General features: G+C 67.4%; 70 protein-coding genes (1 of these 70 cut by a window edge). 56 read left to right on the top strand and 14 right to left on the bottom strand.

What is annotated here, in order from left to right; genetic code table 11:
• From ABDZ95_RS09105 to ABDZ95_RS09095, 3 genes are all read left to right on the top strand, one after another.
• Positions 1-449, top strand: the 3' end of a protein-coding gene (locus ABDZ95_RS09105; protein WP_343792900.1) for a GNAT family N-acetyltransferase. It extends 700 nt beyond the left edge of the window; only the last 449 of its 1149 coding nucleotides appear in the window; its start codon lies off the left edge, out of view; its stop codon occupies positions 447-449.
• A 7-nt stretch (positions 450-456) separates the two neighbouring features.
• Positions 457-1368, top strand: a complete 912-nt coding sequence (locus ABDZ95_RS09100) for a cupin-like domain-containing protein (protein ID WP_343792897.1) — start codon at positions 457-459, stop codon at positions 1366-1368.
• Between the two features lie 159 nt (positions 1369-1527).
• On the top strand, positions 1528-2421 hold the full coding sequence (locus ABDZ95_RS09095; RefSeq protein WP_343792895.1) for a GIN domain-containing protein: 894 nt from the start codon (positions 1528-1530) through the stop codon (positions 2419-2421).
• 149 nt (positions 2422-2570) lie between these two features.
• Here ABDZ95_RS09095 and ABDZ95_RS09090 read toward each other — a convergent pair whose 3' ends face one another.
• On the bottom strand, positions 2571-3320 hold the full coding sequence (locus ABDZ95_RS09090; RefSeq protein WP_343792893.1) for a porin: 750 nt from the start codon (positions 3318-3320) through the stop codon (positions 2571-2573).
• A gap of 254 nt (positions 3321-3574) precedes the next feature.
• Here ABDZ95_RS09090 and ABDZ95_RS09085 point away from each other — a divergent pair, with 254 nt between their 5' ends.
• From ABDZ95_RS09085 to ABDZ95_RS08935, 31 genes are all read left to right on the top strand, one after another.
• Positions 3575-3982: a hypothetical protein gene (locus ABDZ95_RS09085; RefSeq protein ID WP_343792891.1), complete on the top strand. Its 408-nt coding sequence runs from the start codon at positions 3575-3577 to the stop codon at positions 3980-3982.
• A gap of 455 nt (positions 3983-4437) precedes the next feature.
• Positions 4438-4743 carry a 30S ribosomal protein S10 gene (rpsJ, locus tag ABDZ95_RS09080; protein WP_003164367.1) on the top strand — a complete coding sequence of 102 codons (306 nt, stop codon included), beginning with the start codon at positions 4438-4440 and terminating at the stop codon, positions 4741-4743.
• Positions 4744-4764: 21 nt separating this feature from the next.
• Positions 4765-5523 carry a 50S ribosomal protein L3 gene (gene rplC / locus ABDZ95_RS09075; RefSeq protein ID WP_343792889.1) on the top strand — a complete coding sequence of 253 codons (759 nt, stop codon included), beginning with the start codon at positions 4765-4767 and terminating at the stop codon, positions 5521-5523.
• Entirely contained in the window at positions 5523-6161 is a 639-nt protein-coding gene (gene rplD, locus ABDZ95_RS09070) for a 50S ribosomal protein L4 (RefSeq protein ID WP_343792886.1), read from the top strand. The genes rplC and rplD overlap by 1 nt, the downstream gene beginning before the upstream one ends.
• Positions 6161-6466: a 50S ribosomal protein L23 gene (locus ABDZ95_RS09065; RefSeq protein ID WP_343792884.1), complete on the top strand. Its 306-nt coding sequence runs from the start codon at positions 6161-6163 to the stop codon at positions 6464-6466. Before rplD ends, ABDZ95_RS09065 begins: the two co-directional genes overlap by 1 nt.
• Before the next feature lie 4 nt (positions 6467-6470).
• Entirely contained in the window at positions 6471-7304 is an 834-nt protein-coding gene (gene rplB / locus ABDZ95_RS09060; RefSeq protein ID WP_343792882.1) for a 50S ribosomal protein L2, read from the top strand.
• 2 nt (positions 7305-7306) lie between these two features.
• Complete coding sequence (gene rpsS, locus ABDZ95_RS09055) at positions 7307-7585, top strand: 30S ribosomal protein S19 (RefSeq protein ID WP_141626256.1); 279 nt, start codon at positions 7307-7309, stop codon at positions 7583-7585.
• A 3-nt stretch (positions 7586-7588) separates the two neighbouring features.
• Complete coding sequence (rplV, locus tag ABDZ95_RS09050; RefSeq protein WP_343792879.1) at positions 7589-7969, top strand: 50S ribosomal protein L22; 381 nt, start codon at positions 7589-7591, stop codon at positions 7967-7969.
• Positions 7969-8730 (top strand): 30S ribosomal protein S3, encoded by a 762-nt coding sequence (gene rpsC, locus ABDZ95_RS09045; RefSeq protein ID WP_343792877.1) that lies wholly within the window; start codon positions 7969-7971, stop codon positions 8728-8730. The genes rplV and rpsC overlap by 1 nt, the downstream gene beginning before the upstream one ends.
• A gap of 3 nt (positions 8731-8733) precedes the next feature.
• The gene (rplP, locus tag ABDZ95_RS09040; protein WP_183203626.1) at positions 8734-9174 is read left to right on the top strand and encodes a 50S ribosomal protein L16; all 441 of its coding nucleotides are present in this window, start codon (positions 8734-8736) and stop codon (positions 9172-9174) included.
• Entirely contained in the window at positions 9174-9371 is a 198-nt protein-coding gene (gene rpmC, locus ABDZ95_RS09035) for a 50S ribosomal protein L29 (RefSeq protein WP_343792875.1), read from the top strand. Before rplP ends, rpmC begins: the two co-directional genes overlap by 1 nt.
• Before the next feature lie 10 nt (positions 9372-9381).
• Positions 9382-9624: a 30S ribosomal protein S17 gene (gene rpsQ, locus ABDZ95_RS09030; RefSeq protein WP_343792873.1), complete on the top strand. Its 243-nt coding sequence runs from the start codon at positions 9382-9384 to the stop codon at positions 9622-9624.
• Positions 9625-9642: 18 nt separating this feature from the next.
• On the top strand, positions 9643-10011 hold the full coding sequence (rplN, locus tag ABDZ95_RS09025; protein WP_055832151.1) for a 50S ribosomal protein L14: 369 nt from the start codon (positions 9643-9645) through the stop codon (positions 10009-10011).
• Between the two features lies 1 nt (position 10012).
• A complete protein-coding gene (gene rplX, locus ABDZ95_RS09020) occupies positions 10013-10321 on the top strand; it encodes a 50S ribosomal protein L24 (RefSeq protein ID WP_343792871.1) in 309 nt (102 codons plus the stop codon).
• Positions 10321-10878: a 50S ribosomal protein L5 gene (gene rplE, locus ABDZ95_RS09015; RefSeq protein ID WP_343792869.1), complete on the top strand. Its 558-nt coding sequence runs from the start codon at positions 10321-10323 to the stop codon at positions 10876-10878. The genes rplX and rplE overlap by 1 nt, the downstream gene beginning before the upstream one ends.
• A gap of 19 nt (positions 10879-10897) precedes the next feature.
• Positions 10898-11203 (top strand): 30S ribosomal protein S14, encoded by a 306-nt coding sequence (gene rpsN / locus ABDZ95_RS09010; protein WP_343792867.1) that lies wholly within the window; start codon positions 10898-10900, stop codon positions 11201-11203.
• A 15-nt stretch (positions 11204-11218) separates the two neighbouring features.
• Complete coding sequence (gene rpsH, locus ABDZ95_RS09005; RefSeq protein WP_125256867.1) at positions 11219-11617, top strand: 30S ribosomal protein S8; 399 nt, start codon at positions 11219-11221, stop codon at positions 11615-11617.
• Position 11618: 1 nt separating this feature from the next.
• Positions 11619-12152, top strand: a complete 534-nt coding sequence (rplF, locus tag ABDZ95_RS09000) for a 50S ribosomal protein L6 (protein WP_343792862.1) — start codon at positions 11619-11621, stop codon at positions 12150-12152.
• Positions 12153-12155: 3 nt separating this feature from the next.
• Positions 12156-12512, top strand: coding sequence for a 50S ribosomal protein L18 (gene rplR / locus ABDZ95_RS08995; protein WP_343792860.1), 357 nt, complete (start codon positions 12156-12158; stop codon positions 12510-12512).
• Positions 12513-12524: 12 nt separating this feature from the next.
• Positions 12525-13133 carry a 30S ribosomal protein S5 gene (gene rpsE, locus ABDZ95_RS08990; protein ID WP_343792858.1) on the top strand — a complete coding sequence of 203 codons (609 nt, stop codon included), beginning with the start codon at positions 12525-12527 and terminating at the stop codon, positions 13131-13133.
• A gap of 3 nt (positions 13134-13136) precedes the next feature.
• The gene (gene rpmD / locus ABDZ95_RS08985; protein WP_343792856.1) at positions 13137-13331 is read left to right on the top strand and encodes a 50S ribosomal protein L30; all 195 of its coding nucleotides are present in this window, start codon (positions 13137-13139) and stop codon (positions 13329-13331) included.
• Between the two features lie 172 nt (positions 13332-13503).
• Positions 13504-14094 carry a 50S ribosomal protein L15 gene (rplO, locus tag ABDZ95_RS08980; RefSeq protein ID WP_343792854.1) on the top strand — a complete coding sequence of 197 codons (591 nt, stop codon included), beginning with the start codon at positions 13504-13506 and terminating at the stop codon, positions 14092-14094.
• A 106-nt stretch (positions 14095-14200) separates the two neighbouring features.
• Positions 14201-15577 (top strand): preprotein translocase subunit SecY, encoded by a 1377-nt coding sequence (gene secY / locus ABDZ95_RS08975; protein ID WP_343792852.1) that lies wholly within the window; start codon positions 14201-14203, stop codon positions 15575-15577.
• 33 nt (positions 15578-15610) lie between these two features.
• Entirely contained in the window at positions 15611-16171 is a 561-nt protein-coding gene (locus tag ABDZ95_RS08970; protein WP_343792850.1) for an adenylate kinase, read from the top strand.
• A gap of 104 nt (positions 16172-16275) precedes the next feature.
• Entirely contained in the window at positions 16276-16968 is a 693-nt protein-coding gene (locus ABDZ95_RS08965) for an energy transducer TonB (protein WP_343792847.1), read from the top strand.
• A 56-nt stretch (positions 16969-17024) separates the two neighbouring features.
• Entirely contained in the window at positions 17025-17834 is an 810-nt protein-coding gene (locus tag ABDZ95_RS08960; protein ID WP_343792845.1) for an energy transducer TonB, read from the top strand.
• Between the two features lie 129 nt (positions 17835-17963).
• Positions 17964-18332, top strand: coding sequence for a 30S ribosomal protein S13 (gene rpsM / locus ABDZ95_RS08955; RefSeq protein WP_343792843.1), 369 nt, complete (start codon positions 17964-17966; stop codon positions 18330-18332).
• 16 nt (positions 18333-18348) lie between these two features.
• A complete protein-coding gene (rpsK, locus tag ABDZ95_RS08950; protein WP_209120471.1) occupies positions 18349-18738 on the top strand; it encodes a 30S ribosomal protein S11 in 390 nt (129 codons plus the stop codon).
• Between the two features lie 87 nt (positions 18739-18825).
• The gene (locus ABDZ95_RS08945) at positions 18826-19845 is read left to right on the top strand and encodes a DNA-directed RNA polymerase subunit alpha (protein WP_343792838.1); all 1020 of its coding nucleotides are present in this window, start codon (positions 18826-18828) and stop codon (positions 19843-19845) included.
• Positions 19846-19950: 105 nt separating this feature from the next.
• Positions 19951-20370 carry a 50S ribosomal protein L17 gene (rplQ, locus tag ABDZ95_RS08940; RefSeq protein ID WP_343792836.1) on the top strand — a complete coding sequence of 140 codons (420 nt, stop codon included), beginning with the start codon at positions 19951-19953 and terminating at the stop codon, positions 20368-20370.
• Positions 20371-20461: 91 nt separating this feature from the next.
• A complete protein-coding gene (locus ABDZ95_RS08935; protein WP_343792834.1) occupies positions 20462-20923 on the top strand; it encodes a GNAT family N-acetyltransferase in 462 nt (153 codons plus the stop codon).
• A 3-nt stretch (positions 20924-20926) separates the two neighbouring features.
• Here the strand turns inward: ABDZ95_RS08935 and ABDZ95_RS08930 are convergent, their stop codons facing one another.
• Positions 20927-21793 carry an ABC-2 transporter permease gene (locus tag ABDZ95_RS08930; RefSeq protein ID WP_343792832.1) on the bottom strand — a complete coding sequence of 289 codons (867 nt, stop codon included), beginning with the start codon at positions 21791-21793 and terminating at the stop codon, positions 20927-20929.
• The gene (locus tag ABDZ95_RS08925) at positions 21783-22694 is read right to left on the bottom strand and encodes an ABC transporter ATP-binding protein (protein WP_343792830.1); all 912 of its coding nucleotides are present in this window, start codon (positions 22692-22694) and stop codon (positions 21783-21785) included. Before ABDZ95_RS08925 ends, ABDZ95_RS08930 begins: the two co-directional genes overlap by 11 nt.
• A gap of 131 nt (positions 22695-22825) precedes the next feature.
• On the opposite strand from ABDZ95_RS08925, the gene ABDZ95_RS08920 reads away from it, so the two are divergent.
• From ABDZ95_RS08920 to ABDZ95_RS08910, 3 genes are read left to right on the top strand one after another with little or no spacing between them, the layout of a single operon-like run.
• Positions 22826-24061 carry an alkaline phosphatase family protein gene (locus ABDZ95_RS08920; RefSeq protein ID WP_343792828.1) on the top strand — a complete coding sequence of 412 codons (1236 nt, stop codon included), beginning with the start codon at positions 22826-22828 and terminating at the stop codon, positions 24059-24061.
• A 60-nt stretch (positions 24062-24121) separates the two neighbouring features.
• A complete protein-coding gene (locus ABDZ95_RS08915; protein WP_343792826.1) occupies positions 24122-25456 on the top strand; it encodes a TCR/Tet family MFS transporter in 1335 nt (444 codons plus the stop codon).
• 49 nt (positions 25457-25505) lie between these two features.
• Positions 25506-26894 (top strand): trypsin-like peptidase domain-containing protein, encoded by a 1389-nt coding sequence (locus ABDZ95_RS08910; protein ID WP_343792922.1) that lies wholly within the window; start codon positions 25506-25508, stop codon positions 26892-26894.
• Position 26895: 1 nt separating this feature from the next.
• On the opposite strand, the gene ABDZ95_RS08905 is transcribed toward ABDZ95_RS08910, so the two are convergent.
• A complete protein-coding gene (locus ABDZ95_RS08905; protein WP_343792824.1) occupies positions 26896-27309 on the bottom strand; it encodes a VOC family protein in 414 nt (137 codons plus the stop codon).
• A gap of 69 nt (positions 27310-27378) precedes the next feature.
• Between ABDZ95_RS08905 and ABDZ95_RS08900 the strand changes: the two genes are divergently transcribed.
• The 6 genes from ABDZ95_RS08900 (at position 27379) to ABDZ95_RS08875 (ending at position 31433) form a co-directional block, all read left to right on the top strand.
• Positions 27379-28686: a replication-associated recombination protein A gene (locus ABDZ95_RS08900; protein WP_343792822.1), complete on the top strand. Its 1308-nt coding sequence runs from the start codon at positions 27379-27381 to the stop codon at positions 28684-28686.
• Positions 28683-29054, top strand: a complete 372-nt coding sequence (locus ABDZ95_RS08895; protein WP_343792820.1) for a VOC family protein — start codon at positions 28683-28685, stop codon at positions 29052-29054. The genes ABDZ95_RS08900 and ABDZ95_RS08895 overlap by 4 nt, the downstream gene beginning before the upstream one ends.
• Positions 29055-29120: 66 nt before the next feature.
• Positions 29121-29564 (top strand): hypothetical protein, encoded by a 444-nt coding sequence (locus ABDZ95_RS08890; RefSeq protein WP_343792818.1) that lies wholly within the window; start codon positions 29121-29123, stop codon positions 29562-29564.
• Positions 29565-29609: 45 nt separating this feature from the next.
• Positions 29610-30035, top strand: a complete 426-nt coding sequence (locus ABDZ95_RS08885; protein ID WP_343792816.1) for a hypothetical protein — start codon at positions 29610-29612, stop codon at positions 30033-30035.
• Positions 30032-30760 carry an RluA family pseudouridine synthase gene (locus tag ABDZ95_RS08880; RefSeq protein ID WP_343792814.1) on the top strand — a complete coding sequence of 243 codons (729 nt, stop codon included), beginning with the start codon at positions 30032-30034 and terminating at the stop codon, positions 30758-30760. The genes ABDZ95_RS08885 and ABDZ95_RS08880 overlap by 4 nt, the downstream gene beginning before the upstream one ends.
• A 175-nt stretch (positions 30761-30935) precedes the next feature.
• Positions 30936-31433: a CC0125/CC1285 family lipoprotein gene (locus ABDZ95_RS08875; protein ID WP_343792812.1), complete on the top strand. Its 498-nt coding sequence runs from the start codon at positions 30936-30938 to the stop codon at positions 31431-31433.
• Between the two features lie 6 nt (positions 31434-31439).
• Here ABDZ95_RS08875 and ABDZ95_RS08870 read toward each other — a convergent pair whose 3' ends face one another.
• From ABDZ95_RS08870 to ABDZ95_RS08860, 3 genes are all read right to left on the bottom strand, one after another.
• Positions 31440-32099, bottom strand: a complete 660-nt coding sequence (locus tag ABDZ95_RS08870; RefSeq protein ID WP_343792810.1) for a hypothetical protein — start codon at positions 32097-32099, stop codon at positions 31440-31442.
• Positions 32100-32103: 4 nt separating this feature from the next.
• Positions 32104-33321 carry a hypothetical protein gene (locus ABDZ95_RS08865; RefSeq protein ID WP_343792809.1) on the bottom strand — a complete coding sequence of 406 codons (1218 nt, stop codon included), beginning with the start codon at positions 33319-33321 and terminating at the stop codon, positions 32104-32106.
• A 142-nt stretch (positions 33322-33463) separates the two neighbouring features.
• On the bottom strand, positions 33464-33865 hold the full coding sequence (locus tag ABDZ95_RS08860; protein WP_343792807.1) for a hypothetical protein: 402 nt from the start codon (positions 33863-33865) through the stop codon (positions 33464-33466).
• A gap of 47 nt (positions 33866-33912) precedes the next feature.
• Here ABDZ95_RS08860 and crcB point away from each other — a divergent pair, with 47 nt between their 5' ends.
• The 5 genes from crcB to ABDZ95_RS08835 all read left to right on the top strand — a co-directional run bounded on the left by crcB (position 33913) and on the right by ABDZ95_RS08835 (position 38485).
• Positions 33913-34296 carry a fluoride efflux transporter CrcB gene (crcB, locus tag ABDZ95_RS08855; RefSeq protein ID WP_343792805.1) on the top strand — a complete coding sequence of 128 codons (384 nt, stop codon included), beginning with the start codon at positions 33913-33915 and terminating at the stop codon, positions 34294-34296.
• A complete protein-coding gene (locus tag ABDZ95_RS08850; protein ID WP_343792803.1) occupies positions 34293-35318 on the top strand; it encodes an RluA family pseudouridine synthase in 1026 nt (341 codons plus the stop codon). The genes crcB and ABDZ95_RS08850 overlap by 4 nt, the downstream gene beginning before the upstream one ends.
• Positions 35315-35989 (top strand): HAD-IA family hydrolase, encoded by a 675-nt coding sequence (locus tag ABDZ95_RS08845; RefSeq protein ID WP_343792802.1) that lies wholly within the window; start codon positions 35315-35317, stop codon positions 35987-35989. The genes ABDZ95_RS08850 and ABDZ95_RS08845 overlap by 4 nt, the downstream gene beginning before the upstream one ends.
• A 14-nt stretch (positions 35990-36003) precedes the next feature.
• Positions 36004-36768, top strand: a complete 765-nt coding sequence (locus ABDZ95_RS08840; RefSeq protein WP_343792800.1) for an ATP12 family chaperone protein — start codon at positions 36004-36006, stop codon at positions 36766-36768.
• Between the two features lie 184 nt (positions 36769-36952).
• Positions 36953-38485 carry an acyl-CoA carboxylase subunit beta gene (locus ABDZ95_RS08835; RefSeq protein WP_343792798.1) on the top strand — a complete coding sequence of 511 codons (1533 nt, stop codon included), beginning with the start codon at positions 36953-36955 and terminating at the stop codon, positions 38483-38485.
• Here the strand turns inward: ABDZ95_RS08835 and ABDZ95_RS08830 are convergent.
• On the bottom strand, positions 38482-39420 hold the full coding sequence (locus ABDZ95_RS08830) for a DUF5677 domain-containing protein (protein ID WP_343792796.1): 939 nt from the start codon (positions 39418-39420) through the stop codon (positions 38482-38484). The two genes, ABDZ95_RS08835 and ABDZ95_RS08830, sit on opposite strands and share 4 nt — an antisense overlap.
• On the opposite strand from ABDZ95_RS08830, the gene ABDZ95_RS08825 reads away from it, so the two are divergent.
• Positions 39413-39736: a low molecular weight protein tyrosine phosphatase family protein gene (locus tag ABDZ95_RS08825; protein WP_343792794.1), complete on the top strand. Its 324-nt coding sequence runs from the start codon at positions 39413-39415 to the stop codon at positions 39734-39736. The two genes, ABDZ95_RS08830 and ABDZ95_RS08825, sit on opposite strands and share 8 nt — an antisense overlap.
• Positions 39737-39855: 119 nt before the next feature.
• On the opposite strand, the gene ABDZ95_RS08820 is transcribed toward ABDZ95_RS08825, so the two are convergent.
• Together ABDZ95_RS08820 and ABDZ95_RS08815 are read right to left on the bottom strand one after the other, a co-directional pair.
• The gene (locus ABDZ95_RS08820; RefSeq protein WP_343792792.1) at positions 39856-40521 is read right to left on the bottom strand and encodes a hypothetical protein; all 666 of its coding nucleotides are present in this window, start codon (positions 40519-40521) and stop codon (positions 39856-39858) included.
• Between the two features lie 156 nt (positions 40522-40677).
• A complete protein-coding gene (locus ABDZ95_RS08815; protein WP_343792790.1) occupies positions 40678-41067 on the bottom strand; it encodes a MerR family transcriptional regulator in 390 nt (129 codons plus the stop codon).
• A gap of 68 nt (positions 41068-41135) precedes the next feature.
• On the opposite strand from ABDZ95_RS08815, the gene ABDZ95_RS08810 reads away from it, so the two are divergent.
• Positions 41136-41879 (top strand): glutaredoxin family protein, encoded by a 744-nt coding sequence (locus tag ABDZ95_RS08810; RefSeq protein WP_343792788.1) that lies wholly within the window; start codon positions 41136-41138, stop codon positions 41877-41879.
• Between the two features lie 3 nt (positions 41880-41882).
• Here the strand turns inward: ABDZ95_RS08810 and ABDZ95_RS08805 are convergent, their stop codons facing one another.
• Complete coding sequence (locus ABDZ95_RS08805) at positions 41883-42323, bottom strand: MarR family winged helix-turn-helix transcriptional regulator (protein ID WP_343792786.1); 441 nt, start codon at positions 42321-42323, stop codon at positions 41883-41885.
• 84 nt (positions 42324-42407) lie between these two features.
• Here ABDZ95_RS08805 and ABDZ95_RS08800 point away from each other — a divergent pair, with 84 nt between their 5' ends.
• Both ABDZ95_RS08800 and ABDZ95_RS08795 read left to right on the top strand, forming a co-directional pair.
• The gene (locus tag ABDZ95_RS08800) at positions 42408-43079 is read left to right on the top strand and encodes a glutathione S-transferase family protein (protein ID WP_343792784.1); all 672 of its coding nucleotides are present in this window, start codon (positions 42408-42410) and stop codon (positions 43077-43079) included.
• A 13-nt stretch (positions 43080-43092) separates the two neighbouring features.
• Entirely contained in the window at positions 43093-43626 is a 534-nt protein-coding gene (locus ABDZ95_RS08795) for a dihydrofolate reductase family protein (protein WP_343792782.1), read from the top strand.
• A 4-nt stretch (positions 43627-43630) separates the two neighbouring features.
• On the opposite strand, the gene ABDZ95_RS08790 is transcribed toward ABDZ95_RS08795, so the two are convergent.
• Positions 43631-44392 (bottom strand): pseudouridine synthase, encoded by a 762-nt coding sequence (locus ABDZ95_RS08790; RefSeq protein ID WP_343792778.1) that lies wholly within the window; start codon positions 44390-44392, stop codon positions 43631-43633.
• Positions 44393-44394: 2 nt separating this feature from the next.
• Positions 44395-45027, bottom strand: a complete 633-nt coding sequence (locus tag ABDZ95_RS08785) for a DUF938 domain-containing protein (protein WP_343792776.1) — start codon at positions 45025-45027, stop codon at positions 44395-44397.
• 203 nt (positions 45028-45230) lie between these two features.
• Here ABDZ95_RS08785 and ABDZ95_RS08780 point away from each other — a divergent pair, with 203 nt between their 5' ends.
• Both ABDZ95_RS08780 and ABDZ95_RS08775 read left to right on the top strand, forming a co-directional pair.
• A complete protein-coding gene (locus ABDZ95_RS08780) occupies positions 45231-47078 on the top strand; it encodes a phosphoenolpyruvate carboxykinase (GTP) (RefSeq protein ID WP_343792774.1) in 1848 nt (615 codons plus the stop codon).
• A gap of 88 nt (positions 47079-47166) precedes the next feature.
• Positions 47167-48174: an NAD(P)/FAD-dependent oxidoreductase gene (locus ABDZ95_RS08775; RefSeq protein WP_343792772.1), complete on the top strand. Its 1008-nt coding sequence runs from the start codon at positions 47167-47169 to the stop codon at positions 48172-48174.
• On the opposite strand, the gene ABDZ95_RS08770 is transcribed toward ABDZ95_RS08775, so the two are convergent.
• The gene (locus ABDZ95_RS08770) at positions 48175-48912 is read right to left on the bottom strand and encodes an energy transducer TonB family protein (protein ID WP_343792770.1); all 738 of its coding nucleotides are present in this window, start codon (positions 48910-48912) and stop codon (positions 48175-48177) included.
• 168 nt (positions 48913-49080) lie between these two features.
• Here ABDZ95_RS08770 and ABDZ95_RS08765 point away from each other — a divergent pair, with 168 nt between their 5' ends.
• Together ABDZ95_RS08765 and spbR are read left to right on the top strand one after the other, a co-directional pair.
• Entirely contained in the window at positions 49081-49878 is a 798-nt protein-coding gene (locus tag ABDZ95_RS08765) for a transglycosylase SLT domain-containing protein (protein ID WP_343792768.1), read from the top strand.
• An 80-nt stretch (positions 49879-49958) separates the two neighbouring features.
• Positions 49959-51095 carry a SpbR family protein gene (gene spbR, locus ABDZ95_RS08760; RefSeq protein ID WP_343792766.1) on the top strand — a complete coding sequence of 379 codons (1137 nt, stop codon included), beginning with the start codon at positions 49959-49961 and terminating at the stop codon, positions 51093-51095.
• Positions 51096-51118: the final 23 nt, after the last annotated feature.

Raw genomic sequence — 51118 nt, 5'->3', positions numbered from 1 at the left:
ATCGGCTGACGGCGCTGGAATATTCGCTGCACGCGGGCGACCAGTATCACTTCTGGTTCCCGGGCTATGAGCCGTCGCTGGCGCGCTGCTCGCCCGGCATCCTGCTGAGCATGGATACGATGCGGCTGGCGGCGGAGCTGGGCTATCGCACCTTCGACTTCGGGTTCGAGGGCGAGCACTACAAGAAATACTTCTGCAACGGCGCGCACACCGTCCGCGAGGCGATGATCGTCAAGCCGGGCATCGGTCAGGCGTTCAGCCAGGCGGCCGTGAAGGCGCTGGATCTGGCGGGCGAGGGGCGCGGCGAGCGTCTGCGCGCCAGCGTGCGCCGGCGCTGGGCCGCGATCGAGGCCTGCGAAGTCACACACGCCGACCGACTGAAGGGGGCCGTGCAGGCCGCCGGGGCCGCCCTGGCCAAGGTCCGCGCGCCGCAGCGCGCCTCCGCCTGAGATGCTGATGACCCAGACGAACCGCACCCGCTATTCCGGCCCGATCCGTCAGGCCGAGACCCATCCCCACACCTTGGTCGATCAGGGCTTTGCGTCGGACGAGAGCCTTGCGGCGATCCTCGACCGCTATCCGGCCGAGCTGTTCGACATCAACCTGTACGACTACGACGACGAGGGGCAGGTCAGCCTGCGCACCGGCGCGCGGGGACGGCTGGACGGCGGGCAGCTGCTGGAGGCGATCCAGCAGGGGCGTCTGTGGGTCAACATGCGCGAGGTCGAGACCGGCTGGCCCGAGCTGTGGGCCGCGGCGATGGTCGAGTTCGGCAAGGTGGCCGAGGCCTATCCGGGGCTGAGGGCCGTGCGCAATGCGGGCCAGTTGATCCTGTCCTCGCCCAAGGCGCGGGTGCCGTACCATTTCGACGCCGCGGGCGTGGTCCTGTTCCACATGCGCGGGCGCAAGCGGGTGTTCGTCTATCCGGGCGACGAGGCGCATCTGCCGGAACGCAACATGGAGCAGGTGGTCTCGCGTCAGACGACCGAGGAGCTGCCGTACACCCTGGCGTTCGAGCAGGACGCGCAGGTGATGGATCTGGAGCCGGGGCAGGCGCTGACCTGGCCGATCTATGCGCCGCACCGGGTGGAGAATCTGGACAGGTTCTGCGTCTCCCTGTCGATGGACTTCCAGACCTGGCCGTCGCGGTTCCGCAACGGGGCGCTCTATACCAATGCGGTTCTGCGCAGCCGGGGCGGGCAACCGCGGATGACCGACCGGATGGGCACGCCGGAGCTGGCGGCGCGCTGGGCGGCCTCGCTGGCGTTGAAGAAGGCGGGCGCGCTGAAGAGCCGGATCGCCCACTTCGAACGCGATTTCGAGCCGGAAGTCGGCGTGGCCGACGGCGCGGGCGCGCTCAGGAACTGACCCGGACATTGCTTCGACGTCATGCTTCGGAGGTCCGGTCGCGGCATGGCGGGGTTCTGCCCGTCGGGCGCGCCTGAACGGAAAGTCATGACCTCGATTTAAAGTGAAATTACGCGGGGCGAGTCGCACCTTCCGATCACAGGACAAGGGAGCTGACTCATGAAACTCGCAATCGCATCCGCCGTATCCGCTGTCGCCTTGGCCGCCGTGGCCGGTCCGGCTCTGGCCAAGGAGCCGAGCGTCGAGATCCGTTACGCCGTGGCGCGCGTCGCCGTCGTGGTCGAAGACCGCGCCGATGTGGCGGTCGAGGTCGAGCAGGGCTCGTCCCGCCTGCCGCGCGTCGAGGTGACCCGCTCGGGCGACGAGATCCGCGTCAACGGCGGCCTGCGTCGCGGCGGCGGCCTGTTCGGCGGCCGGGGCACGGGCATCAATCGCTGCGAGACCGGACCGGATAGCGGCCGCGCCGGCGAAGGCGCCTGGGTCGAGGTTCGCGATATCGGTCGGGTCAATCTCTCGGACGCACCGCTGATCGTCATCCGCACGCCGCGCGATGTGAATGTCGCCGGTTCGGGCGCCATCTTCGGCTCGGTCGGCCGAGGGGCTCGCTCGCTCGAGCTCGGTCATGGCGGTTGCGGTCGCTGGGATGTCGCCAATGTCGACGGCGCGATGTCGTTGAGCATCGGCGGCTCCGGCGACATCCGCGCCGGAACCTCGGGCTCGCTGGAAGTGAACATCGGCGGTTCGGGCTCGGTCACGGCCGGCGCGACCCGCAACCTCGAGGTCGCCATCGGCGGCTCAGGCGACGTGAACGTGGCCCGCATCGAGGGGCCGATGAGCGTGGCGATCGGCGGCTCGGGCGACGTGGATGTGCGCGCCGGAACCTCGCCGGACGTGAGCATCAGCATCGCCGGCTCGGGCGACGTGAACTTCGGCGGCACGGCCGGCGACGTGGACGTTTCGATCATGGGCGGCGGCGACGTCAGTATCGCCCGCGCCACGGGCGCGGTCAGCCGCTCGGTCATGGGCGGAGGCGATATCCGGATCGGCAACTGACCCCCGTCAGTCGCTGAACAACGAGGAAGGCCCGGGAGCGTGGAACCCCCCGGGCCTTCTTTTCGTGCGCTGGTCAGAGCGGACAGCAAAAGGCCCCGCCGGATCGCTCCGCCGGGGCCTTCGTTTACGCCACTATGGGGTGGAGGCTCTTACAGAGCGCCCAGCAGACCGGCGATGCCGGCGCCCGGCAGGCTGGCGCCCGCACGGTCACGGGCTTGCAAGCCACCGCCGAAGCTGTAGCGCAGGCCAACGGTCCAGGTGTCGATCTTCACGTCTTCGATGTCGCCACGGTTGAAGCCGGCGGCGAGCGAGAACGGGGTGTTGGCGATCTCGTACTCGGCGCCCACGCCGTAGGTCCACAGGTCGGCGCTGCCGAAGCCGGCATCGACGTCCGAGTAGCTCAGGCCGGCGTTCAAACGCAGGTTCGGCATGACGTAGAAGGCGGCGTCGCCGGCCACGGTCCAGGCGTCGACGTCAGCGTCGTCGGCGGTGGTGTAGGCGACAGCGCCGGTCAGGGTCGCGTTGGCGAGGTACTTCTGCACTTCACCGCCGAAGGTCCAGGCGGTGTCGTCGCCTGCGTCGGCGGCGCCGACGAAGCCGCCGAAGCGCAGGTCCGAACCGGCCATGCGGGTCAGGTGAGCCGTACCGGCCAGGCCGGTGTCGTTGGAATCGTCGTTGTGGGCGATCTGGCCAGCGAAGGTGGCGGTCCAGCCGGCGAAGGCGTCAACGGCAACCACGCCGTCGATGGCGTACGAGTCGCTGTCCGCGTCGATCGAGCCGAGATCGATTTCGGTGTTCGAGTAGGAGACGCCGACCGAGCCGACCGGAGCCGACTGGGCGAAGGCCGGAGCCGCGGCGAAGGCGGCGACGGCGGCCGTGGCGAGGAAGAGAGACTTCATTTTTGTTGTCCTTGGGGAGACAGCGTCTTTGCACTGCGGGGGAGGGGCTATCAGCCCGACCCGAAGCGAAGCCATTACAAACCTGTCACAAAACAGCGGCTTGCGGGGGCTGTTGTGAAACCGTCACACAATGTGGCGCCCTTGCGGCCACATAGCGTGGAGATGCGGGCGAAGCCTGAATCCGGCGTCAGGAACGGGAGGTTCTCGGCGAACGCGGGCCCGTGACCTGCCGGCGCCGACGACGGAGGACTCGGATGAACAGGTGGGCGGGCCTTGCGGCCGGATTGATGCTGACGGCAGGGGCGAGCGCGCCCGCGATGGCGCAGGAGCCGCCGGAGGGGTTCGTCTGGTACGTCCTGAGAGAGCTGAACGACTTCGGCTTCGACATCGACGACCCGACCAACCGGCCGCCTCTGATCACCGAGGCGCCGGCCGGCGTGCTGGTAGCGGTGGACGCCAACGGGGACAATCGGACGGACTGGCTGATCCGCTGGCCGGAGGCGATGCAGGTCTGCGGCACCGGCGGCTGTCGCGTCACTCTATATAGGGACGGAAGACGGGTTCGTTCGCGCGTTCGACCGTCAGGCCCTGTGGTTCGATATCCGCACCGCGGAAGGCGAGCGGCGAGTCGTGGCGGAGCTGCATCCGCTGATATGCGATGATGGCGGCGAGACGTGCGTGAGGTCGTGGGCATGGGATGAGGCTGCGCAGCGGCTCATGCCTGTGATCTCCAGGGCCGGCCTTCCACTGCCTCCACACGTCGCTCCGGTGGCCTGGCCGGAGGGGGTTGGGGAGTAGAGTCCGGCAACGCCGCTCACGCCCCGCAGATTCAGCGTCCGCCACGTTTTCGCCGCTTGACGGGCGGGGACTCAATAGGCATAAGCGCGCACTCTTGTTGGACCGGCTGTGCACCCCCGGGTGCAGACGCGGTTCGCAGGAACGACCTAAGTGCCTGTTCTTTGCAGTTTCTTGGGACTTCAACGGCCTTCGCGGGGGACTGCGTGGGCCGATCGTTTTTGCGAAGTGCGTACTCTGAAGGCCTTTTTGGCCTGAAGGCTCCGGTCTTTGAAATGGTTCACAGGGACGCAGGTTCGCCTGCTTGGGAATAACAACCGATATGGATCAGAGCATCCGCATCAGGCTCAAGGCCTTCGATCACCGCGTCCTCGACTTTTCGACGCGCGAAATCGTCAATACGGCCAAGCGCACCGGCGCGACCGTCCGCGGTCCGATCCCGCTGCCGACCCTGATCGAAAAGTTCACCGTGAACCGCTCGCCGCACGTCGACAAGAAGTCGCGCGAGCAGTTTGAAATCCGCACGCACAAACGCGTGCTCGACATCGTCGACCCCACCCCGCAGACCGTGGACGCGCTCATGAAGCTCGACCTGTCCGCCGGCGTGGACGTCGAGATCAAGATTTAATCGAGAAAGAGGCGGGATCCGATGCGCACGGGCGTGATCGCCAAGAAGCTGGGCATGACCCGCGTGTTCGCCGATGACGGCGCGCACGTTCCGGTCACTGTGCTGCAGCTCGACGGCTGCCAAGTCGTCGGCCAACGTACCCAGGAGCGTGACGGCTACGTCGCTCTCCAGCTGGGCGCTGGCACCAAGAAGGCCAAGAACACCAACAAGGCTCAACGCGAAGCTTTCGCGAAGCTGGAAGTGGAGCCGAAGGCCTATGTCACCGAGTTCCGCATCGATGCGGACGCCATGATGGATGTGGGCGCCGAGTTCTCGGCCGACCACTTCGTCGCCGGCCAGAAGGTCGACGTCCAGGCCGAGACCATCGGCAAGGGCTTCGCCGGCGCCATGAAGCGCTGGAACTTCGGCGGTCTGCGCGCCACGCACGGTGTGTCGGTCTCGCACCGCTCGCACGGTTCGACGGGTAACCGTCAGGACCCGGGCCGTACGTTCCCCGGCAAGAAGATGGCCGGTCACCTGGGTCAGGAAGTCGTCACGACCCAGAACCTGACCGTCTTCCGCGTCGACGCCGAGCGCGGCCTGATCATGATCAAGGGCGCCGTCCCGGGTCACGAAGGCACGTGGGTCAAGATCCGCGACGCCGTGAAGAAGGCCCGTCCGGCCGACGCCCCGTTCCCCGGCGGCGTGAAGTCGAACAAGGCTGCTGCTGCGGCTCAACCGGCCGAAACGCCGGCTGAAGAAGCCCCGGCCGCCGAAACCGTCGAAGGCGGTGAAGCGTAATGAAACTCTCGGTCATCAAACTCGACGGCAAGGCTGCTGGCGACGTTGAGCTGTCGGACGCCGTCTTCGGCATCTCCGACATCCGCGGCGACCTGCTGGCCCGTTACGTCAACTGGCAGCTGGCCAAGCGCCGCGCCGGTACTCACAAGGTTCAAACCCGCAACGAGAACTCTCGTACGGGCAAGAAGATGTACAAGCAGAAGGGCACCGGCGGCGCCCGTCACGGTTCGCGCCGTGCGCCGCAGTTCGTCGGTGGTTCGCGCGCTTTCGGTCCGGTCGTTCGCGACCACGGCTTCTCGCTGCCGAAGAAGGTCCGCGCCCTGGCCCTGCGTCACGCCCTGTCGTCCAAGGCGAAAGCCGGGAACCTGGTCGTGGTCGATACGGTCGCTGTCAAGGAAGCCAAGACGGCTGCCCTGCGTGAGACCTTCGGCAAGCTGGGCTGGACCAAGACCCTGATCATCGCTGGTCCGGAAGTCGACACGAACTTCGGTCTGGCTGCCCGCAACATCCCGCTCATCGACGTGCTGCCGAACGCCGGCCTGAACGTCTATGACATCCTGCGGGCCGACAAGCTGGTGCTGACCAAGGCGGCTGTTGAAGCCATCGAGGCCCGCTTCGCTCAGAAGGAGGCCGCGTAATGGCCGGCGCCCAACCCACTGTGCGTCACTACGACACCATCCTGGCTCCGGTGATCACCGAGAAGGCCACGATCCTGTCGGAACAGAACAAGGTCGTCTTCCGCGTCGCGGACAACGCCTCGAAGGACGAGATCGCCGCTGCGGTCGAGGCCCTGTTCAAGGTGAACGTGATCAAGGTCAACACCCTCGTCCAGAAGGGCAAGACCAAGCGTTTCCGCGGCATCATGGGCCGTCGGGTCGACATCAAAAAAGCGATCGTGACGCTGGCCGACGGCCAGTCGATCGACGTCACCACGGGGCTCTGATCAGATGGCCTTGAAGACTTACAATCCGACGTCCCCGGGCCGCCGCGCCCTGGTGCTGATCGACCGCTCGGAGCTCCACAAGGGCCGTCCCGAGAAGTCGCTGACCGAAGGCCTGACCAAGTCGGGCGGACGTGGTCAGGGCGGTCGCATCGCTGTCCGCTTCCGCGGCGGCGGCGCCAAGACCCTGTACCGCAAGATCGACTTCAAGCGTCGCAAGTTCGCCACGGCGACCGTCGAGCGCCTGGAATACGATCCGAACCGCACCGCCTTCATCGCCCTCATCACTTATGAGGACGGCGAAAAGGCCTACATCATCGCGCCGCAACGCCTGAAGGCGGGCGACACGGTGGTGGCCGGCGAGAAGGTCGACGTGAAGCCGGGCAACGCCATGCCGCTGCGCTCGATGCCCGTGGGTACGATCATCCACAACATCGAGATGAAGCCGGGCAAGGGCGCCCAGCTGGCCCGTTCGGCCGGCGCCTACGCCCAGCTGGTCGGCCGCGATCAGGGCTACGCCCAGATCCGCCTCGGCTCGGGCGAGCTGCGCATGGTTCTGGACGGCTGCATGGCCACGGTGGGCGCGGTGTCGAACCCCGACCACATGAACCAGAATCTCGGCAAGGCCGGTCGCGTCCGTCACATGGGCTTCCGTCCGCACGTTCGCGGCGTCGCCATGAACCCGATCGACCACCCGCACGGTGGTGGTGAAGGCCGGACCTCCGGTGGTCGTACCCCCGTCACGCCGTGGGGTAAGGACACCAAGGGCACCCGCACCCGCAAGAACAAGGCTACGGACAAGTACATCATCCGTACCCGTCACGTTAAGAAGGCTCGCTAAGAATGGCCCGCTCCTCCTGGAAAGGCCCGTTTGTCGACGGGTATCTGCTCAAGAAGGCCGACGCCGTTCAGACGTCGGGCCGCAAGGACGTGATCAAGACGTGGTCGCGCCGCTCCACCATCCTGCCGCAGTTCGTCGGTCTGACGTTCGGCGTCCACAACGGCCAGAAGCACGTGCCGGTGATCGTCTCTGAAGAGATGGTCGGCATGAAGTTCGGCGAGTTCGCCCCGACCCGGAACTTCCCGGGCCACGCGGCGGACAAGAAGGCCAAGAGGAAGTAATCCATGGCCCAGACCAAGAACCCCCGTCGGGTCGCCCCGACTGAAGCCCGCGCCAAGCTGGTGAACGTCCGGATCAGCCCTCAGAAGCTGAACCTGGTCGCCCAGTCGATCCGCGGCCTGCCGGTCCAGAAGGCGCTGAACGAGCTGGAATTCAGCCGCAAGCGCATCGCGACCGACGTTCGCAAGGTCCTGTACTCGGCCGTTTCCAACGCCGAGAACAACCACAACCTCGACATCGACAACCTGATCGTCGCCGAGGCCTTCGTGGGCAAGAACCTGGTGATGAAGCGCTTCGCGAGCCGCGCTCGCGGTCGCTCGTCGCGCATCCTGAAACCTTTCGCGGAAATCACGATCGTGGTCCGCGAAGCCGGTGAGGCCGCCTGATGGGTCAGAAAATCAATCCGATCGGTTTCCGCCTCGGCGTGAACCGCACGTGGGACAGCCGCTGGTTCGCCGACGGCGCGAACTACGCCCGTCTGCTGCACCAGGACCTGAAGCTGCGCGAGTGGCTGAAGGAGCGCCTGCAGGCCGCCGGCGTGTCGCGCATCATCATCGAGCGTCCGCACAAGAAGTGCCGCGTGACGATCTACGCCGCCCGTCCGGGTGTCGTGATCGGCAAGAAGGGCGCTGACATCGAGAAGCTCCGCAAGGACATCTCGGCCCGCACCGAAGGCGAAGTTCACCTGAACATCGTCGAGGTCCGCAAGCCGGAGACCGACGCGCAGCTGATCGCCGAGAACATCGCGCAGCAGCTCGAGCGTCGTATCGCCTTCCGTCGCGCCATGAAGCGCGCGATGCAGTCGGCCATGCGTCTGGGCGCCAAGGGCGTCCGGATCAACGTCTCGGGTCGTCTGGGCGGCGCCGAAATCGCTCGTATGGAATGGTACCGCGAAGGTCGCGTGCCGCTTCACACCCTGCGCGCCGACATCGACTACGGCTTCATCGAAGCCAAGACGACGTACGGCATCATCGGCGTGAAAGTGTGGGTCTTCAAAGGTGAAGTGCTCGAGCACGACCCGATGGCCCAGGACAAGCGCTGGGCACAGGAAGCCTCGGGTCCTTCGTCGAACGAAGGCCGCGAGCGTGGTCCGCGCCGTGACGATCGCGGCGGACGTCGCGACCGCGGCCGTGGTGGTGAGAACTAAGTCATGCTGCAACCTAAGAAGACCAAATACCGCAAGGCCTTCAAGGGCCGGATCCACGGTTCGGCCAAGGGCGGCTTCTCGCTGAACTTCGGCTCGTACGGCCTGAAGACGGTCGAGCCGGAACGCATCACTGCGCGTCAGATCGAGGCGGCCCGCCGCGCGATCACCCGCCAGATGAAGCGTCAGGGCCGCGTCTGGATCCGCGTCTTCCCGGACCTGCCCGTCACGGGCAAGCCGGCTGAAGTCCGGATGGGTAAGGGTAAAGGCGCCGTGGACCACTGGGCCGCGCGCTGCCACCCGGGCCGCATCCTGTTCGAAATCGACGGCGTGCCGGACGACATCGCTCGCGAAGCGCTGCGCCTCGGCGCCGCCAAGCTGCCGGTCCGCACCAAGGTGGTCACCCGCCTCGACGCCGGCATCGCTCATGTGGAGGCTGCTGCCTGATGACCAAGATCGCCGATCTCCGGTCGCAAACCGCCGACCAGCTGTCCGACGAGCTGCTGAAGCTCAAGAAGGAACAGTTCAACCTGCGCTTCCAGGCCGCTACCGGCCAGATGGAAAAGACTCACCGCGTCGGTGAAGTCCGCAAAGACATCGCCCGCATTTCCACGCTTCTGCGTGAGAAGCGCGTGAACGCGTAAGGAAACGAATATGCCCAAGCGAATTCTCGAAGGCGTGGTCGTGTCCGACAAGGGCGACAAGACTGTCGTCGTCAAGGTCGAGCGCACCCTGCTGCACCCGGTCCTGAAAAAGACCGTTCGTCTGTCCAAGAAGTACCACGCCCACGACGAAGCCAACGCCCTGAAAGTCGGCGACCTGGCCCGCATCGTCGAGTGCGCCCCGAAGTCCAAGCTGAAGCGGTGGGAAGTCCTTTCCCCGGCCTCGGCGTCGTAATCAGAAGGATCTGATCTTATGATCCAGATGCAAACTAACCTGGAAGTGGCCGATAATTCGGGCGCCCGCCGGGTCATGTGCATCAAGGTGTTGGGCGGCTCCAAGCGCCGCTACGCCTCGGTGGGCGACACCATTGTCGCCTCGGTGAAGGAAGCGATTCCGCGCGGCCGCGTGAAGAAGGGCGACGTCGTTCGCGCCATCGTCGTGCGCACCGCCAAGGACATCATGCGCAAGGACGGCTCTGTCATCCGTTTCGACAAGTCGGCCGCCGTCATCGTCAACAAGCAGAACGAGCCTGTCGGCACGCGGATCTTCGGCCCGGTTCCCCGCGAACTGCGCGCCAAGAACCACATGAAGATCATCTCGCTGGCTCCGGAGGTCCTGTAACATGGCCGCCAAGATCAAGAAGGGCGACAACGTCGTCGTCCTGACCGGCAAGGACAAGGGCCGCACCGGCCAGGTCCTGAAGGTCCTCCCCGAAGACAACCGCGTCGTCGTTCAGGGCATCAACATGGTTCAGCGCCACACGCGCCCGACCCAGGCTGACCCGCAAGGCGGCATCAAGAACAAGGAAGCGTCGCTGCACGTCTCGAACGTCGCGATCGCTGACGCCAACGGCAAGGCCACCCGCGTCGGCTTCCGTACGGAAGGCGACAAGAAGGTCCGCTTCGCCAAGACGACGGGAGACGTCATCTAATGGCTGACACCAAGTACACGCCCCGTCTGAAGACCGACTACGTTTCGCGTATCCGGTCCACGATGAAGGACAAGTTCGGCTACACGAACGAAATGCAGATCCCCAAGCTGGACAAGATCGTCCTGAACATGGGTATCGGCGAGGCCGTGGCCGACTCCAAGAAGGCCACCGCGGCCCTCAAGGACCTGACCGCCATCGCCGGCCAGAAGGCTGTCGCCACCAAGGCCCGTAACTCCATCGCCGGCTTCAAGCTGCGCGAAGGCATGATCATCGGCGGCAAGGTCACGCTGCGCGGCGACCAGATGTACGAGTTCCTGGACCGGTTCATCACGATCGCGCTGCCGCGCGTGAAGGATTTCCGCGGTCTGAAGGGCACGTCGTTCGACGGTCGCGGCAACTACGCGACCGGCCTCAAGGAACACATCGTGTTCCCGGAGATCAACTACGACCAGATCGACCAGATGTGGGGCATGGACATCATCGTCTGCACCACGGCCAAGACCGACGAGGAAGCCAAGGCTCTCCTCGCCGAGTTCAAGTTCCCGTTCGTGAACTGAGCGGGAAGGGAAGAGCACAATGGCTAAGAAGTCCGCTGTAAACCGTAACGAGAAGGTCAAGGCCCTCGTCGCGAAGTACGCCGACAAGCGCGCCGCCCTGAAGGCGATCGCGAACGACGAGTCCCTGCCGCTGGAGGAGCGCTTCGAGGCGCGCCTGAAGCTGGCTCAACTGCCGCGTAACTCGGCCGAGAACCGCATTCGCAACCGCTGCGAAGTGACCGGCCGCCCGCGCGCTTACTACCGCAAGCTCAAGATGAGCCGTATCGCTCTGCGCGAGCTGGGCAACCTGGGCCAGATCCCTGGCCTGACGAAGTCGAGCTGGTAAGGGGAGCATAAAGTCATGATGATCAACGATCCCCTGAGCGACATGATCGCTCGCATCAAGAACGCGGCGACCCGCAAGCGTTCCAAGGTGCTGACCCCGGCCTCGCGTCTGCGCCAGCGCGTCCTCGACGTGCTGCAGGACGAAGGCTACATCCGTGGCTATTCGCTGGTTCAGAACCCCGGCGAGTTCCCGCAGTTCGAGATCGAGCTGAAGTACTTCGACGGCCAGCCGGTGATCGCCGAGATCGCCCGCGTGTCGAAGCCGGGCCGTCGCGTCTATTCGGCCATCAGCGACCTGAAGCCGATCAAGAACGGCCTGGGCATCTCGATCCTTTCGACGTCCAAGGGCGTCATGTCGGATGCCGCCGCCCGCGACGCTAACGTCGGCGGCGAAGTCCTCTGCAGGGTCTACTAAGATGTCCCGTATTGGCAAGAAAACCATCGCTGTGCCGAAGGGCGTGACTGTCACGCTCGACGGCCAGACCGTCTCGGTGAAGGGTCCCAAGGGCGAACGCACCTGGACCGTCGCTGAAGAAATCGAAGTCAAGCAGGAAGGCGACGAGCTGTCGCTGACCCCGCGTTCGGACACCCAGCGCGCTCGCGCGATGTGGGGCCTGTCGCGCACCCTGGTCGACAACATGGTCGTCGGTGTCACCACCGGCTTCGAAAAGTCGCTCGACCTGGTCGGCGTGGGTTACCGCGCTGCGATGAAGGGCAACGCCCTGTCGCTGCAACTCGGCTTCTCGCACGACGTGGACATCGAACCGCCGGCTGGCGTCACCTTCGCGGTGCCGAAGCAGACCGAGATCAAGATCTCGGGCGCCGACAAGCAGGCCGTGGGTCAGATCGCCGCCGTCATCCGCAAGCTGCGTCCGCCGGAGCCGTACAAGGGCAAGGGCGTGCGCTACACGGGTGAAACCGTGCGTCGCAAGGAAGGCAAGAAGAAGTAAGTCATGGCTCTCTCTCTTCAACAGCAAGCCAAGCGCCGCTCGGAGCGCAACCGTCGCCGCCTGAAGGCTGTCGCCAACGGCCGCCTGCGCCTGTCGGTTCACCGTTCGGACAAGAACATCTCGGCCCAGATCATCGACGACGCCCAAGGCGTCACGGTGGCCGCCGCCTCGTCGCTGGAAGGCGGCAAGGGCAAGAAGGGCTCGGACGTCGCCGCAGCTGCCGCCATCGGCAAGCTGATCGCCGAACGCGCCATCGAGAAGGGCGTCAAGGACGTCGTCTTCGACCGCGGCGCCTACATCTATCACGGACGGGTGAAGGCGCTGGCGGAAGCCGCGCGTGAAGCCGGCCTGAACTTCTAAGGGACGCGACAGATGGCGCAACAACCCCAACGCGGCGGCGGCGGCAACGATCGCAACCGTCGTGACAACCGCAACGCTCCCGCCGTCGACGGTCCGGATTCGGACATCGTCGAGAAGCTGGTGCACATCAACCGCGTCGCCGCCACCGTGAAGGGCGGCCGTCGCTTCAGCTTCGCTGCCCTGATGGTCGTCGGTGACGGCAAGGGCCGCGTCGGCTTCGGTCATGGCAAGGCGCGCGAAGTGCCGGAAGCCATCCGCAAGGCGACCGAAGAAGCCAAGAAGACCATGATCAAGGTTCCGCTGCGCGAGAACCGCACCCTGCACCACGACGGCTCGGGCCGTTGGGGCGCCGGCAAGATCATGATGCGCGCGGCTCCTCCGGGAACCGGCGTCATCGCGGGTGGTCCGATGCGCGCCGTGCTCGAAACCCTCGGCGTCCAGGACGTCGTCGGCAAGTCGACCGGTTCGTCGAACCCCTACAACATGATCCGCGCGACGTTCGAGGCCCTCAAGGTCCAGTCGTCGCCGCGTCAGGTCGCTTCGAAGCGTGGCAAGAAGGTCGCCGACCTGATGGGCCGCCGCAACGACGGCGCTTCGGCGCCGGAAGCCGTGGAGTCCTAAGTCATGGCCAAGACCGAAACCAAGACCGTCACCGTCCGCCAGACCGCCAGCCCGATCCGCCGCAAGTCGGATCAGCGCGCGACCCTGGTCGGCCTGGGCCTCAACCGCGTGGGTCGTGAATCGACCCTGGAGGACACCCCCTCCGTGCGCGGCATGATCGCCAAGGTCCACCACATGGTGGAAGTGGTCGAGAAGTAAGATTGCTCCGCCCCTTCGGGGGCGGGACAAGTCGCCGCTTGCGGCGACAGGGCAAGGGCGGCTATAGGCCGCCCTTCCTTGCGTTCCGGACCCGCTCCGGTTCGTACGACAAAGACATCAACGCCGAGTCCGGGTTTTCGCCCGGGCGCTAGAACCCGAAAGGATCAGGCATATGAAACTGAACGAAATCCGCGAGAACGAAGGCGCCCACAAGAAGCGCATGCGCGTCGGCCGTGGCCCGGGTTCGGGCAAGGGCAAGACCTCGGGTCGTGGCGTCAAGGGCCAGAAGTCCCGTTCGGGCGTCGCCATCGGCGGCTTCGAAGGCGGCCAGATGCCGCTGTACATGCGTATGCCAAAGCGCGGCTTCAACAACCCGAACGCGCTGAAGCTGGCCGAAGTGAACCTGTGGCGCCTGCAGGACGCCATCGACGCCAAGAAGCTGGACATCAAGGGCGAGATCAAGGGCGAGGCCCTGGTCGCCGCCGGCGTGATCCGTCGCGTCAAGGACGGCGTCCGTCTGCTGGGCACCGGCGAGATCAAGTCCAAGCTGAACCTGGTCGTGTGGTCGGCCTCGGCCGGCGCGATCAAGGCGATCGAAGCCGCCGGCGGCTCGGTCGTCCAGGAGCGCATCGCTGCTGAAGAAAAGGCCGCCGCCCGCGTCGAGAAGCGCAACGCCGCCAAGGGCAAGGCTCCGGCTCCCAAGGCTCCGAAGGGTGACGCCAACAAGGTGTCGGCCCGCGCCAAGCGGACCGCCGCCAAGTAAAAAGCTGACGGGCGCCCTCGCCACGGGGGCGCCCTTCTCCTATCTGGATGCAGGCGCCGACTCCGGGTCAGATGCGCCGCGTTCTGATCAGTCGGGGTGACGACACATGGCTTCGGCCGCCGAACAACTTGCAGCAAACATGAACATGGGCTCGTTCGCGCGTGCGACCGAGCTGCACAAACGTCTGCTGTTCACGCTCCTGGCCCTGCTGGTCTACCGCATCGGCACCTATGTGCCGGTTCCGGGGATCAACTCCGAGGCCTTCCTGGCGTTCTTCCAGAACCCGGACAGCCAGCGCGGCATCCTGGACATGGTCAACATGTTCTCGGGCGGCGCGGTCGAGCGTTTCGCGGTCTTCGCGCTGAACGTCATGCCGTACATCTCGGCGTCGATCATCGTCCAGCTGCTGGGCGCGGTGTATCCGCCATGGGAAAAGCTGCGCAAGGAAGGCGGCGAGAGCGGCCGCAAGCAGCTGAACCAGTACACCCGCTACCTGACCGTCGTGCTGGCCCTGTTCCAGTCGGCCGGTATCGCCATCGGCCTGAACGCCCAGCCGGGCTTCGTCGATGCGCCGGGCCTGTTCTTCATCATCTCGACCATCACCGTCCTGACGGGCGGCACCATGTTCCTGATGTGGCTGGGTGAGCAGGTGACCGCCCGCGGCGTCGGCAACGGCATCTCGCTGATCATCTTCGCCGGCATCGTGGCCGTCCTGCCGGGCACCATCGCCCGCCTGTTCGGCCTGGCCCAGCAGGGTCAGATCTCGGCCTTCGTGCTGCTGCTGGTCGCCGCCATGGCCATCGCCGTGGTCGTCTTCATCGTCTTCATGGAGCGCGCCCAGCGCCGCCTTCTGATCCAGTATCCGAAGCGCCAGGAAGGCAACCGCATGGCCGGGGGCGAGCGTTCGTTCCTGCCGCTGAAGGTCAACACCGCCGGCGTCATTCCGGCGATCTTCGCCTCGTCGCTGCTGATGCTGCCGGCGACCGTCGCCCAGTTCACCGCCAACGCCAACCTGCCGTCGTGGATGAGCTGGCTGCCGATGGTGACCGCCCAGCTGACCCACGGCCAGCCGGCGTTCATGGTGCTGTACGGCCTGCTGATCGTCTTCTTCTGCTTCTTCTACACCTCGATCACCTTCAACCCCGAGGACACGGCCGAGAACCTGCGCAAGTACGGCGGCTTCCTGCCGGGCATCCGTCCGGGCAAGCGCACGGCCGAGTATCTCGACTACGTCCTGACCCGACTGACGGTCATCGGCGCGGCCTACATCACCGCCGTCTGCCTGCTGCCGGAAGTGCTGATCTCGCAGATGCCCAGCATCGGCTACTTCGGCGGCACCTCGCTGCTGATCGTGGTCTCGGTGACCATGGACACGGTGGCGCAGATCCAGTCGCACCTGCTGGCCCACCAGTACGAAGGTCTAATCAAGAAGGCCAAGCTGCGTGGCCGCGGCCGTGGTACGACCGCTCCGGCGCGACGCTAGTAGCTGATTGACTAACCTGCCGGAGGGGCGGCCATGAATCTGATCCTGTTCGGGCCGCCCGCGGCCGGCAAGGGCACGCAAGCCAAGCGCCTGGTCGAGACGCGCGGCATGGTCCAGCTGTCGACCGGCGACATGCTGCGCGCGGCCATCGCCTCGGGCTCGGAACTGGGTCTGAAGGTCAAGGACGTGCTGGCGCGCGGCGATCTGGTCACCGACGAGATCGTCATCGCCCTGATCGAGGAGCGTCTGCCCGAGGCAGAGGCTGCCGGCGGCGCCATCTTCGACGGCTTCCCGCGCACGGTCGCCCAGGCCGAGGCGCTGGACGCCATGCTGGCCAAGCGGGGCGCCCAGGTCGATCGTGTCGTTCGCCTGAAGGTCGACGACGCCGCCCTGACCGAGCGCATCTCCAGGCGTTATGCCGAGCAGGGCCGCCCGGACGACAATCCCGAGACCTTCAAGGACCGTCTGGCCGTCTACAATCGCCAGACCGCGCCGCTGCTGCCGTACTACGAAGGTCAGGGCAAGCTGACCGAGATCGACGGCATGGGCTCCATCGAGGCCGTCACCACGGCGATCGACGCCGCCCTGGCGTGAAGCTGAATACCGCCTGACCGAACCGGCCTTCCGTGCGTTAATGCGACCGGGGGGGTAGTTCGAGAGGCGTGAGCACCATTTCCCATCCCCTGAAAGACAGGCGCGTGCAGCGCGTCGGCCTGATGGCCGGCGTGGTCGCGGCGCATCTGGGGATATTCCTGATCGCCGGCCGGCCGGATCCGGTCGAGCCGGGGCCGCTTCCGACGCCGCCGATCCTGGTCGAGCTGGTCCAGCGGGTGACGTCTCCACCTCCGCCACCTCCACCGCCGCCCGAGCCCTCGCAACGGGCAGGGGGAGGGGCGCCGGCCGCGCCGTCGCGCGTGCACACGCCGCCGCCTCCGCCCGTACCCCAGCCCGATCCTCCGCCCGCGCCGCGAGAGCAGGCGCCGGAGCCTGCGCTCGTCGTGGGTGTGGCTCCGACCGCGTCCGAAACCCCCGGCATGGGGCAGGGCGGGCAGGGGACCGGCACGGGGACGGGCATCGGCGCGGGCGACGGCCCCGGCTCGGGGACGGTGGCCATGATCCTGCGTGGCGCGAACGGACGTCAGATCACCGAGGCGACGCCGCCCGAGCTGCGCCGTCGGGCGCGGAACGTGGACATCACCGTCAACTGCGAGATCGGACTGGACGAACGGCTGCGCGATTGCCGGGTGGTTCGCGAACGGCCGGAAGGGCAAGGGTTCGGGCCGGTCGCCGTGAGGGTCGCCCAGGATTACTTCCGCGTCCGTCCGGGGCGGAGCGGCTCGGGCCAGCCCATCGCCGGCGGCCGCATCACCATCGGTGTGATCTGGCCCTGACCACGACGGGCTTTCCATTGGCGTAATGCTGTTACATTCTCTCTGTCGGAGAGGGGATGCGCATGCTGATCGTGGAGCACAGGCCTGTCAGGGTGGAACCGTCCCGGCGGTTTCTGGCCATGGCGATCGTGGCGCTATTGCACGTGGCGCTGATCCTGTGGCTGGCGATGACCCGTGGAGGCGCGGTCGAGCCTCAGCTGACGCTGCCCGCCATGGAGATTCATCTGTTCTCGCCACCGGGCGGCGGAGGGGCTCCGGCCGCAGCGGATGCAGGGACCGAAGCTTCGACGGGGACTGTTGCGACGCCTTCGGCGCGGACGCCGGACGTCGTTCAGCCATGGGACAGGCCGCCACCTGCAAGGATGGACGCAACGCCGCCTGAACTGCTGGTCGGGCTGGGCGCGACGGAAGCCGGGCCCGCGACGACAGCCCTGAGCGCCGCGACCGCCGAAGCCGGCGCGGGCGCGGCCGCAGGCGGCGCCGGATCGGGAGCCGGAGGCGGCATCGGTTCGGGTCTGGGCGCCGGCGTCGGGTCGGGGCGTGGCGGTGAGCGCCCCCCGGCGGCCGATCTCGCCGGACCGCAGCTTCTGCGCCGGCCCACCCAGCTGGACGTCAATCGTTCCTACCCGTTTGTGGCGCGCTCACGCGGGATCAACGGGCAGGCGGTCATCTCGTGCGTCATCGGGACGGACACCCGGTTGAGGAATTGCCGGGTCCTGCGCGAAACTCCGGGCAGCCTTGGATTCGGCGAAGCGGGGGTCAAGCTGGCGAGGGAGTACCGGTACCAGCCGCCGATGCGCGACGGCCGGGCGGTGGAGGGGCACGTCGTCACCTTCTCCGTCGATTATCAGCGTCAGGCGCGCTGAGGCGCCGGTCAGGCGTTGACGGAAACTGAATCCCCTGTATAAGGCCCGCTTCCGCGAAGGGCGCGACACGCTCCTGGTCTGTTGACCGGAGCGTTTATTGCGTCCGCACACGCGTATCTGGAGAGCTTCGTGGCCCGTATCGCTGGCGTCAACATCCCGACCAACAAGCGCGTCGAAATCGCGCTGCAGTACATCCATGGCATCGGCCCGGCGGCCGCCAAGGACATCACCGGCAAGGTGGGTATCGAGCCCGCCCGTCGCGTCAACCAACTGACCGACGCCGAAGTGCTGCAGATCCGCGAGACCATCGACAAGGATCACACCGTCGAGGGTGACCTGCGTCGCGAGACCTCGATGAACATCAAGCGTCTGATGGACCTGGCCTGCTACCGCGGCCTGCGTCACCGCAAGGGCCTGCCGGTCCGCGGTCAGCGCACCCACACGAACGCTCGTACCCGCAAGGGTCCGGCCAAGCCGATCGCCGGCAAGAAGAAGTAAGAGAAAGAGCTGACCGATGGCCAAGGACACGGGTCGCGTTAAGCGCCGCGAACGCAAGAACATCACGTCGGGCGTCGCCCACGTGAATGCGTCGTTCAACAACACGATGATCACGATCACCGACGCGCAAGGAAACGCGATTTCCTGGTCGTCGGCCGGTCACATGGGCTTCAAGGGTTCGCGCAAGTCGACCCCGTACGCCGCCCAGATGGCTGCTGAAGACGCCGGCAAGAAGGCCGCCGAGCACGGCGTCAAAACGCTGGAAGTCAACGTCTCGGGTCCGGGTTCCGGCCGTGAGTCGGCCCTGCGCGCCCTGCAGGCCGTCGGCATGACCATCACGACGATCCGCGACGTCACGCCGATGCCGCACAACGGTTGCCGTCCGCCCAAGCGCCGCCGCGTCTAAGCGACCGACGACCGACTATTACTCCGCCGGTCCTGACGCCCTGACGAGGAGCGAGGGACCGGCGAACTCCGTTTTCGAGGGACATCCATGATCGAACGTAACTGGCAAGAGCTGATCCGTCCCGAGAAGCCGCAGATCGAGGCGAGCTCCGACCCGCAGCGCAAGTCGCGCCTGGTCGCCGAGCCCCTGGAACGTGGCTTCGGCGTGACGCTCGGCAACGCCCTGCGCCGTGTTCTGCTGTCGTCGCTGCAAGGCGCGGCGGTGACGGCCATCCAGATCGACGGTGTGGTCCACGAATTCTCGTCGCTGGAAGGCGTGCGGGAAGACGTCGTCGACATCGTGCTGAACATCAAGCAACTGGCCCTTCGCATGCATGCCGAAGGTCCGAAGCGCATGACCCTGCGCGCCACGGGCCCCGGCCCGGTGACCGCCGGTCAGATCGACGTCCCGTCGGACATCGAGGTGCTGAACCCCGATCACGTGATCTGCACCCTGGACGACGGCGCGTCGATCCGCATGGAACTGACCGTCCAGAACGGCAAGGGCTATGTGGCTTCGGAGTTCAACCGTCCGGAAGATGCGCCGATCGGCCTGATCGCCGTCGACGCCCTGTACTCGCCGGTCAAGCGCGTCGCCTATCGCGTCGAGCCGACCCGTCAGGGCCAGTCGCTGGACTACGACAAGCTGATCCTCGAGGTCGAAACCAACGGCGCCGTCTCGCCGGTTGACGCGGTGGCCTACGCCTCGCGCATCCTGCAGGACCAGCTCCAGATCTTCATCACCTTCGACGAGCCGAAGAAGGCTGTGGAAGCGTCGGACGGCAAGCCCGATCTGCCGTTCAACCCGGCCCTGCTGAAGAAGGTCGACGAACTGGAACTGTCGGTCCGTTCGGCCAACTGCCTGAAGAACGACAACATCGTCTACATCGGCGACCTGATCCAGAAGACCGAGGGCGAGATGCTTCGCACCCCGAACTTCGGCCGCAAGTCGCTGAACGAGATCAAGGAAGTTCTCGCGACGATGGGCCTCAGCCTCGGCATGGACGTGCCGAACTGGCCGCCCGAAAACATCGAAGACCTGGCCAAGAAGTTCGACGACCAGATCTAGTTTCAACCCTCCGCCCATGGCCCACGATCGGGTTGCGGAGCGGTTAGAATGATAGAGCCCAAGGTCCGGCGAGCCGGAAACCAGGGTTGAGTAGGAGAGACCCCGATGCGCCACGGCGCCGCCTATCGCAAGCTCGGCCGTACCGTCAGCCACCGCCAGGCCATGTTCGCCAACATGGCTGCCTCGCTGATCAAGCACGAGCAGATCACGACCACCCTGCCGAAGGCGAAGGAACTGCGTCCCTTCGTCGAGAAGCTGGTCACGCTCGCCAAGAAGGGCGACCTGCACGCTCGCCGTCAGGCGATCAGCCAGGTCCGTGACGTGCCGCAGGTCGGCAAGCTGTTCGAAACGATCGGCCCGCGCTACGCCGAACGTAACGGCGGCTACATCCGCATCATGAAGGCGGGCTACCGCCACGGCGACAACGCCGCCATGGCCGTGATCGAGTTCGTCGATCGCGACGTGGACGCCAAGGGCCTCGATTCCGGCCCGGTGCAAGTTTTCGAGGGCGACGACGAGGCCTGATCGGCTTCATCGCTCAAGGGGCTGAAGAAGGCTCCGTCGCGGAAGCGGCGGGGCCTTTTTCTATGGCCGCGATCCGCGCTACAGCCTCGCCATGACCCTGAGCATCGTTCCCTACGAGCCTCGCCACGCCGCCGCGTGGAAGCAACTGAACCTCGACTGGCTGCACGAGGGCGGGTTCGCGGTGGAGGCCAAGGATCACAAGGTGCTGGATCACCCGGATACGGCGATCATCGCGCCGGGCGGGTACATCTTCATGGCCGAGCTGGACGGCGTTGCGGTGGGCTGCTGCGCGCTGATGGCGATGGGCGACGGCCGGTTCGAAGTGGCCAAGATGACCATCACCCCGGCGGCGCGGGGGCAGGGGGCTTCGCGCCGGCTGCTGGAGGCCTGCGAGGCCGCCGCGCGGGCCGCGGGCGCACACCGGCTCTATCTGGAGAGCAGCAGCACGCTGAAGACGGCGCGGGCGCTGTACCGCAGCTTCGGCTTCGTCGACCTGCCGCCGCGGCCCACGCCCTATGCGCGGGCCGACGTCTTCATGGAGAAGACTCTGTAGCGCCTACTCCTTGGACAGGTCCTGCCGCTTGAACAGCAACAGGGCGAGGCCCAGCGGGACGATGATCCAGATCGCCAGGCCGATGATCGAGGGCCAGATGCTGTCCGCCTGGGCCATCGCATTGGCGAGGCCGGGCGAGATGGCGTTCTTCAGCGTGTCATAGGCCAGGCCCGGAAGCATCAACTGGGCGGGCCAGTCACCCGGTTCCAGCTTGAGCAAGCCGAGAACGGGAGGCGAGCCCAGCAGTGACTGGACGAAGCCGACCGCCCACGGCACGAACAGCGCCGCCAGCAGCGAGCGGGTCATCACCGCCGTCAGCAGGGCGATCAGGCCGTACTGAACGATCCGGATGTAGGACAGCAGCCAGACGAGAGCAGAGTCTCCGGCCATCTCGCCGGTCAGGTTGAAGGTGATCCCGCGCTCGTAGACCAGAGCCTGGGCGAGGAAGAAGACGAAGGCGGCGATGACCATGGCGAAGGTCGCCGCCAGGGCCGTCAGCTTCATGACCCCGACCTTGCCCAGCAGCAGGTTCACACGGCTGTTGCGCGCCGTGATCAGTCGCCAGCTCTCCCAACGGTAGTCACCGGCATAGACGGTCGCGGCGGTCACCAGCATGAGAACAAGCAGGACGCCGTTCGCGGCCCCGCTGGCGCCGAACAGGAGGGCGTCGGCGAGGTTGAGAGCTTCGGTCGGGGCCGGGAGCTGGAGGTTGGCCTCGGCCGCCATTTCGTCGCCGCGGCCCTTGGTCAGGACGTGGAACAGGGCGCCGCCCACAGCGAACAGCAGCGGAGTGAACAACACCGACCAGAAGACGGTCATGCGGTTGCGGAGCAGCCGATAGCCCTCGGCGCGGATGGCGTCAGCGAGCATGGTCGGCCTCCGGGGTCTGAACGGCGCCCGTTTCGGTGAAGAAGATGCTTTCGAGGTCGGCGCCGACCCAGCGGGCTTCATGGATGTCCACGCCGCCCTCGACCAAGGCCTTGATCAGGCTAGGGCCGTCGGCGCGAGTGACGGCGGCGAGGACGGCGCTTCCGTCGCGCACGCCCTTGTCGCCGAGGATCGACAGCACCTGATCGGGCTGGCCGATGGCGAGACGCAGCCGCTCGCCGGTCGCGGTCAGTTCGGTGACCGAACCTTCACGGACCAGCCGGCCCTTGTTCATGATGGCCACGCGATCGCAGACGCGCTGGACCTCCAGCAGCTGGTGGCTGGCCAGGACGACGGTGACGCCTTCCTCGCTGGCGAGGGCGCGGATCAGGGCGCGCATCTCCTGGATGCCGGGCGGATCCATGCCGCTGGTCGGTTCATCGAGGATGACCAGCTCGGGCCGGCTCATCAGCGAGGCGGCCACGCCGAGGCGCTGCATCATGCCGACGGAGAAGCCGCGCACCTTGCGGTCGGCCGCCTCGGTCAGGCCGACGCGCTGCAGCCAGTATGGGATGTCGGTCTCGCCGCCCACGCCGTGTTCGAGCGCCAGCCAGCGCAGCACCTGCCGGGCGGTCATGTAGGGCGGGAAGCGCGGGGTCTCGATCATGGAGCCCATGCGCCGCATGGCGGCCACGTCCCCGACGGCCCCGCCCATGACGGTGGCCGAGCCCTCCGTCGGCCGGATCAGGCCCAGCAGGATGCGGAACAGGGTCGACTTGCCGGCGCCGTTCGGCCCCAGCACGCCATAGATCCCGCCCTTGGGGATGGAGAGGTCCAGCCCGTCGAGGGCGCGCACGGAGCCGTAGGTCTTGGTCAGCCCACGGGTTTCGATAACGGCGGTCATGACCACAGGTTGAGGGTGCGCCGCGCCCGGTGGCAAGCCACCTTGGCATTAAGCTTTTGCAACGCGGCGTTCGTCGTGGACCTGTCTTGGTTTCCCGCTAGGCCAAACCGGTCTGATTTCCGGAGTTCGTGATGATCCTTCGCCGACTGTTCCCGATCCTGGCCGCGCTCGCCGTGGTGACGATGGCTTCCAGCGTTGCCGCTCAGGCGCCGCAGCGGCCGGTGATCATGATCGGCATCGACGGCTTCCGGGCGGATTATCTGGAGCGCGGCCTGACGCCGACCATTGCCCAACTGGCGCAGGAGGGCGTTCACGCAGAGGGCGGGATGAAGCCGTCGTGGCCCAGCGTGACCTTCCCGAACTTCTACACCCTGGCCACCGGCATGCACCCGGACCACCACGGGCTGGTCTACAACACCATGCGCGATCCCGAGCTGCCGGGGCGGACCTTCACCCTGCGCAACCGCGCCGAGGTGATGGACAGGGTCTGGTACGACGCCGGCGAGCCGATCTGGGTGACCGCCGAAAACGCGGGCCTGCGCACCGCCACCATGTTCTGGCCGGGATCGGAGGCGCCGATCCGGGGCGTGCGCCCGACCTACTGGCTGCCTTTCGAGCAGTCGGTGCCGACGATGGCACGGGTCAACATGCTGCTGGGCTGGATGACCTTGCCGCCGGAAGAACGGCCGCAGCTGGCGACCCTCTATTTCGACGTGCTGGACACGGCGGGGCACAATTTCGGGCCGGACGCGCCGGAGACGAATGCCGTTCTGGTCGACGTCGACAATGCGGTGAAGGCGCTGCTGGACGGGCTGGCGGCCCGGAATATCGAGGCGGACATCGTGATCGTCTCTGACCACGGCATGGCGGCGGTGTCGGGCGAGCACGTGACTTTCCTGGATGACCATGTCGATCCGACCGCGATCAGCGTCGTGGCCTACGGGCCGGTCGTCAGCCTGAATCCGGTCGCGGGCCGCGAGGCCGAGGTCGAGGCGGCGCTGCTGGGCGAGAAGCCGCATCTGCAATGCTGGCGCAAGGGTGAGATCCCGGAGCGTCTGTCCTACGGCACGAACCCGCGCATCCCGGCCATCATCTGCCTGTCGGAAACCGGCTGGACCACGGGCACGCGCGAACGGACCGACCCCGCGCGGATCCGGGGTGGAGCGCACGGCTTCGACAACGCGGCGCCGGAGATGCAGGCCCTGTTCGTCGCCCATGGCCCGGCCTTTGGTCGCGGCGTGGCGCTGACGGACATGGACAGCGTGGACGTCCAGCCGCTGCTGGCCCGCCTGCTGGGCCTGACCGCGCCGGCGGGGGACGGGCAGGCCGACGACACGGCCGCCGCCATGGCCGCGCCGACCCCGTAAGAGGGCTTCGACGAGGGGATGTTCTTCCGCTAGAAGGCCAGACCCTCGCACAGGCCTGTCATGAACGCCCTCAACGATCTCAAAGTCCGCCGGGCGGCGCTCGCCTTCATCCTGATTACGGCCGTGCTGGATATCGTGGCGATGGGAATCATCATTCCCGTCCTGCCGCAGCTGATCGTCGAGTTCGTCGGCTCCAACGCCGACGCCGGCTGGATCAACGGCGTGTTCGTGGCCCTGTGGGCCGGGATGCAATTCATCTGCTCGCCGATCATCGGCTCGCTGTCGGACAAGTATGGCCGGCGGCCGGTGATCCTGATCAGCTGTGCGGGACTGGCGCTCGACTATGTGCTGATGGCGCTGGCCCCGAACCTGTGGTGGCTGGCCGCGGGCCGGATCATCGCCGGGATCACCTCGTCCAGCTTCACGACCGTGTTCGCCTACATGGCCGACATCACCGAGCCGGAGAAACGCGCCAAGGCCTATGGCCTGATCGGCGCCGCCTTCTCGGGCGGGTTCGTGCTGGGGCCGGTGCTGGGCGGGCTACTGGGGTCCATGGATCCGCGGTTGCCGTTCTGGGTGGCTGCGGTGCTGTCGGGCCTCGCCCTCCTCTACGGCCTGTTCGTGCTGCCCGAAAGCCTGGCGGCCGACAAGCGGATGCCGTTCAGCTGGCGGCGCGCCAATCCGGTGGGGGCGCTGATCCTGCTGAAGCGCCATGCCGAGCTGGCGGGCCTCGCGGTCGTGAACTTCCTGCTCTATTTCGCCCATCACGTCTTCTCGGCGGTGTTCGTGCTGTACGCGGGGCTGCGCTACGGCTGGGGTCCAATCCAGGTCGGGTTTCTGCTGGCGCTGGTCGGGGTGCTGGACATGATTGTGCAGGGCGGCCTGACGGGCGTCTTCACCAAGCGGCTGGGCGACCGGAAGACCATGGTTCTGGGCCTGATCGGCGGCACGATCGGCATCTCGCTGATGGGCTGGGCGCCGACCGGCTGGGCCTTCATCGCGGCCATGTTGCCCAATGCCCTGTGGGGGCTGGCGATGCCCACGCTGCAGGCCCTGATGACCCGCCGGGTGGGCGAGGACGAGCAGGGGCAGTTGCAGGGCGCCAACACCAGCGTCGGCGCCATCGCCGGGGTCCTGTCGCCGCTGTTCTTCGGCTGGCTGTACACCCATTCCACGGGCGGCGGCTTCGGCGGGGTGGCGCGATGGGTCGAGGGCTGGCTGGGGGACGGGCCGCCGGCGCGCCTGATCATCGGCGGCCTCTACGATCCGGGCCTGTCGTTCTACATCGCCGCGGTAGTGCTGTTCGTGGCGGCGGTCATCGGCTGGTGGGTCGGAAGGCAGGCGAGCCGGGCGGAAGCTACAGAGAGTTCATCCGACGGCCTTGATCCGGCCTGAAATCCCGGGCGGAATGGGATTTCAGAGACTTTCGAAGATACGGATGCCGATGAAGACCCGCCCACTGGTACTCGCCCTCGCCCTGACCCTTGCCGCCTGTGGTCAGCCGAACAGTTCGAAAGCCCAGGACGGCGTCTTCGCCGACAACCGCGTGCCTCCGGGCGACGCCACCTCGATGAAGACCAGTTTCGCGCCTGTCGTGCGCGAGGCGGCTCCGGCCGTGGTGAACATCGCCGCGCGCGGCGTGCAGCAGGTGCAGGACCCGTTCTGGTCGATGTTCGGGCAGGGACCGCGGGCGCAGCAGGTCGGCTCGGTCGGATCGGGCGTGATCGTGCGCGACACCGGAGTGGTGGTGACCAACTATCACGTCATCAACGGCATGCAGCAGATCCGCGTGATCCTGAACGACCGCCGCGAGTTCAACGCCCGCGTCCTGCTCGGCGACGAGCGGTCGGACATAGCCGTGCTGCAGCTGGAGGGCGTCAACGAGCGCCTGCCGATCCTGAACATCGACGACCGCGAGGAGCAACAGGTCGGCGATCTGGTGCTGGCGATCGGCAACCCGTTCGGCGTCGGCCAGACAGTGACCAACGGCATCATCTCGGCCCTGAACCGGACGGAGACGGGCATCTCGGACTCGGGCTCGTTCATCCAGACCGACGCGGCCATCAACCCCGGCAACTCGGGCGGGGCGCTGGTGGACATGGACGGCGACCTGATCGGCATCAACACGGCCATCTTCTCGCGTTCGGGCTCGTCGTCCGGTGTGGGCTTCGCGGTGCCGGCGACCATGGTGCGACGGGTAGTGGACTCAGCCGTGGGCGGGGCCAGCACGGTCGTGCGGCCGTGGCTGGGCGTGCGCGGCGAGCCGGTCAGCGCCGACATCGCCCGCAGCCTGGGCATGGATCGTCCCCGCGGCATCGTTGTGAACGACGTCTGGGATAATGGGCCGGGCGACCGGGCCGGCATCCGGACTGGCGACATCATTACGGCGATCGACGGCGCCGAGATCAACGATCAGGGCGGTCTGAACTTCCGCGTCGGCACGCGCGAGCCGAACTCGGGCGTCGAACTGACCCTGTTGCGGGACGGGCGGGCGCAGACGATCAATGCCCGGGTTCAGCCTCTGCCGGGCGATGCGGACACCGAGAAGGCGACGACGATCCAGCAGGGCGGCCTGTCCGGCGCCCAGGTGCTGGCGCTGAACCCGGCGCTGGCGGACAAGCTGGGCGGCGATCCGTTCGCCAGCGGCGTCATCGTCGGCGGCGTCGACGGGCGCGGCTATGCGGCGCGGGGCGTCGGCATTCGTCCGCGCGACGTGATCGTGGCGGTCAACGACCGGCCGGTGACCTCGATCAATCAACTGTCGAACCTGCCGCGTGGATCGCGCCTGACGGTCGAGCGTCAGGGGCAACGCGGCATCCTGCTGGTCCGCTAGGTCATTTGCGGACCGGCGCGCCGATCGACCAGATGTGGCCGAACGGGTCGCTCATGCGGCCATAGCGGTCGCCCCAGAACTGGTCGGCCAGCGGGGTGACCGGCACGCAGCCGGCGATGATGGCGCGGTTCCACCATTCGTCCGCATCGTCGACCTGCAGGTGCATCGTCACGCCAGCGGGGACGATGTCCGTCGCATGGCCGTACTCGGGGAACTCGTCTGACAGGAAGAGCAGACCGCCGTTGATCAGCAGCCGGCTGTGCATCAGCCGCTCGCCATCCTCCGCCAGATTGCGGAACACCTCCTCCGCGCCGAAGGCGGCGCGGTAGAACTCGACCGCCGCCTGTCCGCCGCGCGAGGGGATGGTCAGATAGGGAATGACGCAGCCGGGCGGGACCTTGTGCGGATCGGACATGCGGGCTCCTGGGTTCGGCCCACACTAACGCGTGAAAAGCGGGCCGGTAACGCCTATCTCTGACGACACATGACCGACCTGTTCGAAGCCTCCGGCATCCATCCCCCCGACGCCCCGCTGGCCGACCGCCTGCGGCCGCAGACCCTCGAGGAGGTGGTGGGGCAGGACCATCTGCTGGGCGAGGGCGGCCCCATCCGCCGCATGATCGAGGCCGGGCGGTTGGGCTCCATGATCCTGTGGGGCCCGCCCGGCACCGGCAAGACCACCATCGCCCGGCTGCTGGCCCAGGCCGCCGGCTATCAGTTCCAGCAGATCAGCGCCGTCTTCTCGGGCGTCGCCGATCTGAAGAAGGCGTTCGAAGCCGCCCGCATGCGGCGCGCGGCCGGACAGAGCACGCTGTTGTTCGTCGACGAGATCCACCGCTTCAACCGCGCCCAGCAGGACGGCTTCCTGCCCTTCGTCGAGGAAGGGGTGGTGACCCTGGTCGGGGCGACGACCGAGAACCCGTCGTTCGAGCTGAACGGGGCGCTGCTGTCGCGCTCTCAGGTCTATGTGCTGAAGCGGCTGGACGATGCGGCGCTGGATCAGCTGCTGGCGCGGGCGGAGGGGCATGAGGCGCGGACTCTGCCGCTGACGCCCGAGGCGCGACACGCCCTGCTGGCGCTGGCCGACGGCGACGGGCGGTATCTGCTGACCATGTCCGAGGTATTGTTCAACCTGCCGGAGGCCGAGCCGCTGGACGTGCAGGGGCTGGCCGGCATCCTGCAGAAGCGCGCGCCTGCCTACGACAAGAGCCGGGAGGAACACTACAACCTGATCTCGGCCCTGCATAAGTCGGTGCGGGGCTCGGACCCTGATGCGGCGCTGTACTGGCTGGCGCGGATGCTGAACGGGGGCGAGGACCCGCTGTATCTGGCCCGCCGGATCGTGCGCATGGCGGTGGAGGACATCGGTCAGGCCGATCCGCTGTCCATTCTCGTCGCCAATGCGGCCAAGGACACCTACGACTTCCTGGGCAGTCCCGAGGGCGAGCTGGCGCTGGCGCAGGCGGTGGTGCATCTGGCCACCGCGCCCAAGTCGGTCGCGGTCTACGAGGGCTACAAGGCCGCCCGCCGCGCCGCGCACGAGACCGGCTCGCTGATGCCGCCGCCGAATATCCGCAACGCGCCGACGAAGCTGCTGAAGGAGCTGGGGTACGGCAAGGGCTACCAGTACGACCCCGACGTCGAGGACGGCTTCTCGGGCGCGAACTACTTCCCCGAGGGCATGGAGCGCCGGACCTTCTACAAGCCCAAGGGCGAGGGGCATGAGGCCAAGGTCAAGGACCGGATGGAGCGCTGGGCCGAGATGAGGGCGCGGAAGCAGGGCGGGGAATGAACCTCAATCAGGTCACGCTCGAGGTCGCCGACATCCCGCGCGCCCGGGCCTTCTATCTGCGGCTGGGGCTGACCCTGATCGTCTCCCGGGATCACTATGCGCGGCTGGCCTGTCCGGGCGGGGCAACGCTGTCGGTGCATCTGGCGGAGGAAGTCCGGACGAACGGGACCGGCGTCTATTTCGAGTGCGAGGATCTGGACGAGCGCGTCGCGAACCTGAAGGCAGCGGGCTTGGTTTTCGATGGCGATCCCGTCGATCAGCCTTGGCTGTGGCGCGAGGCCTGGCTGAGCGACCCCGACGGCAACCGGTTGTGCTTGTTCCACGCGGGTGAAAACCGACTGAACCCGCCGTGGCGCGTCGCTGACTGATCAGCGTTCATTGTCGAGCCCACGCAGCTTTGCCATTGTCCGCCCTGTATCTCCGGGGAGGGAACAATGAGCATGACGGTAAAGACGCCTTGGCACCTGTGGGTCGTGGGCGTGGTTTCGCTTCTGTGGAACGGTTTCGGCGCATTCGACTTCATCCAGACCACCACGCGCGGCGAGGCCTATATGCGCGAGGCGGGCTTCGATCAGGCCATGATCGACTACTTCATGGCCATGCCGAACTGGATGTACGGGCCGTGGATCCTTGGGGTCTGGGGTGCGGTTCTCGGCTCGATCCTGCTGCTGATGCGCAACAAACTGGCGGTCTGGGCCTTCGCGGCCTCGGTGCTGGGCGCGCTGATCAGCCTGATCTACGGCAAGGCGATCAACCCGCCTCCGCCGCCTCCGGCCGGGATGGAGATGATGGGCTATATGCCGTTCGTCATCATGGTGATCGCCCTGTTCCTGCTCTGGTACGCCTGGAGCATGAAGAGGAAGGGCGTTCTGCGCTGAACTGACGGCTTGGGCGGCGCGCGGTTCGTTGGTAAGCCTCGCGGCATGACCGTGACCGCGCCCCGCCTGACCCTCATTCTCGCCGCCGCCTGCCTGATCGGCTTCGGCGTGCTGATCCAGATGGCCCTCGGCCACCGGCTGGGCGTCGGGGCCGGGCAGGCGACCGAGATGGTCGCCATGGCCAGCTATGCCGCCGCCATCGTCTTCCTGCTGGCCCCGTTGGGCCGCGCCCGCGCGCTTCTGGCCGGTGGTCTGGCGATCATCCTGATGGCCTGGGCCGTGCACCTGAACGCCCGCCTGTCCGCCAATCTGGAGAACCAGTTCGGCGGCAATGTCGTCGCGGCGCACCGCATCCTGATCAACACCGTGATCATCGGGCCTGGACTGGGCATCGTCGTGGGTATCATCACGGGCCTGATCGCCCGCTCGGGCCGCATCCGCTGGACGCCGAAGACGCGCCCGGCGGCGTGAGCGACCGCCAGCCCGTCAACCTGACCGAGGACGAGATCGCTGCCGTCCGGTCGTGGGTCCTGCTGGAGGATCCCCACGTCCTCGTCCTGAACAAGCCGTCCGGCCTGTCCAGTCAGGGCGGGCGGATCAAGGCGCATACGCTGGATGACCTGCTGTGGGCCTTCATGCGCTCGAACGGCAAGCGGCCCGAGCTGGTGCACCGGCTGGATCGCGACACCTCGGGCGTGATCCTGGCCGCCAAGACCAAGCCGGCGGCGGGATTCCTCGGCAAGGCGCTGCAGGCCAAGCGATTCAGGAAAACCTATCTCGCCCTGCTGTCCGCCGCGCCGGAGCCTGCGGCGGGGACCGTCGAGACGCCCCTGCTGCGGCAGGAGGTCGGGCGCGAGAGCTATATGCGCGCCGTCACCGCCGACACGCCGGGGGCGCAGGCGGCGCTGAGCCGGTACCGGACCCTGGCGAAGTCGGAAGACGGGGCGCTGGTCGAGCTGGATCCCGCTACGGGGCGCATGCACCAGCTTCGGGTGCACATGGCGTCGATCGGTCGCCCCATGGCTGGCGACGCGCGGTATGGCGGGGCGCTGACGTTCGCGGGCAAGGCTGCGCCGCGGCTGATGCTGCATGCGGCGAAGCTGGTGTTCCCGCATCCGGAGGGCGGATATCGCACCGTCGAGGCGCCGGTTCCGGAGGATTTCGAAGCGTTGAAGGTGGCGGCGGGGCTGGGGTGACCCCTCCGTCTCGCCGCGCAAGCGCGTCGAGCCACCTCCCCATCTTCGATGGAGAGGTGAGGCGGTGTTTCACTTCTCCACGTAGCGGGGAGGGGGACCATGCGGAGCATGGTGGAGGGGTTTCAGGAACTCTCCCGCCGCCGCGACGCTTTCTCAAGCACACGGAGTTAACGCCATGAAGCGCCTGACCCTTCCCCTGATCGCCGTGGCCGGCCTGAGCCTCGCCGCCTGCGCCAGCCTGTCGCCATACGGAGCCCAGACCTCGCCGGGCGGGCAGGGCTATGCCGAGCAGCGGATCGAATCCAACCGCTACCGCGTGACCTACAACGGCGTCGGCGCGCCCGGGCCGGTGGCGGATTACGCCCTGCTGCGCGCAGCCCAGCTGACGACCTCGCAAGGCTATGACTGGTTCGAGGTCACCCAGCGCTGGACCGACGGCCGCCCGGACAGCGCCGGCGGCGTGCGTCCCAGCGTCGGCGTTGGCTACGGTTCCAGCCGCGGTTCGAGCCGGTACGGCAGCTATTCGGGATCGGGCGTTGGCGTCGGCGTCGGCCTGAACTTCAGCGGACCGTCGGCGACCTCGACCACGCTTGAGGTGGTGATGGGCAATGGCCGTCGCCCCGACCGCCCGGACGCCTATGACGCGCGGTCGGTGCAGGACAATCTGCGCTGAGGGACCCTAGAACTGGTCAAATACGAGCAAGGCTAGAACCAGCGCCGAGATAATGAGTGGGACGACTAGCCTAACGCGGTCTATCCATCGTTCGGTCCAAACAAACCTGCCGCGCTTGGCGGGGTCTCTTTCGTCAAGACTATCATAGCGCGTCTGAGCTTCGCTGAGGCCTTCCTCCGCGTTTCGTAAATTCCAATGGTGCGATTCCATTTGGGTTTCGAAATGTGATCGCGCGCCGCGAGGATCGTCGGCGTTTTCCCGATCACGGAAAAATGCTCGTTCTAGTCGGTCAATTTCGCGTCTTTGGGCGGCGACATTTGACTGACCACCGGTGACTGCGGCGAGTGCAACCTCACGCTCAGCCATCAGTTTTGCAGCGAAGCGCTCCTGTAGTTCCAAGTCGTAAACCGTCCGGACTTGAAAGAGGAGTAGGCTGTATTGAGTGACGAGATAGAGGAGCGCGAAGCCGAATGCTCTCTCCAAGAACCACTCTGGAAGAGTTATAAACTTCAGCAGTTGGCTTGCTTGGTCTGCGCTATACAGATCAAATGCTAGGATCGATCCGGCTCCAGCCGCTAAGAACAACCATTTGCGAGCCTTGAGAGCTCTCGCATAAGCGCCTTCAGCAGCCGTATGATCGTCCGCGCCGAGTATGACCTGAAGCACGAGGCTACCTACCCCGCGTTAGCGCCCGGTACTCGACCAGACGTTCCTTGTCGCGGCGGACCTGGTCGGCGACGGCGTTGTCGACGTCCAGCGAGGCGTAGCGGACCCAGCCCTCGACGCCGAGCTTGTCCTGGACGGCGGCGACCGGGGTGCGCCAGCGGAAGTAGGACAGCCAGCTGACCAGAACGCCCAGCAGGATGGCGACGCCCTGCAGCACACGGAAGGCGGCGGCGTCCTGCGGCGCGGGCTCAAGCGCGAACAGCGCCAGCCAGACGATCAGCACCAGCGGGGTGAAGATGCGTTGAGCCCAGCGCATCCAGTAGCGCTCGCGGCGGATGCGCCACAGCTCCATCTGGACGTATTTCTCGAGGTACTCCATCCGCGCGCCGATCCACATGGTCAGGCGGGTCAGATACAGGGCGCGCTGGCCCCAGCCCTTGCCGTCCATCTGGTATTGCGTCTCGGCCTGGTCGGCCATGGCGCGGGCGGAGGTGAACAGGTTCTGCAGCTCGCGGGTGCGCTGAACGATCTCGCGCGACAGCTCGTAGGAGTCGTTCTCCAGCTGGAACCGGTACTGGGTGAACAGGATCGCCTGCGCGGCCCAGAAGACGCCGACCGTCGCCAGCATGGCGCCGAAGGCGAGGCCCAGGCCGATCGGGGCCGAGCCCGTCCAGGTCGTGAACCACGTCGGTCCAAGCGTCGCCAGCAGGGTGAAGGCGATCATGGCCAGCGCCTGGCTCAGGCGCTTGACCGAGACGTGGACCACCAGCGCCTTGAAGACGCGGCGGCCGTAGTCGTGGATGTGCTTGCGCAGGTCGCTGTCGACCGGGAAGCGTTCCTCGATCTGCCGGCTGAACAGGACGTGGAAGCGGTCCGGCTTGCCCTCGCTCTCCCAGAAGGGGAAGAGGTCGAGCGGCTGGTTGAAATACTCGTCGATGTGCGAGGAGACCGCGGCCACCGAGGCCGGGTCGTAGGAGAAATACTCGCTGTCCTGAATGGGACGCAGGATGCCGTCGGCGCTGCGCAGGGGCGTGGCGGCCGTGTGCGAGGTCGGCTGGGGCGCGACGCGCTCGGCGTGGTCCGACGCGCCCGGGGGCGGCGGATTGGCCGGCTGCAGCCGCTGGTCGTGACCGTGGCCGCCATGGCCGCCGTCATGAGCGCCGTGACCGTGCGGGGCGTGGGGCTGAGGCGGCGGGGCGTGGTGATGATCGTCGTGCGACATGCGCGTCGGCGGTCCTCTGAATCGGGCTTCACCCGGCACTATGGCAGATCGCGCGGTCCGGAGGACGGCGTTCTCTCATGACGCGAAGCGCCACGGTTCAGCTATCGCCGTTAACCCTGTGCTGCGGCAAGTGAAGTTTCGGTCAGGAGAGCCATGGGGGTCGCGCGGCCCAGATCAGGACCGCGCCGCCGATCACCGACAGGGGCGAGATCAGGCGCACGGTCGTCACGGGGATGCGCGCCGCCCACCAGCGCGAATAGGTTGAGTGCCAACGTCGGGGCAGGAGCGCCAGCACGCACGCCGAGACGATCAGGAATGCGCCGAATACGGTCAGGATCAACGGCGCGCGGGACACCGATGCGGCGCCCATGATCGCTGCGCCAACCCCGGCCCGGACGGCCATTTCACCGAAATGGATGGGCGGGCTGCTGCCCATGGCGGCGAGAACGGCCAGGGCCTGTCGAGGGCGCAGCCCCATCCAGACGCCCAGCCCGATCAGCCAGAGACCGGCCGCCACGCAAGCCCACTGCGAAACACCGGTCATGCGCGCTCCCTTCGCAATGTCGCAATCGGCGCTATAAGCCCCGCAACATGACACGTTTTCTCATTGTTGCAGCCGGGGGCGCGCTCGGCGCCATGGCCCGCTACGGGCTGGGAAGACTGCTGCCGGCCGGGGCATGGCCGTGGGGGACGCTGGCGGTCAATGTGGTCGGGGGGCTGGCGATGGGCCTGCTGACCGGCTGGCTGGCGTTCCGGGGCGGGGCAGGGGGCGAGAACATCCGCCTGTTCGCCGCCGTCGGCGTGCTGGGCGGCTTCACCACTTTCTCGGCCTTCTCCCTGGAGGCGGCGCTGATGATCGAGCGCCGTGAATTCGCCCTGGCGTCCGGCTATGTCGCCGCCTCGGTGGTGCTGTCCATCGCCGCCCTGTTCCTCGGCCTGATGCTGGCCCGCCGCGCTTTCGGAGCCGCACTGTGACCGACGAGAAATCCGCCGACGCGCCCAAGCGCGAGGTTCAGACCATCTATGTGGCCGAGGCCGAGGACGGCATCCGGCTGGATCGCTGGTTCCGCCGGCGCTGGCCGCACCTGTCGAACATCCAGGTGCAGAAGATGGCCCGCAGCGGCCAGATCCGCGTCGACGGCGCCCGGATCAAGCCTGAGGGACGTCTGACCGCCGGCGCCGCCGTGCGCGTGCCGCCGATCCCGGACGACACCTCGCGGCAGGCGGGCGACGCCCATACGCTCACTGAGCGCGACATCGCCTTCGCCAAGTCACTCGTCCTGTACGAGGACGACATGGTCATCGCCATCAACAAGCCGCACGGTCTGGCCGTGCAGGGCGGCACCAAGACCAGCCGCCACGTCGACCGCCTGCTGGGCGCCTGGGGCGAGGGGATGGACCGGCCGCGCCTGGTGCACCGGCTCGACCGCGACACTTCGGGCGTGCTGCTGCTGGGCAAGGGGCCGGAGGCGGCCAAGCGGCTGGCGGGCGCTTTCGCGCGGCGTCAGGCGAAGAAGACCTACTGGGCCATCGTCATCGGCAATCCCAAGCCGTCGGCGGGCCAGATCGACATGCCGTTGAAGAAGACCGGCATCAACGACTTCGAGATGATGCGCCCGGCGGACCGCAAGGACCCGCGCGCCGAGCCGGCCGAGACGGCGTTCGCCACCATCAGCCGGGCCGCACACCGCGCCGCCTGGATGGCGCTGCGACCGTTCACCGGTCGGACCCACCAGCTGCGCGCCCATATGGCGGGCATCGGCCATCCGATCCTCGGCGATCCGAAATACGGCGACGACAAGTCCCGCGAGCTTTCGGGTCCGCTGAAGCTGCAGTTGCATGCGCGGCGCATCGAGCTGGATCATCCCAGGGGCGGCAAGCTGATCGTTGAGGCGCCGCTGAGCCCCGAGATGAAGGCCGGGCTGGCCCACTTCGGCTTCGACCCGCACGAGGGCGACGGCGAGGATCCGTTCGAGGGCGTGAGGCGGCAAAGATGACCCGCCCCCTCGCGGTGTTCGACATCGACGGGACCCTCGTCGACAGCCGGGCCTCGATCCATCGGGCGGCGTGCGACGCGGCGCGCGACATGGGGCTGCCCGAGCCGGAATATGACCGGGTTCGCATGATCGTCGGCCTGTCGCTGGAGCATGCGATGGCGGTGCTGGAGCCCGGGCTGGATGCGGACGGGCTGGCGCGGTTCGTCGCCGGCTTCCGGGCCAGCTTCAACCGCATGTACGCCGAGGGGCACGAGGAGCCGCTCTACGACGGCGCCATCGACCATCTGCGCCGGCTGCACCGCGACGGCTGGCGTCTGGCCATCGCCACCGGTCAGAACCGGCGTGGCGTCGCTCGAAATCTGGCGCGCGAGGGCTGGGCCGACCTGTTTATCTCCAGTCACTGCGCCGAGGACGGGCCGGGCAAGCCGGATCCGGCCATGCTGCTGGCCGCCATGGCCGCCTGCGACGCGGAACCGACCTCGACGGTGATGATCGGCGACACCGCCCATGACGCCCTGATGGCGGTCAACGCCGGCGTCCTGCCGTTGGGCGTCGCCTGGGGCTTTCACACGCCCGAGGAACAGATCGCCGGCGGCGCGCGCCATGTCGCGAAGAGCTTCGGCGAACTGGACGTGGTGCTGGACGGCTTCGCCCGCATGCGCGCCGCCTGAAGACGAGAAACCCGATGAGCCACATCCCCCCGCTGGATCCCATGGTCGCCGCCCGCAAGGGCTTTCGCGAGTCCGAGGAGCGGCTGAAGCGTTTCTGGAAAACGGTCGACGTGGTCGAAGGGGAGGGTGGCTGGGCTGTCACCCTGGACGGCCGCACGCCGAAGACGCCGGCCCATGCGAAACTGGTTCTGCCCACCGAGGCCGCCGCGCGGCTGGTGGCCGAGGAATGGGCCGCGCAGGGCGAGTTCATCGAACCCGGGACCATGCCGGCGACCCGTCTGGCCTCCACCGCCATCGACCGCGTCAGCCAGACGCGCGAGCCCGTCGCCGACGAGATCGCCGCCTACGCCGGCTCTGATGCGCTTTGCTATCTGGCCGAGTTTCCGACGCCGCTGGTCGAGCAGCAGGCGCGGGAGTGGTCGCCGTGGCGCGACTGGGCCCGCGATCTGGGTGTGCCGCTGGAGCCGGTCGAGGGCATCGTGCACCGGGCGCAGGACCCCGCCGCCGTCGCCCGCGTGCGCGAGCTGGCGCTGGAGCTGGACGACTTCGCCCTGACCGGGCTGGCGACCGCCGTGCCCCTGCTGGGCTCGGCCGTGCTGGGGCTGGCGGTGCAGCGCGGGGCGCTGTCGGGAGAGGCGGCGTTCGATCTGTCCCGGCTGGAAGAGGCCTTCCAGGAAGGCCAGTGGGGCGTCGACGAGGAGAATGCGGCACGGACGGCGGCGCGGAGGGCCGAGGCGATGCTGGTGGATCGGTGGTTCAGGGCTTTGGAGCTGAGCTGACCGGACCCCTCCGTCTCGCCGGCTGATCGCCGTCGAGCCACCTCCCGGCTGCGTGGAGAGGTGAACGCGACCAATCACCTCTCCACCGAAGGTTGGGAGGGGGACCGCCGGGGGTGGAGGGGTGAGGGGTACCTTGCCACCGACCCCGCGTCTCCTTAAGCCTCGCCCTTCAAGGAGACGCCCCATGCAAGACATCCTCGACAAGCTCGAAGCCCGCCGCGCGGCCGCCCGTCTCGGCGGTGGTGAAAAGCGGATCGAGGCCCAGCACGCCAAGGGCAAGCTGACCGCGCGCGAGCGGATCGAGGTCCTGCTGGACGAGGGCTCCTTCGAGGAGACCGACATGTTCGTGGAGCATCGCTCCCACGACTTCGGCATGGAGAAGCAGCGCATTCCGGGCGACGGCGTGGTCACCGGCCGCGGCACGATCGGCGGGCGTCTGGTCTATGTGTTCTCGAAGGACTTCACCGTCTTCGGCGGCTCCCTGTCGGGCGCCCACGCGGCCAAGATCGTCAAGCTGCAGAAGATGGCCCTGACCAACGGCGCGCCGATCATCGGCCTGTTCGACGCCGGCGGCGCCCGCATCCAGGAGGGCGTCGAGAGCCTCGCCGGCTATGCCGACATCTTCCTGCAGAACACGCTCGCCTCGGGCGTCATCCCCCAGATCAGCGTCATCATGGGCCCGTGCGCCGGCGGCGACGTCTATTCGCCGGCCATCACCGACTTCATCTTCATGGTGAAGGACACGTCGTATATGTACGTGACCGGCCCGGACGTGGTGAAGACGGTCACCAACGAGGTCGTCAGCCACGAGGATCTGGGCGGCGCCTCGGTCCACACCAAGAAGTCGGGCGTGTCTGACGGCGCATTCGAGAACGATCTGGAGGCCCTGTCGGAGGTCCGCCGCCTGATCGGCTTCCTGCCCCTGTCGAACCGCGAGAAGCCGCCGGTGCGCGACAGCTACGACGACCCCGAGCGGGACGAGGCCTCGCTGGACACCCTGGTCCCGGCCAATCCGAACCAGCCCTACGACATGAAGGAGCTGATCCTGAAGACGGTCGACGAGGCCGAGTTCTTCGAGATCGGCGCCGATTTCGCGAAGAATATAGTCACCGGCTTCGGCCGCCTCGACGGCCAGACCGTGGGCGTCGTCGCCAACCAGCCGCAGGTGCTGGCCGGCGTTCTGGACATCGATTCCAGCCGCAAGGCCGCGCGTTTCGTGCGCTTCTGCGACGCCTTCGATATCCCGCTGGTGACCCTGGTCGACGTGCCCGGCTTCATGCCCGGCACCCGTCAGGAATACGGCGCCCTGATCAAGCACGGCGCCAAGCTGCTGTTCGCCTATGCCGAGGCCACGGTGCCCAAGCTGACCGTCATCACCCGCAAGGCCTATGGCGGCGCCTATGACGTCATGAGCTCCAAACACCTGCGCGGCGACGTCAACTACGCCTGGCCCTCGGCCGAGATCGCCGTCATGGGCGCCAAGGGCGCGGTCGAGATCATCTTCCGCAAGGAAGCCGGCGACCCCGAGGCGCTGGCGGCGCGCGAGGCCGAATACAAGGACCGCTTCGCCAATCCGTTCGTGGCGGCCGGCCTGGGCTACATCGACGACGTGATCATGCCGCACGGCACGCGGCGGAGGCTGATCAAGGCGCTACGGACGCTGAAGAACAAGCAGCAGGATAATCCGTGGAAGAAGCACGATAATATTCCGCTTTAAAGGCGCTCTTCGGGTGTGAAAGAGTGATCTGGGCTTGGCTCATCTTCAGCCATTCGACGCGATAGGTCTGCCAGAAGTTGTCCTAACTCTGCTTGATGGGCGCGATGCCCTTCCAAGCCTCGTTGCAGTGCAACGACTTCAACCGCTCCCCGAATTCCGAAGAAGACAGACGAAAGCAACGTCACGAAGTGGTCGAAAGTCCACAAACGCTCGAATTCTTCGTGGCCCAAGACAGGTCTTTCGAAGCTACCCCGCCAAAAATAGTTCACCCCGTAGAAGCTTCCATGGAGCAACTCGGACGACGGTCGATATATGGTAAAAATTGCTCCCGAGAGAGCCTCGGCAGCTAGTTTCGACTTAGTTCCTACCAACGAAATCCGTTTCTGAATGTTGTCTGGCGTCCAGTCTCGAACCTCTTGCCCATTGCGATTCGTGAACTCATCAATCGCGTCTTGTAGGCCCGGAAAGTCGCTTACCTGAGCCTCCAAATGCCGCTCGACGACGATCCGCTGGTCGCCCATTTGGGCAACTCTTTTGAGATCCCGCCAACGCTTTTGTCGAAGGTGACGCATCGCCCTATCGGAAAGCTCGGCGCCGCCTGCCGCGATGTAGGAGACGTTCACAGCAGTCTCAGCAGCTGATCTTGCGATACCAAAGCAATCTCGGATCGACATATCGACGGCTTCTGTAAGCCTGAGGATGCTATTGGCGGACACGCCAATGGCTTGCAGCATCCAGATGGTAACGCGATCAAAGTCGTTCGGGGCGATGTCGTAGGCGGTGGCTATGTCGCTGATGAGCGCGTCGAGGGCCCGACACTGGAGCCGCAACACTGTCCGGCCCTGGTCACGATAAACCTCATGCTTTGAAGGCTGCTCCACATCCACCTCGTAAGTTTGAATGCTTACGCTTACACGCAGCGGTCTAATGACCAACCTCCTCTTCCTCTGCTCCCGCAACCGCCTGCGCTCGCCCACGGCCGAGCAGGTCTTCGCCTCGTATCCCGGCGTCGAGACGGCGTCCGCCGGGCTGGCGCCGGATGCGGAGGAGGAGTGTTCGGCGGAGCTGGTGGAGTGGGCCGACATCATCTTCGTCATGGAGAAGACGCACCGGACGAAGCTGAAGCGGCGGTTCGGGGCGCATCTGAAGCGGGCGCGCGTCATCTGCCTCGACATCCCCGACGACTACGCCTTCATGCAGCCGGAACTGGTGGCGCTGCTGGAGCGGAAGGTGGGGGCGGTGCTGGGCTGACCCCTCCACCACGCTTCGCGCGGTCCCCCTCCCCACCTTCGGTGGAGAGGTGAGGCGCGCGTTCACCTCTCCACGGAGTGGGGAGGTGGCTCGGCGGCGCAGCCGGCGAGACGGAGGGGTTACTCCACCAGCGCATTCCCCAGGACCACCAGACCTGTCGTCGCCACGAACAGGCCGGCGGCCCAGGCCCAGGCCTTGCCTTGGGTCATCCCCGGCACGCCCATCAGCCACAGGCGCTGGATGCCGATGTACCAGCCGGTGGCCGCAAGCACGACCACCACGCCCGCGACCGTGGTCCACAGCGCCGTATCCCGGACGCCCATGGAGCCGAGGCTGACCAGAATGGATGTCGCGCCGGACAGGTAGCACTGGGCGAAGAAGGGCGGGCGCAGGGTGTCGCGGTCGACCTTGTGGCCGGACAGCTTCAACCACGCCCAGGCGAAGACCAGCGGGTGCAGGCTGAACATCAGGGCGCGGAAGATCAGCAGGTTCTGGTCGCTGGCGGTGATCAGCCGGCTGACCTCGCTGGCGTGCCGCTCGACCCCGAACCCGGCCGCCAGCTCGATGCCGTGGGCCAGCAGGATGCTGAGCACCAGAAACAGTGGCGGGCTCAACGTCTCCAGATACTGCTTGTCCGGCTTGTCGCGCTGCTCGCTGTCCGAATAGCGCATGGTCCGCAGCGGATGGCGCAGCGTCATCACCAGGGTGCGCGGATAGAACAGCAGCCACGACATGACCTCGTAGAGCAGTTCCTCCACCGAGCGCAGGATCGTCAGGACGTTCATGGGGCGGCCTCCGTTGGGGGAGACTAGCGCGGAACGGTGAACGGTCTCTGCGTTTCTGGACCCCTCCACCCCCGGCTTCGCCGGCGGTCCCCCTCCCCACCTTCGGTGGAGGGGTAAGGTGGCTCGGCGCGCTTGCGCGGCGAGACGGAGGGGTTGCTACCCCTCGAAGGCCTCGAGGATAGGGCACGGTCCTGTGTCCGACGCCGAGCACGCCCCGGCGAGTTTGCGTAAGGAAGTCCGGGCGGCTTCCAGCTCGGCGATCCGGGCGTCCAGCTCGCTCAGACGGACCTCGGCCAAGGCGCGGGCGCGGGACCGGTCCTCGCCAGCGTCCAGCGACAGGAGTTCGGCGATCTGGTCGAGGGTGAAGCCGGCGGACTGGGCGGAGCGGATGAAGCGGAGGCGGCGGGCGTCGTCGGGTTCGTAGCGGCGGACCCCGCCGTCGGGGCGCGAGGGCGTGCGCAGCAGGCCGCGGCGCTGGTAGTAGCGGATGGTCTCCACGCCGACGCCGCCGGCCTCGGCCAGTCGGGCGATGGTCATGTCGGGCATGTCTTGACTCCGTACCATGGTCCGGACCCTACATGGGGCAGGTCCGCTTCCGGGCAAGGAGAGCCGCCGTGTCGCAGCCGCAAAAATCCGCCGTCCTGTACCGCATGGTCATGCCCGACCACGTTTGTCCCTATGGGCGAAAGGCGCTGTGGCTGCTGAAGCGCAAGGGGTTCGCGGTCGAGGACCGGCATCTGACGACGCGGCCCGAGGTCGACGCCTTCAAGGCCGAACACGGGGTGAAGACCACGCCCCAGACCTTCATCGATGGCGGCCGCATCGGCGGCTATGACGACCTGCGTCGCCACTTCGGCCAGCGCGTGCCCGAGGCCGGGGCGACCAGCTATGTGCCCGTGCTGGCGGTGTTCGCCGTGGCCCTGCTGCTGGCCCTCGTCGTGGTGTGGTGGATGGAGGGCTATGTCCTTTACAGCCTGCCGCCCGCCTTCATCTCGATCGCCATGTGTCTGCTGGCGATGCTGAAGCTGCAGGACGTCGAGCGGTTCTCGACCATGTTCCTGAACTACGACCTGCTGGCGCAGCGGTGGCCGCCCTATGGCTACATCTATCCGTTCGCCGAGCTGGGGGCCGGGGTGCTGATGCTGGCGGGGGTGCTGACCTGGCTTTCGGCGCCGATGGCCCTGATCATCGGCGGCATCGGGGCGGTGTCGGTGTTCAAGGCGGTCTATGTCGACAAACGCGAGCTCAAATGCGCCTGCGTCGGCGGGGCGTCGAACGTGCCGCTGGGCTTCGTCAGCCTGACCGAGAACCTGATGATGGTCGGGATGGCGGTCTGGATGCTGGCCGTCATGCACTGACCGTCAGGCGACGGCGCGCAGGCCGGCCCTGAGGGCGTCCGCATCGGCGGGCAGTTCGGCCTCGATGGCCGCGTGCTCGGAGATCCACACCGGCGTCGCGCGGGCCAGCAGGTCGCGGCCGGCGACGGTCAGGCCCACGCGGCGACCGCGTCGGTCTTCGGCGTCGACAGCGATCGTCACCAGCCCGGCACGTTCCAGCGGCTTGAGATTTGCCGTGACGGTCGAGCGGTCCATGGCCAGCAGGCTGGCCACCGCGCCGATGGTTGGCGGCTCGGGCCGGTTCAGGCCGTTCATCAGGGAGAACTGGCCGCTGGTGATCCCATAGGGCCGGAACGCCTCGTCGAACCGCCGCGACAGGGCCCGGGCCGCCCGCTGGGCTTGCAGGCACAGGCAGTTGTCGCGAATGTGCAGGGTAGTCGCAAAGGCGGCCGGGACGTTTGACATGGCTTCAATTACGTTGATATCAAACTATCTGTCAACACGAGCGGCGCGGACAGCGACCGCCAGAACGCGTGAGGAGCGTCCCCGATGATCAAGGTCACCGCCTTCAAATGGGTCCCGTCGTTTGCGCAGGGCTCGGTGCGCGACATTCGGGTGCGCTGGGCGCTGGAGGAGGCGGGGCTGGGCTATGACGACCAGCTGATCGGCTTTGAGGATCAGGCGACGCCGGCCTATCGCGCGCTGCAGCCGTTCGGACAGGTGCCGGCCTACAGTGACGGCAAGGTCGAGATGTTCGAGAGCGGCGCCATCGTGCTGTGGATCGCACAGAACTCGGACCAGCTGATGCCGGCAGATGATGCGGGGCGGGCCATGGTCACGACCTGGCTGTTCGCGGCGATGAACAGCGTGGAGCCGTTCGTGGCCGAGTTGGCGATCATCGATCTGTTCAACGCTGACAAGGCGTGGGCGAAGGAGAGGCGTCCCGAGGTCGAGGCCATGCTGCGCAAGCGGCTTGGCGATCTGCAGACGGCTCTGGGCGAGCGCCGGTGGTTCGCCAACGACCGGTTCAGCGCCGCCGACATCCTGATGACCCATGTGCTGCGCGACCTGCGCCACACGGACATCGTCGCCGACTTCCCGGCGCTGGCCGCCTATGTCGCCCGCGCCGAGGCCCGGCCGGCGTTCAAACGGGCGCTGGAGGATCAGCTGAAGCCGTTCCGCGAGGCCGAGGCGGCCAAGCCGGAACTGGCCGCGTCGTAACGGGGAGCGGACCATGGCCGCCCGACTGATCTACGACATGAACGTGTCGCTGGACGGCTATGTCGATCACGACAAGGTCGCGCCCGATCCGGAGCTGTTCCGGCACTGGATCGAGGTTGTGCGCGAGGGGACCGGCTCCATCTACGGCCGCAAGCTGTACGAGATCATGCGCTACTGGGAGCAGGACGATCCGGCATGGGAAGCCGATCATCGGGCGTTCGCCGAGGTTTGGCGCAATGAGCGCAAATGGGTGGTGTCGCGCACCCTGACCGAAGTGGGGCCGGGCGTGACGCTGATTTCGGACGGGCTGGAGGCGGCGGTGCGCCGGATCCGGGACGAGTTCGACGGCGAGATCCATGTCGGCGGGCCGGTGCTGGCGGCCAGCCTGACGGAGCTGGGCCTGATCGACGAGTACCGGCTCTACATACATCCGGTGGTGCTGGGGCAGGGCGCGCCCTTCTTCACCGGCGCGCGTCCGCCGCTGAAGGTGACGGGGAACGAGCGGATCGGGGCGGAGGCGGTGCGGCTGACCTGCGTGCCGGCGTGAGGTCTCAGCCGGCGCCCTTGATCAACTGATCCCGCTCGTCCGGCGTCAGATGGCGCCAGCGGCCTTCGGGCAGGTCGCCGAGGTTGAGCGGGCCGATGCGGATGCGCAGCAGGTCGGCGACCTCCAGCCCGACCAGTTCGCACATGCGGCGGATCTGGCGGTTGCGGCCTTCCTTCAGGACGAAACGGAGGCGTTGGGGCTCCATCTGCGTCACGCGAGCTGGTTTGAGTTGACGGCCGTCCAGCTCCAGCCCGTGGCGCAGCTTCGACAGCTTGCCCTCGGTTACCTGGCCGCCGACGCGGACGAGGTATTCCTTGTCGAGGTCGGACTGCGGCCCGATCACCGCCTTGGCCACGACGCCGTCCGAGGACAGCAGAAGCAGGCCGCGGGAGTCCTCGTCCAGACGGCCGATCGGTGGCAGGACGGCGCGGCCGGGCGGCTCGCCCTCGCCGATGCGGTTGGCCATGTTCAGCAGGCGCGCGGCGGGGATTTTCCCGGGCTCCGGCTGGCCCGAGACGTAGCCGACCGGCTTGTGCAGCACGAGCGTCTGGCCCTCGGCCAGAGCGGCGGTGGCGCGGTCGTTCAGGGTCAGGGTCTGGCCTGTCTCCAGCTTGCGGCCGGCGTCGCGGACGACCTCGCCGTCGATGGAGACAAGGCCGTCGGCGATCAGGGCGTCGGCCTCCCGCCGGGAGCAGACACCCGACTGGCCCAGCCATTTGTTGATCCGCACCGGCTCGACGCCGTCATAGGTCTTCGTCCACGCCATCGTCAGACCGTCCGGAACAGAAGCATCAGGTTGTTGGCCGGCATCCCGATTCGCAGGGTCAGGGCCAGCCCTTCGGCCTTCGCTGCTGCGGCGACCGCGTCGCGGTCCCGCAGGCCCCATTCGGGGTTGCGGCTCTTCAGGCTCTGGTCGAAGGCGGCGTTGGACGGGGCCAGCTCGACCTCAGCCTCGCGCCAGGGGCCGTACAGGACCAGCAGGCCGCCGGGGCGGCGCAGTGTCCGTCCGGCCAGCCGCATCAGGCCCTCGGTCGCCGACCACGGGCTGATGTGGACCATGTTGATGCAAACCACGGCGTCGACAGGATCGGTCGGCCAGGTCGCCTCGTCGGTCATGTCGAGGGCGAGGGCGGGCTGCAGGTTGGCGGGGCCCTGTGCGGCCCAGGCGGCAATGCTGGCGCGGGCCTCGGGCGAGGGATCGCTGGGCGTCCATTCCAGACCCGGAAGGGCGGTAGCAAAGGCGAGGGCGTGTTCGCCGGCGCCGCTGGCGATCTCCAGAACCCGGCCCTTCGCGGGCATGTGTGCCTTCAGGACATCGAGGATCGGCTGCGTGTTCCGCGCCGTCGAGGGCGAGGCGAGGGCGCCTTCGGGAGTCGGCCGGATCGGGTCCATCGTCTGCATGCCCGCCCGATACCCCGGAGACGGTCCGTTCGCGAATGGAAATGTGCAGGGCGGGTCCATCGGCCCGCTCGCGAGAGGTTGAAAGTTGCGTCGGTTGACGTTGCGGACGCTTCGGGCCATTCCGGCTGAAACATTGCGTGATGTTGCGCAAAGGGAGAATGCCACGGCGGCGCAGATCGCCGGGCGCGTTCAGGAGAGTGACAGTGACGGTTTCCGCCATCCCGGGCCTGCACCCGGCCCCCACGAACCACGCCGGCCTCGTCGCCTGGGTCGAGCAGATCGCCGCCCTGACGAAGCCCGCCCGCGTCCACTGGTGCGACGGCTCGGAGGCCGAGAAAGCCTCGATCGTCGCTGACCTGATCGCAAAGGGCACGCTGCGGGAACTGGATCAGACCAAGCGCCCCGGCTGCTACTATGCCGCCTCGGACCCGCGCGATGTCGCCCGCGTCGAGAGTCGCACCTTCATCTGCCCGGCCAATGAGATCGACGCCGGCCCGACCAACAACTGGGCTGATCCGGTCGAGATGCGCACACGCATGAACGGCCTGTTCGACGGCTGCATGGCCGGCCGGACCATGTATGTCGTGCCGTTCTCGATGGGCCCGCTGGGCTCGAAGATCAGCGCCCTGGGCGTCGAGATCACCGACAGCGGCTATGTCGCCGTGTCGATGGGCATCATGACCCGCATGGGCAAGCCGGCGCTGGACGTGCTGGGCGTCGACGGCGAGTTCGTGCCGGCGGTCCATACGCTGGGCGCGCCGCTGGCCGAGGGTCAGGCCGACGTGCCGTGGCCCTGCAACGACGACAAGTGGATCGTCCACTATCCCGAGACCCGCGAGATCTGGTCCTACGGCTCGGGCTACGGCGGCAACGCCCTGCTGGGCAAGAAATGCTACGCCCTGCGCATCGCCTCGGTCATGGCCCGCGACGAGGGCTGGCTGGCCGAGCACATGCTGATCCTCAAGCTGACCGATCCGAAGGGCCGCGTGAAGTACGTCGCCGCCGCCTTCCCGTCGGCCTGCGGCAAGACCAACCTGGCCATGCTCCAGCCGACGCTGGAAGGCTGGAAGGCGGAGACCATCGGCGACGATATCGCCTGGATGCGTTTCGGCGACGACGGCCGTCTGTACGCCGTGAACCCGGAAGCCGGCTTCTTCGGCGTGGCCCCGGGCACCAGCCGCAACACCAACCAGAACGCCTTGGCGACGCTGGCCTCGAACACCGTCTTCACCAACACGGCCCTGACCGCCGACAACGACGTCTGGTGGGAAGGTCTGTCGAAGGAGGCCCCGGAAGGCCTGACGACCTGGAAGGGCGCGGCCCACGACGTCGCCTCGGGCGAGCCGGCCGCTCACCCGAACGCCCGTTTCGCCGCCCCGGCCCACCAGTGCCCGACCATCGCGCCGGAGTGGGAAGACCCGAAGGGCGTGCCGATCGACGCCATCCTGTTCGGCGGCCGCCGCGCCTCGGCCGTGCCGCTGGTGACGGAAGCCTTCGACTGGGAGCACGGGGTGTTCATGGGCTCGTCGGTCGCCTCGGAAGGCACCGCCGCCGCCGAGAACGCCATCGGCGAGCTGCGCCGCGACCCGTTCGCGATGCTGCCCTTCTGCGGCTACAACATGGGCGACTACTTCGCCCACTGGCTGTCGATGGGTGGCAAGACAGACGCCGCCAAGCTGCCGCGCCTCTACTTCGTCAACTGGTTCCGCAAGAATGAGGACGGCAAGTTCGTGTGGCCGGGCTTCGGCGACAACGCCCGCGTGCTGAAGTGGATCTCGGAGCGTCTGGACGGTGAAGCGACCGCCGTCGACACCCCGGTCGGCCGCGTGCCCTCCGCCGAGGCGCTGGACCTGGCCGGCCTGTCGCTGACCGACGCCGACCTGTCGACCCTGCTGGACGTCGACGCCGAGGTCTGGGCCGAGGAAGCCGCGCTGATCCCGGCCTTCTACGAGAAGTTCGGCGACCGCCTGCCCAAGGCCCTGTGGGACCAGCACGCGGCCCTGACCGCACGCATCGACGCCCGCCGCGCCGCGGCCATCGCGGCCGAATAGGGTCTTGCGGCGCTCAAGCAGCGAGCGACCGCGTCGCGAGCGTTAGCGCCCCTTGCAAAAAGAGGCCGGCGGGTCGATTTGACCCGCCGTGTCTTCCCCTGATGTGATCGTTGTCGGCGCCGGCGTGCTGGGCCTCTGCGCCGCCGCCGAACTGGCCGCGCGCGGACGGTCGGTGACGGTGCTGGATCCGGGCGGTGCGAACGCCTCGGCAGCGGCCGCGGGCATGATCGCCCCGGCGCTGGAAAGCCTCATCGACGACCTGTCGCCGGCGCATGCGGCCCTGCTGGCGCGCGGGCGCGACCTGTGGCCGGAGTTCGCCGGGCGGAATGGGCTCGACCTGTACCGCGAGGGCGCGGAGTGGCGCGGGCCGGACCCTGACGCCGACCTTTTGCGACTGACCGATCTCGGCTTCACGGCTGAACGGCGGGGGGAAGGCGTGTTCGCGCCCGACGATTGGCGCGTGGACGCGATCAAATCCCTTGCCCGCTTGTCGGGCCTGCCCGGCGTGGTCCGGCATACGGCGCAGATCGCCTCGATCCGGCGCGAGGGCGAGAACTGGCTGCTTGAGGCGGACGATGGTCGTCAATGGCGCGCGCCGACGGTGGTGATCGCGACGGGCGCGGCGGCTGCGCTTGAGGGGTTGCCGGAGAACGTCGAGCGCCTGATCTCGGCCATTCGTCCGATCCGGGGGCAACTGACGCCCGTGCGATGCCTCAAGCCCGCACAGGTGATCCGCGTGCCGGGTCTGTATGCCGCGCCGACGGGTGACGGCGCGCTGGCCGGGGCGACGATGGAGTTCGATGACCGCTCAACGGCGCCCGACACCGACACCGCGCAACGGCAGGCCGAGGGGGTACTGACCCTGCTGGGTTGCGAGGGCGTGGCGGGAGAGCCGCGCGTGGGCGTTCGGGGTGCGACCGCAGACGGCCTGCCGATGGCGGGTCCGGCGGGCGTGCCGGGCCTGCATCTGGGGTTGGCGCCGCGCCGCAACGGCTGGCTGCTGGGGCCGATGGTCGGCCGCATCGTGGCCGACGGAATCGAGGGCGAGGCGTCCTTGCCGGACACACCCGCCCTCGACCCGCTCAGGTTCGCCTGATCACTCCGCCGGCGGGACGAAGCGCAGGGCGATCGTCACCCGCGAGCCTTCCGCTGCGCCATCGACGGTCCGCGGATTGATGCGGAAGAAGCGCGAGAGCTGCTGGGCGGCGCGGCCGAAGCCGTCGCCCGACGGGGTCTCGCTGACGATGTTGCAGCCCGCCACACTGCCGCTGGCGTCGATCAGGCAGTTCAGGACCACCGATCCCGAACGGCCGGCGTTCAGCGCGCGCGTCGGATAGGCCCGCATCATCTGATCGGCGTTGGGCTGCCGGCTCCAGCTCGGGTTGGTGATCACGCGCGCCGGCGGCGGGTTGGGCGCTGCCGCCGGCGGCGCGTTGTCGACCGGGTTCTCGACCGGCTGGGTCAGGGAGATGACGGGGCCGGTGGTCGGCTGGGCGTTGTCGTTGATGACCACAGGCACGGTGTCGACCGATGCCGGAGGCGCCTGAACCGGCCGATGGATCGGCGGATTGGCGGCGGCGGGCTTCGGCTCCTCGACCGTCGGCTTCGGCGGGGGCGGGGTGAAGGTCAGCACGATCGGCGGCGGTCCCTCGGGCCTTTCGGCCGGAGCCGTCAGCTCGTATCGCTGATGGTACAGGACCACGCCGACCGCCGCATGGGCGGCGGCGACCAGGCCGATCGCGATCCAGGTGGTGCGTGCGGAACGCTTGTTGCGCCGCTCGTTGAAGTCGAAGGGGCTAACCAGTCCGGGGCCGCCCGCAGTTTTCATCATCATGGCCGTCTTCCCTCTGTCTGCTGCCCCCGCAGCTTCCCTGAGGGAAAGCAAGCGCGGCCGTTACGGCGGGTTTACGGCAAGGTTGCGCCCGGATTGCGCACAGCCCTGAGTGTTGCAGGAAAACCCCTTTAGGGTTTCGTTAACCAGACTCTACGACCGTTAACGATTATGACCATCGGCGCGATTCCATCGTCGGGCGGGGTAGAGGCGGCCATTCGTCGTGCGTCCAGCGCGACCGGGGTGGACGCCGACTTCCTCGTGCGCACTGCGCGTCGCGAAAGCGCGATGAACCCGGCCGCGCGCGCGCGGACCTCGTCCGCCGCCGGCCTGTTCCAGTTCATCGAGCAGACCTGGCTGGCGACGCTGAAGAGCCACGGGGCGAAGCACGGCTACGGCCAGTACGCCGACCTGATCTATCGCGGGAACGACGGACGTTGGCGGGTCGAGGGCTCGGCGCGCAACGTGGTGCTGGATCTGCGCTACGACGCCCAGGCGGCGTCGGTGATGGCGGGCGAGCTGACGGCCCAGAACGCAGCCTATCTGCGGGGACGTACGGGGCGCGAGCCGGGCGCGGGCGATCTGTACGCCGCCCACTTCCTGGGACCCGCAGGCGCGGCTCAGCTGATGGAGGCGATGGATCGCCGGCCGGGCGTCAGCGCCGCCTCGATCTTCCCGGAGGCCGCGGCGGCCAACCGGCCGATCTTCTATCGCGACGGCCGTCCGGCGACGGTGGCCGAGGTGCATGCCAACCTGCAGCGCTCGGCGGGCAGCGGCGCGCCGGCCAGCGGCTCGGGGTCGCTGTTGGCCCAGCCTGCTGCGCCCTTACTGTCAGAGCGGGATCAGATGCTGGCCGCGCGGCTGGACCGCCTGAAACAGGATCAGAGCCTGCTGTCTCTCCTGCTGGGGCAGGGCGATTCCGATACCGGCTTCGGCGCGGCTTTCGGACCGGGAAAAGCCGAAGTCTGACGCGCGGCCGTGCATGGTAAACCGTCCGTTAATGATGGCGGACCAATGGTGCGTTCCAGTCTGAATCCGAGCGTCATCCCATGACCGCCTATCGCGCCCGTCTCACCGAGATCGACATCCGTCGGCTGATCCAGTCCTCGGATGAGGACGAACGGGCCGCGGCTGCGCACAAGCTGTGCCGGAACATGGAGCGGATCGACCTGGACGACGAGGATCGCGCCGCGGCGCAGAAGATCCTGCGCCTGCTGGCCAACGACGCCGCCGAACTGGTGCGCCGGGCCATGGCGGTGACGCTGAAGGCGTCCGACCTGATTCCCAACGACGTGGCCCGCAAGCTGGCCGCCGACGTCGACAGCGTGGCCCTGCCGATCATCAACTTCTCGCCGGCCTTCACTGACGAGGACCTGATCGAGATCGTGAAGGCGGGTTCGGCCGTGCGCCAGACGGCGGTCGCCGCCCGTCCCAATGTCGGCCGTGACGTGGCCGAGGCGGTCGCCGATGTCGCCTGCGAGCAGGCGGTGCGGACGCTGGCGTCCAACGACAATGCCGATATCTCCGAAGCCTCGCTGGGACGCTGCGTCGATCGCTTCGGGCAGTCGGGCGAGGTCGTTGCCGCGCTGGCCTATCGTCAGGTGCTGCCGCTGTCCGTCAGCGAACGCCTGATCGAACTGGCGTCGGCCGCGGTGCGCGAGCATCTGGTGACCCGCCATGCGGTCGCGCCGGAGACGGCGATCCGTCTGGCCAGCTTCGCGCGCGAGCGGGCGACGGTCGACCTGATCGATCAGGCGTCCGCCCAAGCCGACATCCCGGCGTTCGTCGCCAATCTGAACGCTCGCAAGGCGCTGACGGCCTCATTGCTGCTGCGCGCGCTGGCGCGGGGACAGATGGCGCTGGTCGAGCACGGGCTGGCCGAACTGGCAGGGACGCCGCATCAGCGGGCCTGGCTGATGATCCACGACGCCGGACCGCTGGGGCTGCGCGCGATCTACGATCGGGCCGGCCTGCCGCCGCGCCTGTTCCAGGCCTTCCGCGCCGGCGTCGATACCTGGCGTGCATTGCAGGCCGAGGGGGCGGATACCGCATCTGAGCAGTTCCGCGAACAGATGCTGGAGCGCTTCCTGACCCAGCGCCCGCACGCGCCGCGCGAGGATCTGGCCTATCTGATGGAGCGGCTGGACCGCCTGCCGGCCGCCAACGACCCGGCCGTCGCGGCCTGAGCCTGAAAAGCAAAACGCCCGCC

The organism is Brevundimonas kwangchunensis (assembly GCF_039523815.1).
Lineage (GTDB): Bacteria > Pseudomonadota > Alphaproteobacteria > Caulobacterales > Caulobacteraceae > Brevundimonas > Brevundimonas kwangchunensis.
Note: the sequence above shows the minus strand (reverse complement) of the source record. Positions and strands in the feature narration are given on the sequence as shown.

What these genes read in the sequence shown, in the direction of transcription:
- ABDZ95_RS08770 (WP_343792770.1), bottom strand. Translation starts at nt 48,912, where the DNA reads ATGATGATGAAAACTGCGGGCGGCCCCGGACTGGTTAGCCCCTTCGAC.
- ABDZ95_RS08835 (WP_343792798.1), top strand. Translation starts at nt 36,953, where the DNA reads ATGCAAGACATCCTCGACAAGCTCGAAGCCCGCCGCGCGGCCGCCCGT.
- ABDZ95_RS08895 (WP_343792820.1), top strand. Translation starts at nt 28,683, where the DNA reads ATGAACCTCAATCAGGTCACGCTCGAGGTCGCCGACATCCCGCGCGCC.
- rplO (WP_343792854.1), top strand. Translation starts at nt 13,504, where the DNA reads ATGAAACTGAACGAAATCCGCGAGAACGAAGGCGCCCACAAGAAGCGC.
- ABDZ95_RS08795 (WP_343792782.1), top strand. Translation starts at nt 43,093, where the DNA reads ATGGCCGCCCGACTGATCTACGACATGAACGTGTCGCTGGACGGCTAT.
- rpsN (WP_343792867.1), top strand. Translation starts at nt 10,898, where the DNA reads ATGGCTAAGAAGTCCGCTGTAAACCGTAACGAGAAGGTCAAGGCCCTC.
- rplR (WP_343792860.1), top strand. Translation starts at nt 12,156, where the DNA reads ATGGCTCTCTCTCTTCAACAGCAAGCCAAGCGCCGCTCGGAGCGCAAC.
- ABDZ95_RS08765 (WP_343792768.1), top strand. Translation starts at nt 49,081, where the DNA reads ATGACCATCGGCGCGATTCCATCGTCGGGCGGGGTAGAGGCGGCCATT.
- ABDZ95_RS08930 (WP_343792832.1), bottom strand. Translation starts at nt 21,793, where the DNA reads ATGCTCGCTGACGCCATCCGCGCCGAGGGCTATCGGCTGCTCCGCAAC.
- ABDZ95_RS09085 (WP_343792891.1), top strand. Translation starts at nt 3,575, where the DNA reads ATGAACAGGTGGGCGGGCCTTGCGGCCGGATTGATGCTGACGGCAGGG.
- rpsQ (WP_343792873.1), top strand. Translation starts at nt 9,382, where the DNA reads ATGCCCAAGCGAATTCTCGAAGGCGTGGTCGTGTCCGACAAGGGCGAC.
- ABDZ95_RS08845 (WP_343792802.1), top strand. Translation starts at nt 35,315, where the DNA reads ATGACCCGCCCCCTCGCGGTGTTCGACATCGACGGGACCCTCGTCGAC.
- ABDZ95_RS08915 (WP_343792826.1), top strand. Translation starts at nt 24,122, where the DNA reads ATGAACGCCCTCAACGATCTCAAAGTCCGCCGGGCGGCGCTCGCCTTC.
- ABDZ95_RS08875 (WP_343792812.1), top strand. Translation starts at nt 30,936, where the DNA reads ATGAAGCGCCTGACCCTTCCCCTGATCGCCGTGGCCGGCCTGAGCCTC.
- rplX (WP_343792871.1), top strand. Translation starts at nt 10,013, where the DNA reads ATGGCCGCCAAGATCAAGAAGGGCGACAACGTCGTCGTCCTGACCGGC.
- ABDZ95_RS08910 (WP_343792922.1), top strand. Translation starts at nt 25,506, where the DNA reads ATGAAGACCCGCCCACTGGTACTCGCCCTCGCCCTGACCCTTGCCGCC.
- rplF (WP_343792862.1), top strand. Translation starts at nt 11,619, where the DNA reads ATGTCCCGTATTGGCAAGAAAACCATCGCTGTGCCGAAGGGCGTGACT.
- rplB (WP_343792882.1), top strand. Translation starts at nt 6,471, where the DNA reads ATGGCCTTGAAGACTTACAATCCGACGTCCCCGGGCCGCCGCGCCCTG.
- ABDZ95_RS08800 (WP_343792784.1), top strand. Translation starts at nt 42,408, where the DNA reads ATGATCAAGGTCACCGCCTTCAAATGGGTCCCGTCGTTTGCGCAGGGC.
- ABDZ95_RS08785 (WP_343792776.1), bottom strand. Translation starts at nt 45,027, where the DNA reads ATGCAGACGATGGACCCGATCCGGCCGACTCCCGAAGGCGCCCTCGCC.
- rpsJ (WP_003164367.1), top strand. Translation starts at nt 4,438, where the DNA reads ATGGATCAGAGCATCCGCATCAGGCTCAAGGCCTTCGATCACCGCGTC.
- ABDZ95_RS08865 (WP_343792809.1), bottom strand. Translation starts at nt 33,321, where the DNA reads ATGTCGCACGACGATCATCACCACGCCCCGCCGCCTCAGCCCCACGCC.
- ABDZ95_RS09090 (WP_343792893.1), bottom strand. Translation starts at nt 3,320, where the DNA reads ATGAAGTCTCTCTTCCTCGCCACGGCCGCCGTCGCCGCCTTCGCCGCG.
- ABDZ95_RS08935 (WP_343792834.1), top strand. Translation starts at nt 20,462, where the DNA reads ATGACCCTGAGCATCGTTCCCTACGAGCCTCGCCACGCCGCCGCGTGG.
- ABDZ95_RS08890 (WP_343792818.1), top strand. Translation starts at nt 29,121, where the DNA reads ATGAGCATGACGGTAAAGACGCCTTGGCACCTGTGGGTCGTGGGCGTG.
- ABDZ95_RS08815 (WP_343792790.1), bottom strand. Translation starts at nt 41,067, where the DNA reads ATGCCCGACATGACCATCGCCCGACTGGCCGAGGCCGGCGGCGTCGGC.
- rplD (WP_343792886.1), top strand. Translation starts at nt 5,523, where the DNA reads ATGAAACTCTCGGTCATCAAACTCGACGGCAAGGCTGCTGGCGACGTT.
- rplN (WP_055832151.1), top strand. Translation starts at nt 9,643, where the DNA reads ATGATCCAGATGCAAACTAACCTGGAAGTGGCCGATAATTCGGGCGCC.
- ABDZ95_RS08920 (WP_343792828.1), top strand. Translation starts at nt 22,826, where the DNA reads ATGATCCTTCGCCGACTGTTCCCGATCCTGGCCGCGCTCGCCGTGGTG.
- rplQ (WP_343792836.1), top strand. Translation starts at nt 19,951, where the DNA reads ATGCGCCACGGCGCCGCCTATCGCAAGCTCGGCCGTACCGTCAGCCAC.
- ABDZ95_RS08970 (WP_343792850.1), top strand. Translation starts at nt 15,611, where the DNA reads ATGAATCTGATCCTGTTCGGGCCGCCCGCGGCCGGCAAGGGCACGCAA.
- ABDZ95_RS08945 (WP_343792838.1), top strand. Translation starts at nt 18,826, where the DNA reads ATGATCGAACGTAACTGGCAAGAGCTGATCCGTCCCGAGAAGCCGCAG.
- spbR (WP_343792766.1), top strand. Translation starts at nt 49,959, where the DNA reads ATGACCGCCTATCGCGCCCGTCTCACCGAGATCGACATCCGTCGGCTG.
- rpmC (WP_343792875.1), top strand. Translation starts at nt 9,174, where the DNA reads ATGACCAAGATCGCCGATCTCCGGTCGCAAACCGCCGACCAGCTGTCC.
- ABDZ95_RS09100 (WP_343792897.1), top strand. Translation starts at nt 457, where the DNA reads ATGACCCAGACGAACCGCACCCGCTATTCCGGCCCGATCCGTCAGGCC.
- secY (WP_343792852.1), top strand. Translation starts at nt 14,201, where the DNA reads ATGGCTTCGGCCGCCGAACAACTTGCAGCAAACATGAACATGGGCTCG.
- ABDZ95_RS08900 (WP_343792822.1), top strand. Translation starts at nt 27,379, where the DNA reads ATGACCGACCTGTTCGAAGCCTCCGGCATCCATCCCCCCGACGCCCCG.
- ABDZ95_RS08805 (WP_343792786.1), bottom strand. Translation starts at nt 42,323, where the DNA reads ATGTCAAACGTCCCGGCCGCCTTTGCGACTACCCTGCACATTCGCGAC.
- rpsK (WP_209120471.1), top strand. Translation starts at nt 18,349, where the DNA reads ATGGCCAAGGACACGGGTCGCGTTAAGCGCCGCGAACGCAAGAACATC.
- ABDZ95_RS08820 (WP_343792792.1), bottom strand. Translation starts at nt 40,521, where the DNA reads ATGAACGTCCTGACGATCCTGCGCTCGGTGGAGGAACTGCTCTACGAG.
- ABDZ95_RS09065 (WP_343792884.1), top strand. Translation starts at nt 6,161, where the DNA reads ATGGCCGGCGCCCAACCCACTGTGCGTCACTACGACACCATCCTGGCT.
- ABDZ95_RS08840 (WP_343792800.1), top strand. Translation starts at nt 36,004, where the DNA reads ATGAGCCACATCCCCCCGCTGGATCCCATGGTCGCCGCCCGCAAGGGC.
- ABDZ95_RS08825 (WP_343792794.1), top strand. Translation starts at nt 39,413, where the DNA reads ATGACCAACCTCCTCTTCCTCTGCTCCCGCAACCGCCTGCGCTCGCCC.
- ABDZ95_RS09095 (WP_343792895.1), top strand. Translation starts at nt 1,528, where the DNA reads ATGAAACTCGCAATCGCATCCGCCGTATCCGCTGTCGCCTTGGCCGCC.
- rpsE (WP_343792858.1), top strand. Translation starts at nt 12,525, where the DNA reads ATGGCGCAACAACCCCAACGCGGCGGCGGCGGCAACGATCGCAACCGT.
- rplV (WP_343792879.1), top strand. Translation starts at nt 7,589, where the DNA reads ATGGCCCAGACCAAGAACCCCCGTCGGGTCGCCCCGACTGAAGCCCGC.
- rplE (WP_343792869.1), top strand. Translation starts at nt 10,321, where the DNA reads ATGGCTGACACCAAGTACACGCCCCGTCTGAAGACCGACTACGTTTCG.
- rpsH (WP_125256867.1), top strand. Translation starts at nt 11,219, where the DNA reads ATGATGATCAACGATCCCCTGAGCGACATGATCGCTCGCATCAAGAAC.
- ABDZ95_RS08905 (WP_343792824.1), bottom strand. Translation starts at nt 27,309, where the DNA reads ATGTCCGATCCGCACAAGGTCCCGCCCGGCTGCGTCATTCCCTATCTG.
- rpsC (WP_343792877.1), top strand. Translation starts at nt 7,969, where the DNA reads ATGGGTCAGAAAATCAATCCGATCGGTTTCCGCCTCGGCGTGAACCGC.
- rpmD (WP_343792856.1), top strand. Translation starts at nt 13,137, where the DNA reads ATGGCCAAGACCGAAACCAAGACCGTCACCGTCCGCCAGACCGCCAGC.
- rplC (WP_343792889.1), top strand. Translation starts at nt 4,765, where the DNA reads ATGCGCACGGGCGTGATCGCCAAGAAGCTGGGCATGACCCGCGTGTTC.
- ABDZ95_RS08960 (WP_343792845.1), top strand. Translation starts at nt 17,025, where the DNA reads ATGCGCATGCTGATCGTGGAGCACAGGCCTGTCAGGGTGGAACCGTCC.
- crcB (WP_343792805.1), top strand. Translation starts at nt 33,913, where the DNA reads ATGACACGTTTTCTCATTGTTGCAGCCGGGGGCGCGCTCGGCGCCATG.
- ABDZ95_RS08925 (WP_343792830.1), bottom strand. Translation starts at nt 22,694, where the DNA reads ATGACCGCCGTTATCGAAACCCGTGGGCTGACCAAGACCTACGGCTCC.
- ABDZ95_RS08790 (WP_343792778.1), bottom strand. Translation starts at nt 44,392, where the DNA reads ATGGCGTGGACGAAGACCTATGACGGCGTCGAGCCGGTGCGGATCAAC.
- rpsS (WP_141626256.1), top strand. Translation starts at nt 7,307, where the DNA reads ATGGCCCGCTCCTCCTGGAAAGGCCCGTTTGTCGACGGGTATCTGCTC.
- ABDZ95_RS08860 (WP_343792807.1), bottom strand. Translation starts at nt 33,865, where the DNA reads ATGACCGGTGTTTCGCAGTGGGCTTGCGTGGCGGCCGGTCTCTGGCTG.
- ABDZ95_RS08885 (WP_343792816.1), top strand. Translation starts at nt 29,610, where the DNA reads ATGACCGTGACCGCGCCCCGCCTGACCCTCATTCTCGCCGCCGCCTGC.
- rplP (WP_183203626.1), top strand. Translation starts at nt 8,734, where the DNA reads ATGCTGCAACCTAAGAAGACCAAATACCGCAAGGCCTTCAAGGGCCGG.